46 protein-coding genes, 1 tRNA gene and 1 pseudogene (1 of these 48 running past the window's edge) are annotated in these 57671 nt (G+C 60.3%); 22 read left to right on the top strand and 26 right to left on the bottom strand.

Annotation, left to right across the window (positions count from 1 at the left end; translation table 11 throughout):
* Window positions 1-984, top strand: the 3' portion of a protein-coding gene (locus VGP39_RS01705) for an adenylate/guanylate cyclase domain-containing protein (RefSeq protein WP_327566375.1). Its footprint begins 789 nt before the window's first position; the window shows 984 of its 1773 coding nt (coding positions 790-1773); its start codon lies off the left edge, out of view; the stop codon is at window positions 982-984.
* A gap of 191 nt (window positions 985-1175) precedes the next feature.
* Here the strand turns inward: VGP39_RS01705 and VGP39_RS01700 are convergent, their stop codons facing one another.
* Window positions 1176-2924 (bottom strand): methyl-accepting chemotaxis protein, encoded by a 1749-nt coding sequence (locus VGP39_RS01700; RefSeq protein ID WP_327566374.1) that lies wholly within the window; start codon window positions 2922-2924, stop codon window positions 1176-1178.
* A 323-nt stretch (window positions 2925-3247) separates the two neighbouring features.
* On the opposite strand from VGP39_RS01700, the gene VGP39_RS01695 reads away from it, so the two are divergent.
* The 9 genes from VGP39_RS01695 to ybgC all read left to right on the top strand — a co-directional run bounded on the left by VGP39_RS01695 (window position 3248) and on the right by ybgC (window position 9187).
* Entirely contained in the window at window positions 3248-3994 is a 747-nt protein-coding gene (locus tag VGP39_RS01695) for a YebC/PmpR family DNA-binding transcriptional regulator (RefSeq protein WP_327566373.1), read from the top strand.
* 206 nt (window positions 3995-4200) lie between these two features.
* A complete protein-coding gene (gene ruvC / locus VGP39_RS01690; protein ID WP_327566372.1) occupies window positions 4201-4716 on the top strand; it encodes a crossover junction endodeoxyribonuclease RuvC in 516 nt (171 codons plus the stop codon).
* A 160-nt stretch (window positions 4717-4876) separates the two neighbouring features.
* The gene (gene ruvA / locus VGP39_RS01685) at window positions 4877-5494 is read left to right on the top strand and encodes a Holliday junction branch migration protein RuvA (protein WP_327566371.1); all 618 of its coding nucleotides are present in this window, start codon (window positions 4877-4879) and stop codon (window positions 5492-5494) included.
* Window positions 5495-5705: 211 nt separating this feature from the next.
* Complete coding sequence (gene ruvB, locus VGP39_RS01680) at window positions 5706-6752, top strand: Holliday junction branch migration DNA helicase RuvB (RefSeq protein WP_327566370.1); 1047 nt, start codon at window positions 5706-5708, stop codon at window positions 6750-6752.
* Window positions 6753-7021: 269 nt separating this feature from the next.
* Window positions 7022-7933: a metallophosphoesterase gene (locus VGP39_RS01675; protein WP_327566369.1), complete on the top strand. Its 912-nt coding sequence runs from the start codon at window positions 7022-7024 to the stop codon at window positions 7931-7933.
* 128 nt (window positions 7934-8061) lie between these two features.
* Complete coding sequence (locus VGP39_RS01670) at window positions 8062-8304, top strand: type II toxin-antitoxin system HicA family toxin (RefSeq protein WP_327566368.1); 243 nt, start codon at window positions 8062-8064, stop codon at window positions 8302-8304.
* The gene (locus VGP39_RS01665) at window positions 8301-8522 is read left to right on the top strand and encodes a type II toxin-antitoxin system HicB family antitoxin (RefSeq protein ID WP_327566367.1); all 222 of its coding nucleotides are present in this window, start codon (window positions 8301-8303) and stop codon (window positions 8520-8522) included. The genes VGP39_RS01670 and VGP39_RS01665 overlap by 4 nt, the downstream gene beginning before the upstream one ends.
* A 15-nt stretch (window positions 8523-8537) precedes the next feature.
* Window positions 8538-8744 (top strand): hypothetical protein, encoded by a 207-nt coding sequence (locus tag VGP39_RS01660; protein WP_327566366.1) that lies wholly within the window; start codon window positions 8538-8540, stop codon window positions 8742-8744.
* Complete coding sequence (gene ybgC, locus VGP39_RS01655; RefSeq protein WP_327566365.1) at window positions 8741-9187, top strand: tol-pal system-associated acyl-CoA thioesterase; 447 nt, start codon at window positions 8741-8743, stop codon at window positions 9185-9187. The genes VGP39_RS01660 and ybgC overlap by 4 nt, the downstream gene beginning before the upstream one ends.
* Window positions 9188-9335: 148 nt before the next feature.
* Here ybgC and VGP39_RS01650 read toward each other — a convergent pair.
* Window positions 9336-9629, bottom strand: a pseudogene (locus VGP39_RS01650) (glutathione binding-like protein); the annotation flags it as partial.
* Between the two features lie 114 nt (window positions 9630-9743).
* Here VGP39_RS01650 and VGP39_RS01645 point away from each other — a divergent pair.
* Entirely contained in the window at window positions 9744-10613 is an 870-nt protein-coding gene (locus VGP39_RS01645; RefSeq protein WP_327566364.1) for a class I SAM-dependent methyltransferase, read from the top strand.
* Window positions 10614-10645: 32 nt separating this feature from the next.
* On the opposite strand, the gene VGP39_RS01640 is transcribed toward VGP39_RS01645, so the two are convergent.
* Genes VGP39_RS01640 through VGP39_RS01630 form a run of 3 tightly spaced genes read right to left on the bottom strand, consistent with a single transcriptional unit; the run spans window position 10646 to window position 14660 of the window.
* On the bottom strand, window positions 10646-11995 hold the full coding sequence (locus VGP39_RS01640; RefSeq protein ID WP_327566363.1) for an oligosaccharide flippase family protein: 1350 nt from the start codon (window positions 11993-11995) through the stop codon (window positions 10646-10648).
* Window positions 11996-12030: 35 nt separating this feature from the next.
* Window positions 12031-13512, bottom strand: a complete 1482-nt coding sequence (locus VGP39_RS01635; RefSeq protein ID WP_327566362.1) for a hypothetical protein — start codon at window positions 13510-13512, stop codon at window positions 12031-12033.
* A complete protein-coding gene (locus VGP39_RS01630) occupies window positions 13509-14660 on the bottom strand; it encodes a hypothetical protein (protein WP_327566361.1) in 1152 nt (383 codons plus the stop codon). The genes VGP39_RS01635 and VGP39_RS01630 overlap by 4 nt, the downstream gene beginning before the upstream one ends.
* A 165-nt stretch (window positions 14661-14825) precedes the next feature.
* Here VGP39_RS01630 and VGP39_RS01625 point away from each other — a divergent pair, with 165 nt between their 5' ends.
* Window positions 14826-14993 carry a hypothetical protein gene (locus VGP39_RS01625; protein ID WP_327566360.1) on the top strand — a complete coding sequence of 56 codons (168 nt, stop codon included), beginning with the start codon at window positions 14826-14828 and terminating at the stop codon, window positions 14991-14993.
* A 38-nt stretch (window positions 14994-15031) separates the two neighbouring features.
* Here the strand turns inward: VGP39_RS01625 and VGP39_RS01620 are convergent, their stop codons facing one another.
* The 4 genes from VGP39_RS01620 to VGP39_RS01605 form a co-directional block, all read right to left on the bottom strand.
* The gene (locus VGP39_RS01620) at window positions 15032-16054 is read right to left on the bottom strand and encodes an NAD-dependent epimerase (protein WP_327566359.1); all 1023 of its coding nucleotides are present in this window, start codon (window positions 16052-16054) and stop codon (window positions 15032-15034) included.
* A 185-nt stretch (window positions 16055-16239) separates the two neighbouring features.
* Entirely contained in the window at window positions 16240-17394 is a 1155-nt protein-coding gene (locus tag VGP39_RS01615; RefSeq protein ID WP_327566358.1) for a glycosyltransferase family 1 protein, read from the bottom strand.
* 303 nt (window positions 17395-17697) lie between these two features.
* Complete coding sequence (gene asnB, locus VGP39_RS01610; RefSeq protein ID WP_327566357.1) at window positions 17698-19545, bottom strand: asparagine synthase (glutamine-hydrolyzing); 1848 nt, start codon at window positions 19543-19545, stop codon at window positions 17698-17700.
* Window positions 19546-20628 carry a glycosyltransferase gene (locus VGP39_RS01605; protein WP_327566356.1) on the bottom strand — a complete coding sequence of 361 codons (1083 nt, stop codon included), beginning with the start codon at window positions 20626-20628 and terminating at the stop codon, window positions 19546-19548.
* Here VGP39_RS01605 and VGP39_RS01600 point away from each other — a divergent pair.
* Window positions 20611-21696 carry a methyltransferase domain-containing protein gene (locus VGP39_RS01600; protein ID WP_327566355.1) on the top strand — a complete coding sequence of 362 codons (1086 nt, stop codon included), beginning with the start codon at window positions 20611-20613 and terminating at the stop codon, window positions 21694-21696. The genes VGP39_RS01605 and VGP39_RS01600 overlap by 18 nt on opposite strands.
* A 44-nt stretch (window positions 21697-21740) precedes the next feature.
* Here the strand turns inward: VGP39_RS01600 and VGP39_RS01595 are convergent, their stop codons facing one another.
* A complete protein-coding gene (locus tag VGP39_RS01595; protein ID WP_414644542.1) occupies window positions 21741-23015 on the bottom strand; it encodes a nucleotide sugar dehydrogenase in 1275 nt (424 codons plus the stop codon).
* A 267-nt stretch (window positions 23016-23282) separates the two neighbouring features.
* Here VGP39_RS01595 and VGP39_RS01590 point away from each other — a divergent pair, with 267 nt between their 5' ends.
* The gene (locus VGP39_RS01590) at window positions 23283-23651 is read left to right on the top strand and encodes a YciI family protein (RefSeq protein ID WP_327566353.1); all 369 of its coding nucleotides are present in this window, start codon (window positions 23283-23285) and stop codon (window positions 23649-23651) included.
* The gene (locus tag VGP39_RS01585; protein ID WP_327566352.1) at window positions 23648-24910 is read left to right on the top strand and encodes an RNA polymerase sigma factor; all 1263 of its coding nucleotides are present in this window, start codon (window positions 23648-23650) and stop codon (window positions 24908-24910) included. Before VGP39_RS01590 ends, VGP39_RS01585 begins: the two co-directional genes overlap by 4 nt.
* Window positions 24911-24985: 75 nt before the next feature.
* Here VGP39_RS01585 and VGP39_RS01580 read toward each other — a convergent pair whose 3' ends face one another.
* The 8 genes from VGP39_RS01580 to VGP39_RS01545 form a co-directional block, all read right to left on the bottom strand.
* Window positions 24986-26074, bottom strand: coding sequence for an ABC transporter substrate-binding protein (locus VGP39_RS01580; RefSeq protein ID WP_327566351.1), 1089 nt, complete (start codon window positions 26072-26074; stop codon window positions 24986-24988).
* A gap of 657 nt (window positions 26075-26731) precedes the next feature.
* Entirely contained in the window at window positions 26732-27823 is a 1092-nt protein-coding gene (locus VGP39_RS01575) for a beta-1,3-glucanase family protein (RefSeq protein WP_327566350.1), read from the bottom strand.
* A gap of 58 nt (window positions 27824-27881) precedes the next feature.
* A complete protein-coding gene (locus VGP39_RS01570) occupies window positions 27882-29129 on the bottom strand; it encodes a beta-1,3-glucanase family protein (RefSeq protein ID WP_327566349.1) in 1248 nt (415 codons plus the stop codon).
* 166 nt (window positions 29130-29295) lie between these two features.
* Window positions 29296-30624, bottom strand: coding sequence for an NAD(P)H-dependent oxidoreductase (locus VGP39_RS01565; RefSeq protein WP_327566348.1), 1329 nt, complete (start codon window positions 30622-30624; stop codon window positions 29296-29298).
* A gap of 170 nt (window positions 30625-30794) precedes the next feature.
* Window positions 30795-31595, bottom strand: a complete 801-nt coding sequence (locus tag VGP39_RS01560; RefSeq protein WP_327566347.1) for a phytanoyl-CoA dioxygenase family protein — start codon at window positions 31593-31595, stop codon at window positions 30795-30797.
* Window positions 31596-31719: 124 nt separating this feature from the next.
* A complete protein-coding gene (locus VGP39_RS01555) occupies window positions 31720-32394 on the bottom strand; it encodes a GntR family transcriptional regulator (protein ID WP_327566346.1) in 675 nt (224 codons plus the stop codon).
* 137 nt (window positions 32395-32531) lie between these two features.
* Window positions 32532-32846 carry a HigA family addiction module antitoxin gene (locus VGP39_RS01550; protein ID WP_327566345.1) on the bottom strand — a complete coding sequence of 105 codons (315 nt, stop codon included), beginning with the start codon at window positions 32844-32846 and terminating at the stop codon, window positions 32532-32534.
* 136 nt (window positions 32847-32982) lie between these two features.
* Window positions 32983-34233: a M20/M25/M40 family metallo-hydrolase gene (locus VGP39_RS01545; RefSeq protein ID WP_327566344.1), complete on the bottom strand. Its 1251-nt coding sequence runs from the start codon at window positions 34231-34233 to the stop codon at window positions 32983-32985.
* An 811-nt stretch (window positions 34234-35044) separates the two neighbouring features.
* Between VGP39_RS01545 and VGP39_RS01535 the strand changes: the two genes are divergently transcribed.
* Window positions 35045-35584, top strand: coding sequence for a methylated-DNA--[protein]-cysteine S-methyltransferase (locus VGP39_RS01535; protein WP_327566343.1), 540 nt, complete (start codon window positions 35045-35047; stop codon window positions 35582-35584).
* 3 nt (window positions 35585-35587) lie between these two features.
* On the opposite strand, the gene VGP39_RS01530 is transcribed toward VGP39_RS01535, so the two are convergent.
* The 3 genes from VGP39_RS01530 to VGP39_RS01520 form a co-directional block, all read right to left on the bottom strand.
* The gene (locus tag VGP39_RS01530) at window positions 35588-36202 is read right to left on the bottom strand and encodes a glutathione S-transferase family protein (protein WP_327566342.1); all 615 of its coding nucleotides are present in this window, start codon (window positions 36200-36202) and stop codon (window positions 35588-35590) included.
* A gap of 165 nt (window positions 36203-36367) precedes the next feature.
* The gene (locus VGP39_RS01525; RefSeq protein WP_327566341.1) at window positions 36368-37210 is read right to left on the bottom strand and encodes a fumarylacetoacetate hydrolase family protein; all 843 of its coding nucleotides are present in this window, start codon (window positions 37208-37210) and stop codon (window positions 36368-36370) included.
* An 88-nt stretch (window positions 37211-37298) separates the two neighbouring features.
* Window positions 37299-38144 carry an MBL fold metallo-hydrolase gene (locus tag VGP39_RS01520; RefSeq protein WP_327566340.1) on the bottom strand — a complete coding sequence of 282 codons (846 nt, stop codon included), beginning with the start codon at window positions 38142-38144 and terminating at the stop codon, window positions 37299-37301.
* Window positions 38145-38258: 114 nt separating this feature from the next.
* Here VGP39_RS01520 and VGP39_RS01515 point away from each other — a divergent pair, with 114 nt between their 5' ends.
* Entirely contained in the window at window positions 38259-38672 is a 414-nt protein-coding gene (locus tag VGP39_RS01515; RefSeq protein ID WP_327566339.1) for a DUF3775 domain-containing protein, read from the top strand.
* A 111-nt stretch (window positions 38673-38783) separates the two neighbouring features.
* On the opposite strand, the gene VGP39_RS01510 is transcribed toward VGP39_RS01515, so the two are convergent.
* The 3 genes from VGP39_RS01510 to VGP39_RS01500 all read right to left on the bottom strand — a co-directional run bounded on the left by VGP39_RS01510 (window position 38784) and on the right by VGP39_RS01500 (window position 42811).
* Window positions 38784-39569: an SDR family oxidoreductase gene (locus VGP39_RS01510; RefSeq protein ID WP_327566338.1), complete on the bottom strand. Its 786-nt coding sequence runs from the start codon at window positions 39567-39569 to the stop codon at window positions 38784-38786.
* Window positions 39570-39705: 136 nt separating this feature from the next.
* Window positions 39706-41313, bottom strand: coding sequence for a GMC family oxidoreductase (locus VGP39_RS01505; RefSeq protein ID WP_327566337.1), 1608 nt, complete (start codon window positions 41311-41313; stop codon window positions 39706-39708).
* Window positions 41314-41377: 64 nt separating this feature from the next.
* Window positions 41378-42811 carry an aldehyde dehydrogenase family protein gene (locus VGP39_RS01500; protein WP_327566336.1) on the bottom strand — a complete coding sequence of 478 codons (1434 nt, stop codon included), beginning with the start codon at window positions 42809-42811 and terminating at the stop codon, window positions 41378-41380.
* 289 nt (window positions 42812-43100) lie between these two features.
* Between VGP39_RS01500 and VGP39_RS01495 the strand changes: the two genes are divergently transcribed.
* The 5 genes from VGP39_RS01495 (at window position 43101) to VGP39_RS01475 (ending at window position 52782) form a co-directional block, all read left to right on the top strand.
* Window positions 43101-43177: transfer RNA gene (locus VGP39_RS01495), tRNA-Met, on the top strand.
* A gap of 321 nt (window positions 43178-43498) precedes the next feature.
* Window positions 43499-46543, top strand: a complete 3045-nt coding sequence (locus tag VGP39_RS01490) for a TrlF family AAA-like ATPase (RefSeq protein ID WP_327566335.1) — start codon at window positions 43499-43501, stop codon at window positions 46541-46543.
* Window positions 46544-47024: 481 nt separating this feature from the next.
* Window positions 47025-49790 (top strand): DEAD/DEAH box helicase family protein, encoded by a 2766-nt coding sequence (locus VGP39_RS01485; RefSeq protein WP_327566334.1) that lies wholly within the window; start codon window positions 47025-47027, stop codon window positions 49788-49790.
* The gene (locus VGP39_RS01480; protein WP_327566333.1) at window positions 49787-51295 is read left to right on the top strand and encodes a restriction endonuclease subunit S; all 1509 of its coding nucleotides are present in this window, start codon (window positions 49787-49789) and stop codon (window positions 51293-51295) included. Before VGP39_RS01485 ends, VGP39_RS01480 begins: the two co-directional genes overlap by 4 nt.
* On the top strand, window positions 51292-52782 hold the full coding sequence (locus VGP39_RS01475) for a class I SAM-dependent DNA methyltransferase (RefSeq protein ID WP_327566332.1): 1491 nt from the start codon (window positions 51292-51294) through the stop codon (window positions 52780-52782). Before VGP39_RS01480 ends, VGP39_RS01475 begins: the two co-directional genes overlap by 4 nt.
* Before the next feature lie 47 nt (window positions 52783-52829).
* On the opposite strand, the gene VGP39_RS01470 is transcribed toward VGP39_RS01475, so the two are convergent.
* Complete coding sequence (locus VGP39_RS01470; protein WP_327566331.1) at window positions 52830-56114, bottom strand: error-prone DNA polymerase; 3285 nt, start codon at window positions 56112-56114, stop codon at window positions 52830-52832.
* Complete coding sequence (locus VGP39_RS01465; RefSeq protein WP_414644541.1) at window positions 56111-57619, bottom strand: DUF6504 family protein; 1509 nt, start codon at window positions 57617-57619, stop codon at window positions 56111-56113. The genes VGP39_RS01470 and VGP39_RS01465 overlap by 4 nt, the downstream gene beginning before the upstream one ends.
* Window positions 57620-57671 lie beyond the last annotated feature (52 nt).

The following is a 57671-nucleotide window of genomic DNA, read 5'->3' as shown; positions in this document are numbered from 1 at the left end:
GTGCGCTACGTGCTTGAGGGAAGCGTCCGCAAGGCTGCCGGGAGAGTTCGGATAACCGGACAATTGATCGAAGCGGCGACCAACAGCCATCTTTGGGCGGACAAGTTCGATGGTGACCTGGCGGATGTATTCGAGCTTCAAGACAAGATCACCGCCAGCGTGGTGGGTGCGATTGCCCCAAAACTCGAGCAGGCCGAGATCGAACGCGCCAAGCGCAAGCCTACCGAGCGGCTCGATAGTTATGACTTTTTCCTGCGCGGAATGGCATTGACCTACCGGAGGTCGATCGCCGAGGCCTGCGCATCATTCAGGGAGGCTTTCGCGCGAGATCCGGAATATGCCGCAGCCTATGCGATGACTGCCTTTCTTATGAAGCTGCCTCAATCGATCGAGGGCACGCCTTTGCCTGTCGAAGTACGCCTGGAGGCCATTCGATACGCTCAACTCGCCGCGAGGCTGGCGAACGAGGACGCTTTCGCTTTGGCAAGGTCCGCGCATGTGCTCGCCTTCCTCGGACGCGAATATGAGCAGACGGATGCCATGATCGAGCAAGCGGTCGTTCTAAATCCCAATCTCGCTGTTGTTTGGTTCAGTCGTGGCTGGATTTCCATCATGCGGGGGGAACCCGAGCGCGCTATCGGAAGTTTCGATCACGTGATGAGGCTCAGCCCGCTCGATCCTTTGCGACGGGGAATCTGGTACGGTAATGCGTGCGCATACAACGCGCTTCGTCGCTATGACGAGGGTTGCACGTCTGCGATGAGGGCGGTTCAAGACAATCCCGATACTCATTCGCTCGGAGCCTTTATCATGAACGGAGTGCCGGCCGGTCGTATCGCGGAAGCGCGGGATGCGATCGGCCAACTCCTAAGACTTCGGCCAAACTTCCGGATTTCCCACGTACTTGAAATCTTCCATACGCGCGACGCCGAATGGGGTGGCAGAATGGTAGCCGCTTTTCGCCAAGCGGGATTGCCCGAATGACGCGCAACGAGGGTCTCGCGCCCCGGACGCAGCGCTACGTGCGGACACAAAGCACGAACCGTCATCCTGAGGAGCCGCGCAGCTTGCGCGGCGTCTCGAAGGATGGCCAGGAGTACCTGTGTTTGCGGCCATCCTTCGAGGCTCGCCGTGAAGAACGACGAGCACCTCAGGATGACGACGGAGGATAGTGGCTACAGCTTGTACGCCGTGCGGAACCCGCCCCAGTGCCGGCCCTGCACACGGATCGGCACGTCGATCTCGCGCATCATGATGGTCTTGCCGTTGCCCATGTCGCGGGCGTAGCTCTGGATCAGATAGGAGCGGGTGTTCTGGCCCGCCGCCAATCCCGCCTTGTCATTGAAGATGCGGCGGTTGCGGCTGTTGGCGGTGTTCCAGGTGACGTCGCCGGGCCGCTGGGGGTGCGAATAGATCTTATTGTGCACCGGCAGGTAGCCGTTGCGGTCGATCATGGCGCAGAACACCATGCGCGGGTCTTTCGCCAGAAACGCTTCCTGGAATTCGGGCAGCGCGCGGTCCGCCCAATCAAGGATTCGCGTGCGGTGCTGCACAGGGTTGGAGCCGGGAATCTCGACATAGTCGGTGTCGAACATGTCGTCGATCGAGATTGCGCCGCTCGCAACCGCGCTCTCGAAAATCCTGGTCAGCGCGGTGCCGGCATCCATGGCGCGGGTGACGAATTCGGTGTTCTCGTCATGGATCGACCATAGCTTGTCTTCGATCGCTTCGCGTAAAGCTGCATCGGGCGCCTCGAAGCGCGCCCACGCGCCCGCGGCCGAACGCTCGGTGACGCGGATCTTGCAGCCGCCGATATCCTGCAGGGTGGCGGCACAGGTTTCATTCGTCGGCAGCCTCTCGGTGCCCGGGCCGGAAATCAAAATGCCTTCCATCGAAATTTCGTAGACCGCGGCAGCGACCTTGCCGCCGCGCGCGGCGATCTCGATCCTGAGGTGGCACGGCAGCCGCTCGCGCTTGCGCTCTTCCTCGCGTTCGTCCTGGCGCAGCAGGACCGCGCAGCGCGATTTCAGCTTTTCGGCGAACATCGTGACGGCCTTGCCGGCTTCCGCGACGCTTGTCCCGTGGGCCTCGGCCTCCTTGGTGGCCGCGTCGATTTCGGCGGCGCTGTTGCCGACCGAGACGATGAAGTGCGAGGCGGACGCGGCATTCTGCGACATGTCGCTGGTAGTTTCGTTCTGCTCGGCCACCGCGCTGTTGACGTGTTCGAACACTGGGCGGATCGCCTCGATCGCCTTGGAGATGCGATGCACGGCGTCGACGGAACCGGCGGCGTCCTTCTGCAGCGCGTCGATCTTCTGCTTGATTTCTTCCGTGGCGTTTTGGGTCTGTACCGCAAGTGCCTTCACTTCGGAGGCCACCACCGCAAAGCCGCGGCCGGCCACCCCGGCGCGCGCGGCCTCGATGGTGGAATTCAGCGCCAAGAGCGTGGTCTGTTTTGCGATTTGCGCAATTAGGTTCACGACATTGCCGATCGCGGCGGAGGATTCCCGCAGGCGGTCGACATTGAGGCTGGCTTCATGCGCCGCGGCGCTGGCCTGGTCGGCGAGCTTCGAGGCGTCGCGCACCTGCGCCCCGATGCCCTCGGCGGAGTGGGTGAATTTTTCCGCGGCTTGCGAAAACGTGGTGGCGGTGGACTGCGCGGCGCTGGTGCGGCCCGTCAGCGCGTCGGTGCGGGAGCGGATATTGGACAGCGTCGCGGCGGTCGATTGTGCGCCGCCGGCCACCGAATTGGCCGCGCGCTCGAGCTGGCGGATCATGGCGCCGAGTTCGAGTTCCAGCAGTTCGAGGATTTCCTTGGCCGAATCGTGGTGCGCGACATCGGCGGCCGCCGCCGGGGGCATCTCGGGGGCGGCCGCCGCGTCAGCCGGCTTCTGGTCAGGTTTTCGGAACAGGCTAAACGCCATCGCTTCTCTCGATATGAAGGAATCCGGGCCCGCATCCTCGCATTCCCCGGTGAAGTCATGGTTAACGATTGCCTGACGCTGGGGGCACTCTCAGCCGTCATTGCGAGGAGCCCTTGCGACGAAGCAATCTCCCCACCCTAACCCTCCCCCGCGAGCGGGGGAGGGAAGGGAGGGGGTTCTGGATTGCTTCGCTGGCATCGGGCGCGCATTCGCGCGACCCATTGGCTCGCAATGACGGCCGATGGCTTTGATTTTACGGGGTTTGCGGCCTATAACCCCGCGCTTTCCACCCTTCGCATCCTGAACGCAGCCTAGAGACCCGCATGGCCGGACATTCCCAATTCAAGAACATCATGCACCGCAAGGGCCGGCAGGATGCCCAGAAGTCAAAATTGTTCTCCAAGCTGGCGCGGGAAATCACGGTGGCGGCCAAGATGGGCCAGCCGGATCCGGCGATGAACGCCCGGCTGCGCGCCGCCATCATTTCGGCCCGGCAGGAGAACATGTCGAAGGATTCCATCGAGCGCGCGGTCAAGAAGGCGATCGGCAATGAGGCCGAGAATTACGACGAGATCCGATACGAGGGCTATGGCCCCGGCGGCGTCGCGGTGATTGTCGAGGCGCTCACCGACAACCGCAACCGCGCCGCCTCCGACATCCGCTCCTACTTTACGAAGTCCGGCGGCAACCTCGGCGAGACCGGTTCGGTGGCCTTCATGTTCGACCGTACCGGCATCATCGAATACGACGCAAACGTCGCCTCCGACGACGCCATGCTGGACGCCGCGATCGATGCCGGCGCCGACGACGTGGTGTCGAGCGAAAACGGCCACGAAGTCTACGCCTCGCAGGAAACCTTCCGCGAGGTGGCAAAAGCGCTGGAGGCAAAATTCGGCGAAGCCCGCAAGGCTCAGCTTACCTGGAAGCCGCAAAACACCGTGCCGGTGGACGACGAGACCGGCGAGAAACTCTTGAAGCTGATCGATCTGCTCAACGAGCACGACGACGTGCAGAACGTGTATGCGAATTTCGAAGTGTCCGACGCGCTGGTCGTGAAGATGGGCGGGTAGGGAGGGCGGCCGCGGCTCTGCAGCGCACCGCTTCGCAAGGCTTCGCGCTACGCGGCGTCCGGGGCACAAACCTCTCAGGGAGCGTAGCGATGAAGCAACCCAATTCTTGCTTCGGGCTTCTGGATTGCTTCGCTTCGCTCGCAATGACGGTGGGGGAACGGCCTGTTGCTATTTCGTTCTTGCCGCTCCGGCAGTATCACTACCGCATGACACCGCTTCCGATTCGCATCCTCGGCATCGATCCCGGCCTGCGCCGCACCGGCTGGGGCGTGATCGAGACCTGCGGCAACCGGCTGACGTTTATCGGCTGCGGTTCGGTCGAGCCGCCGGACGGTCTGCCGCTGGCGCGCCGGCTGCTGGCGATCCACCAGGGGCTGACAAAAGTGCTGGACGAGTTCGAGCCCGCCGAGGCCGCGGTCGAGCAGACCTTTGTCAACAAGGATGGTGTCGCGACGCTGAAGCTTGGGCAGGCGCGGGGGGTGGCGATGCTGGCGCCGGCGATGTTCGGAATAGCGGTGTCGGAATATGCACCCAACCAGGTCAAGAAGACCGTGGTCGGCGCAGGGCATGCCGACAAGCACCAGATCCTGGTGATGCTAAAACTCCTGCTGCCCAAGGCCGACCCGAAATCCCCCGACGCCGCCGACGCGCTGGCCGTCGCCATCACCCACGCGCACCACCGCGCCAGCACCGCGCTGCGGCTGAAGGTGGTGGGCGCATGAGTGATTACCCCGCGTCGTCCCCGCGAAGGCGGGGACCCATAACCCCTGGCAATGCTTGTTGCGGAAGGCCTCTACCCCATTGCCGAAACGAGGCGACACGGCGTATGGGTCCCCGCCTTCGCGGGGACGACTCATCGTGTGTTGCACGATTGAGGCCAGCATGATCGGTAAACTCAAGGGCCTGATCGACAGCTACGGCGAGGACTACGTTATCCTCGACGTCAGCGGCGTCGGCTATCAGGTGCATTGCGCGGGGCGAACGCTGCAGGCGCTGCCCGCGCCCGGCGAGGCCGCGGTGCTGTCGATCGAGACTTACGTGCGCGAGGATCAGATAAAGCTGTTCGGCTTTCGCAGCGACGTCGAGCGCGAATGGTTTCGGCTGCTGCAGACCGTGCAGGGCGTCGGCGCCAAGGTGGCGCTGGCGGTGCTCGGCACGCTGCCGCCGTCCGATCTTGCCAATGCGATTGCGCTGCGCGACAAGGCCGCGGTGGCGCGCACGCCGGGCGTCGGCCCGAAGGTCGCCGAACGCATCGTCACCGAATTGAAGGACAAGGCGCCTGCATTTTCGAACGTCGATCCGGCGCTGGTGCACCTGGCAGGCAGCCTCGACGATCACCGCGCCCCGCGCCCGGTCACCGACGCGATCTCCGCACTGGTCAATCTCGGCTACGGCCAGCCGCAGGCGGCGGCCGCCATCGCCGGTGCGTCGCGCATCGCAGGCGAGGGCGCGGAGACCGCGCAACTGATCCGGCTCGGGCTGAAGGAACTGGCGCGGTGAGTGTTGGTGTTGCGCTGGTGGTTGTTCCCCCTCCCCCCTTGAGGGGGAGGGTCGGGGAGGGCGGTAGCCCCGGGCGCCGGCGCTTGTGGCTTACCCCCCTCCCGACGCTGCTGCGCAGCGTCGACCTCCCCCTCAAGGGGGGAGGTGTTGATGAACATTATCGCCGCGCCTCAGAATTAAGAGCGCGCTCCCATCGTGCTAGCATCACCCCATGACCACTTCGCCCCGCATCGTCACCCCCGAGCGCCGCGAGGATGACGGCGCCGACACCGCGCTGCGGCCGCAACGGCTGTCCGAATTCGTCGGCCAGCAGCAGGCGCGCGCCAATCTGCAGGTGTTCATCGACGCCGCGCGAAAGCGGGGCGAGGCGCTGGACCACGTGCTGTTTGTCGGCCCCCCTGGGCTGGGCAAGACCACGCTGGCGCAGATCGTGGCGCGCGAGCTCGGCGTCGGGTTTCGCGCCACCTCCGGCCCCGTCATCGCCAAGGCCGGCGATCTCGCCGCATTGCTGACCAATCTCGAAGAGCGCGACGTGCTGTTCATCGACGAGATCCATCGCCTCAGTCCCGCGGTGGAAGAAGTGCTGTATCCGGCCATGGAGGATTTTCAGCTCGACCTGATCATCGGCGAGGGCCCGGCGGCGCGCTCGGTGAAGATCGAACTGGCAAAGTTCACGCTGGTAGGCGCCACCACGCGGGCGGGCCTGCTGACCAATCCGCTGCGCGACCGATTCGGGATTCCGGTTCGGCTGAATTTCTATACCGAGGCGGAGCTGGAACAGATCGTCACCCGCGGCGCCCGCGTGCTGAAAATCGGCATGACAAAGGATGGCGCCAACGAGATCGCGCGCCGCGCCCGCGGCACCCCGCGCATCGCCGGCCGCCTGCTGCGACGGGTGCGCGATTTCGCCTCCGCCGCCGATGCCGCCTCGATCGACCGCGCCATCGCCGACCACGCGCTGATCGCGCTCGAAGTCGACGCCGCCGGACTCGATGCGATGGACCGGCGCTATCTCTCCACCATCGCGATGAATTACGGCGGCGGTCCGGTCGGCGTCGAAACCATGGCCGCGGCGCTGTCGGAGCCGCGCGACGCCATCGAGGACATCATCGAGCCGTTTTTGATCCAGTGCGGCTATCTGCAGCGCACCCCGCGCGGCCGCCTCCTGACCTCGCACGCCTTCCGCCACCTCGGGCTCGCTGAGCCCTCGCGCGACCCGGCGCAGTTCGGGTTGTTCGGCGGCGGCGAGGAGGAGTGACTCGTGTCCCGGGCGCGATGCAGCGCGTAGCTCTTGCGAAGCGCTGCTTCGCAGAACCGGGATCCCGGTTGCGGTCTTAGCAAGCTGGGCCATAGCGCGTTGAAGATGCGCGCAAACGCGCTTATGGCTCTGCAGCGTACCGCTTCGCAACAGCTACGCGCTGCACTGCGTCCGGGACACGAGACGCGCCTGCTGACGATCTGCACAAACGCACCCCAATTCGGCTGCAATCCCCGCGCAGGATGACGGTGCATCACGATTAACCATTCATGATTTCACGGCGGCAGTTCTTTCGTTTCATCGGCGGATTGGGAGCGCTCAGCGCTTCAACCGCGGCCTACGGGTTTGGTGAACCCCTGCTGCGGCTTCGTGTCGCGCGTTACGATATTACGCCACTGAGGTGGCCCGCGAACTTCCAGCTCAAGATCGCTGTCATCGCCGATCTTCATGCCTGCGATCCCTGGATGTCGCTGGAGCGCATCGAGGGGATCGTCGAGCGCACCAATGCGCTGGGCGCCGACATCATCGTCATGCTCGGCGATTATGTGGCCGGGCATCGCCGCGTGACGCGCTACATTCCTGCGAGCGAATGGGCGCCCGTGCTCGCCGGCCTGAGGGCGCCGCTCGGCGTGCACGCGATTCTCGGCAATCACGACTGGTGGGAGGACAAGGCCGTGCAGCGCGAGGGGCAGGGACCGACCATCGCCCGCCGCGCGCTCGAAGCGGCCGGCATTCCGGTTTACGAAAACGATGCACAGCGGCTGACCAAGGGCGGCCGCCCGTTCTGGCTCGCCGGGCTTGGCGATCAACTGGCTTACGTTCCGGCGCGCCGCTTCCGCCCGGTGCGGCGCATCGGCGTCGACGATCTCGCGGCGACGCTTGCGAAAGTCACCGACGACGCGCCGGTGATCCTGCTGGCGCACGAGCCCGACATCGCAGCGCGGGTGCCGGCCCGCGTGGCGCTGCAGCTCTCCGGCCATACCCATGGCGGCCAGGTGCGCCTGCTCGGATGGTCGCCGGTGTCGCCGTCGGGACCAAAGCTGGTCTATGGCCACATCCGCGTGAACTGCGACATCGTCATTTCCGGCGGCCTCGGATGCAGCATCATGCCCTTCCGCTTCGGCGTGCCCCCCGAAATCGTGCTTGTGACGCTGGGCGGGGCAAGCTCAGCCGCGGCATAACGCACCGACCCGCGGTTGCAAACACGGGCGCAATACTGGGCAGCAGACGTGGAAACCGGCATCCAGCGACGCTACGTTTGAAACCCGCTCCGGAGCCTGACCGTGACAACCACGACGCCTCCCCGACGATGAGTGCCGATCTGCTCGAGCAAATGCGGCGCAATCCGCTCGGGGACTGGACCATCAGCGACGTAGAGAAGGTTTGCCGCGCTTATGGCCTGTGGTTTCGGGCCGGCCGGGGGACATCCCATTGTCATGCCAAACATCCTTCCGCACTCGAAATATTGACCATTCCGGCTCGCCGGCCGATCAAGCCGGTCTACATTCGCAAACTTGTGCGTTATATTGATGCCCACGGAGTCCGGAAATGAAACTGGAATATGCTGTGCGGATTGATCGGCTGGCTGAGAGCGACGGCGGAGGATATCTCGCAACCGTACCGGAGCTTCCGGGCTGTATGTCGGATGGCGCAACGCCGGAAGATGCCCTCAGAAACGTGCAGGAGGCCATTGCGTCGTGGATCGAATCCGCGAAGGCGTGGAAGCAGGAAATTCCGAAACCTGCTCCGCCGCTGGCCCGCGCCGGATAGAGCCGCCCTGCCGCTATGAGTTCAGCCGCCGAAAAAGTTGTCGAAGTCCTTGAATTGCTGCCCGAGGACATGCGCGAGCCGGCAGGTGAGTATTTGCTTTCTCAGGCCAAAAAATTTCGCGCGCTCAAGGACGCGGTTGATGAAGGGATGGGCGACGTTGAGGCAGGGCGCGTCCGCCTACGGAATTTAGCCGATTTCCTGCAGCGTGCGCGCCACCGATGACCTCCCATCTCGACGGCGCGATCCGCGACGGCCGGCATCATATGCAAATCCGGGTCTATTACGAGGACACGGATTTTTCCGGCATCGTCTATCACGCCAATTATCTGCGCTTCATGGAGCGCGGGCGGACCAATCACCTGCGGATGATGGGCGCGGAACAGCACGCGCTGTTCGCGGAGGCGCTAGCCGAAACGCCGGGCTTTGCCTTCGTGGTGCGGTCGATGCAGATCGACTTTCTGAGGCCCGCGCGCATGGACGACGTGCTGGACGTGGTCAGCTGGCCGATCGAGGTGAAGGGGGCGTCGATCACGCTGGCGCAGGAAGTGCGCCGCGGCGGCGATGTGCTGGTCAGGGCGAAGGTGCGCGTCGCCTTCATCAGCGAAGGCCGCGCGCAGCCGATTCCGAAAGCGCTGCGGGTGATGATGAAGGCGGATGTGGAGTGAAACTCCGCCGTCGTCCCGGTGAAGGCCGGGACCCATACCCACCGTGCTCGCGATTCAGGAACGATGTTGCAACAATCGCTTCAATCGCCGACGCCGGTGGTTATGGGTCCTCGCCTGCGCGGAGACGACTCGTGGAGGGACACGAGACTCACGCCGCCGCCTTGTGCCGCGCCAGTTCCGCCTTGTACAGGGCGAACTCCTCACCCAGCGCCTTTGCGATGCTCGGCCGCGCGCGGGTGCGCCCGTAATAGGCCTTGATGTTGGGCCATTTTGCCAGATCGATCGGTGGCGTCGCCATGGTCCAGTTGATCACGGTGATGAGATAGGCGTCCGCGACGCTGAAATGGTCGAGCAGGAATTCTCTGCCCACGAAATAGCTGTTGAGATAGTCCAGCCGGGACAGGCCTTTCTCCAACGTGTAGGCCTTGGCCTCGGCCGGCGCGGTCTAGCGACGTCAGCGATGCTATGTAAATCGTCGTTTTGTATTGCGATCAGCGAGCGAACTCAGCTAATAGGACCCGATGAAGCTCGAGATATTTGGAAGCTACGTTCAGTCATGAATAACCCATCCGCAATTTCCACTTCACACCGTCAGGAGATCGGTCGCGGAGAACGTTTCGAGTTCGGCGACAACTGGGCTCACTTCCTGTCCGTGGTCGACGATGAGCGGATATCCCGGGCGGAAGCGGCGATCAAGCAGATGCTCGAAGTGGAAGATCTGAAGGGCAAGACGTTTTTGGACGTCGGCAGCGGAAGCGGATTGTCGTCTCTTGCTGCCAGGCGGCTCGGCGCCCGGGTGTTTTCGTTCGATTATGATCCGCAGTCGGTTGCGTGTACGGTCGAGCTCAAGCGCCGCTATTTTGAAGCGGATCCGAGTTGGACGGTGGAAGAAGGTTCGGCGCTAAACGCGGATTATCTGGCCCGATTGGGTAAGTTCGACGTCGTGTATTCCTGGGGTGTTCTTCATCATACCGGGGCGATGTGGGACGCGCTCGCCAATGTGGCTGCAAATGTGAGCGAGGGTGGAAAGCTCTTTATCGCGCTCTACAATGATCAAGGAAGGGCGTCGAAGGCCTGGTGGATTGTCAAGAAGGCTTATGTCTCGCTTCCGAAGCCGCTGCGGTTTATCGTGGTTTGGCCGTGCTTGCTGAAGTTGTGGGGGCCGGCGACTATTCGCGATCTGGTTTTCCTGCAGCCGTTTTCGACCTGGATCAACTACAAGAAAAATCGAGGCATGTCGCCTTATCGCGACGTGATCGATTGGGTTGGCGGATTTCCGTTCGAGGTTTGCAAGCCCGAAGAAGTTTTTGATTTTTATAAATCAAAGGGCTTTGAACTTACCAGACTTTCAACCTGTGCAGGCGGCATCGGTTGCAACGAATTCGTTTTCGAGCGAAAGCCCGTTTTGCCCGGCGACCCGACCTGAGTTCATCCGGCTCGGCTGTTCCGAACAGTCAATCAGGGAACTCTCAACGACGCCCTGGCTCTGAAGCTGAGCCAGCATACACCGGCAAGATTCACCAGCGCGCCCAGGACGTGCGCGACAATAATCGCGTGCAGGCCGTACCGGGACGTAAATGCAACGGCGATCGACAGCATGACCAGATCGCGCGGCAGAAGGGTCACGAAAATCGAGGCCCACATTCGGTTGTTGGCCTGGACGCTCATGTAGAGTGCGATCACGGCCGCTTCCGCCACGGCTGCGATCATCATCAACTGCAGTTCGAGAGCAGCCGACGCGAAGCCGCGGCCAAACAAAGTCAGCGCCTCTTTGGCGAACACGGCAAAGAAGGCGGCCGACGCGGCGGCAACGCCGAGACTCACCATCAAGGCGGTGCGGAATATCCGCAGCGCTACGTCGGGCTGTCCGGTTGCCAGGGCTTTTTCGGCGGATGGCTGCAGAGCCAGGGCGACGACCGAGGCGGGCAATACGATCAGCGATTTGATCATGAGAATGACGCTATAGGATCCGACCTCCGAGAAGTCCTGGGTATTTCGCGCCAGGATTGTCGGAAGCAACCAAAGCGTCGGGATCGTAATGCATGTCGCCAGGCCGGCCGGGAGTTGGTACGTGCTGATTTCGCGCAGGACCGATCGGTCCGGCATACCGCGCCAGGAAAGAGCCATTCCAGGTTCCTTCCTGCGTATTTCCAGCAATGCGGCGCTCCCCATGATCAGGCTGCGCAATGTCGAGCCCGCCACGAAGCCGACAACGGCTCCGTTCAGATCGCCCTGCCATGCGCCGGCAGCCACAATCGCGACAAACAGCACGCCCGAAACCACGGAAGAAATCGCCAGCATTCGAAAGCCGTGCAGCCCCTGAAGCAATCCACCCAGAAACACCATGCCGACCAGGCTCGGGACAGAAAGCGACACGAGTCCGATCGGCCCAGCCAAAGAGGGCTCGAGAAAGACACTGCGTGAAAGAAAACCGGATCCGAGCCCCAGCGCTGCGAGACCAAGCAATCCGCTGACCAGGCAGAACGTGCCGCAGATCCAGATCACCGAGAGCAGTCGCGCGCGGTCGTGGGCAAAACGCGCAACGAACCTGGAGACCGTCGAGCCCAGCGCAAATTGCAGGATGTTGGCTGCGTAGAACGCGGTCAGATTGAGCAGCGAGAACTTTCCATAGGCGGCATGGTCGAGCAGCTTGATGACCAGGAAATTGCTTACAAACGTCGAACCCTGATGGCTGAACGTCGCCACCGCATTCCAGTACGAATGCCGGAACAACGTCTTCAGCATGGGACTGGCACGTTTTTGCACGTATCGTTTGTCATCTGGCTCGCGCGGCTCCAAGGAAGCCATCAGGCCTCGCAGCACACCTTGAACTCACGACGCATCTATTTTGCGGCATCTCGCGGCGTGAACGTGCTCTGGTCGGATCGGACGATTGACACGATATGCCGGATGGCCAGAAACACCCCGACGAAAACCAGCAGCCGGAAAGCGATGAAGGTGACCCAGTAGAACGTTGCCGCACGATAGCTGTAATATATCGCCGTCAGCAGCCAGATATAACACACCGTCAGCAGGAAGCTTGGCGGGCGCTTGACGTATTGCCGATAAAAAAATCCGAGCACCAGCGCAAGACAAACGCCGCGGAGGAAAAGCTCGGGATTTCCCCAACCTGCTTCCGCCTGCGACTGTACGCCAAACATATAGCCCGAGCCGGTTTCGCTATATCCACTCTCGAGCAGATACCAGATTGACGGATCGATTTTCTCGGTTGGAAGAAGCTGCTGAGGGATCAGCATCAACAATTCGCTCCACCGAACCTGTGGAGGTACCTTGAGACCATCGGCGACCATATCACGTACATGAAGAGCCGTGCCCATCAGGACCTGGAATTCATTGGCGGTTGAAAAGTCGCTTGCATGATTCGAATAGTCGCGGACGTAGCCATACGCCAGCAGGAGCGACAGGAACAGAATTCCGACGGCGGCAGCAACCGGTACGCTAATCGGTCGAACCAGTCTGTGAAACGACAGCACCGTCGCAAGTACCAGGAAAGCAAAATAGCTGCGCGGACCGAACAGCGCCACGGTAGAAAATAGCTCGCTGAAGAGAAAGACCACCAGCGCGAATCTCGCCCATTTGTTTTTCCAAAGGCCTACCAGCGCGACGATCAGCGCGAGTTTCGCAATTCGCTGAACGGCCATGATGTTGTGGGTGATCTGCGCGACCAACAGCGGCAGATTTGGATTGATGCCGTCAGCTGGAAATTCGGTATCGGCTTGCGAAAGCGACACCCCAAAAGCAAGATTGATCGCCGTCTGGTAGAAGAAGCAGGCCGCCACTATAGACGCGCAGATCGCGACGTCGGTCGCTGTCACGGGAATCACGATGGCCGAGGCTGGTTTCTTCAGGTTCAAAATGACAAGAACATACGTCACGCAGAATCCGGACAGATAAAGCGCTCCGCGCCATACATAAGCGGCGACGTCGTCCACATTCGTGTGGAGCAAAACCAGCCGGGTGTCGGAGGTGTCCGACCATTCGAATCCGGAAAGCGCAAAAAAAACCCCGGGCAACGCGATATAAATCAGGGCGGAGCCCGCGGCGAAAAAACCGACATGAAAAACCAGGTTCTGGCCGTCATGAAGGTACAGAAAGCAGGAGAAAACCGCAAAAATCCAGGTGGCCGCCAGCACAGGCGCCAGCACGAGTTGCAGGTCGGGCTCCGCCAGCAGCAGTGCGACGGTCGAACCGGCGCTGGATACGACAAAGGCTATATAAGCCAGCAGCAAACGCCGCGTCGGCCGGGGTTGACGGTTCGATGCGACCGTAAGCCGCCGAGGTTCGAAATTTGACAGGGTGGTCAAGTCGCGACGTCGGACTTGGAGCGCGGCACGGGAAACATCAATACCACAAGCAACCACACCGCGGCGGCTACAACCAGGCCGATCAGCGTTGCCAATCCACGCCCAATGCCGACGAATCGGGTTTCCGGTTCGATCGGATTGGTTCTTGATTCATCGAAACGCGACAGAATGCGCTGCATCTGCATCCCGATATTCGCCAGCGCGTTTTCCGTGGAATTTGCCGCGTCATCTTCTTGGACGTCGGATTGCTTCGCCTGCTTGAGTATTTCCTTGGTCAAGCCGATCGAAGCACCGTCACCGATACGCGAGTCGAATAAATCCGCAAAACGGACAAACGTCTCCAGTCGCAATCGTTCGTGCTCCGCCAATCGCAACTTTTCCACCAATTCGGCGCGATCAGTCTCCAGTCCGATGATTTGCTGGAACGGAGAAAGATTGCGCGTGCCTGCGATTTGAAACTGGACGGAGGGAGCCAGGCCGGAGGGGGAAACGGCGAGGTCCTTTTCGTCCTTATGCCGGTCCTTGAGGCGCTCCATACTTTCGATCCGGCGATCGGCGGATGCCAGGTCGGATCGGAGATTCGCAACCGTTTCCCGGTTCGTCGCCAGCTCGGTTCGTGCGCCAGGACCCCATCTGCGCAAACTCAATCTGAGTGAGATCTCGGCCAGACTGTCACGTGCATATCCCATCGCCAGCTTCGCCAACCTGATCGCGGTTTCCGGCTCTCTGGCGGTCGCATAAACTTGGAGGTCGGACTGCAATCCTTGAGAGCCGATTTGCCGGCTCACTTCCTCCTTGGCATACACGTCCGGCAGATCGCGGGTGTCTTTCCGCGACAGCCGAAAAACATGTTCGATCCTGATCGGGCTGTTCAAATTTCGAACGAACTGACGATGAATCTTCTCAAAGTCCGCGGAGCCGATAATCTTTTGCTTTTCGCCATACTTTTCGAACATCTCGGGCGAGCTGAAAAGCGGCTCCGTCTCGCGAAACGTTGTCAAGTCACCTGACATGGCCAGAGAAAATCTCGCCTGATACTTCACAAGAAAAAAATGCTGAACCGCAAGCCCCGCGAGCGCTCCAAGCAGCAGCAAAGACAGCAGCAGGAGCGGTCTCATGGGCTTGATAACAACCGACAATTCGTTCATAAATCCTGAGGATTTCATGATTTACCTGAACCATATCGGTGTTCGTTCGTCAATCGCGGCGATACTATCGATGGCCTATGCCGCGTGCGAACGATCGTGATCCACCTCTGATCCGGATTCGATACGTGCCGAGTTTGGTCGTTGTCAATCGGAAGGAGTGAGGCTGTGTGGGTGCTGATCCTGTTGCTGCACAACGTCCACGGAGGTACGATCGCATCGGTGCCGGGGTACAAGTCGGAAGTATCGTGCAAGGCGGCGGGAGAAGAATACACAAAGCGGATCAGCGGCGAACTCGCCAAGATCGGGGGATTTGTCTGCATCCCCGGCCCCTAAATTGCCGAAGTTCTGTCCCGACCTCCATCAACTGCCGCCTAAACCCCGAAGTATTCACGATACCAATGCACGAAGCGGGCCACCCCCTCCTGCACCGGGGTGGCGGGCCGATAATTGACCGCTTCGATGAGCGAACTGACATCCGCGCAAGTGTTCGGCACGTCGCCAGGCTGCAGCGGCAGCAATTCGCGGGTGGCTTTCTTGCCGAGCGCTTGTTCGATCGCTTCGACATATGCGGTGAGGTGAACCGGCGCGTTGTTGCCGATATTCAGGATGCGAAACGGCGCATTGCTCGTCGCGGGATCCGGATTGTCGCTGTTCCAGCCGGGATTGGGACGGGCGACCTGGTCGCTGACGCGGATGACGCCTTCAACGATGTCGTCGACGAAGGTGAAGTCGCGGACGTGTTCGCCGTTGTTGAAGAGTTTTATGGGCTCGCCCGCCAGAATGCTCTTGGTAAACAGGAACAGCGCCATGTCGGGCCGGCCCCAGGGCCCGTAGACCGTAAAAAATCGAAGCCCGCTGGTCGGCAATCCGAACAGGTGGCTGTAGCTGTGAGCCATTAGCTCATTGGCGCGCTTGGTGGCGGCATAGAATTGCAACGGATGGTCGACGCCGCGATGCTCGCTGAAGGGCATGTTGGTGTTCGCTCCGTAAACGCTGCTGGTGCTGGCGTAGGTCAGATGCGCGACATTGGCGTGCCGGCACGCCTCCAGAATTCGGGTGAAGGCGACGATGTTGCTTTCAACATAAGCCATCGGGTTGGACAGGCTGTAGCGAACGCCAGCCTGAGCCGCGAGGTGAATGACGCGGTCGAAAGGGCCGTCGGAAAAGCAGCGTTCGACCGCGGCAGGGTCGGCCAGATCGGCCCGGTGAAATCGATAGTCGCCGGAACTCTGCAACGCCATCTGCTGCAGGATTTCGAGCCGGGATTCCTTGATCTGCGGGGAATAGTAGTCGTTCACGACATCGATCCCGACGACGGAATCGCCGCGTTGAAGCAGCCGGGCGGCGGTATGAAAGCCGATGAATCCGGCGTTGCCGGTGACCAAAATTCGCATGTCGCACTATCGCCCCGCCGTAGTCGTCCATTCTGGTTTCCGGGCACCCGGGCCACGAATGGTCCGGACCGCGGGCCGCCGCTTCAGCCGCAGCGCCGATCGTTGTCAGGCGCGGCATGTCGCCTTCTTAACCGTCTTGCACCATTTTGGAACCCTGCTTCGCAATTTTTTTGCGGTCGCGGTCTTCAGGGCGATTTTTGCGCCGCCCGACGTGAGACTGCTGCAAGAAAATCGAGCGTCTCGCTCGCACAGCGCGACCAGCTGAATTGAGCGGCGGCCGCGGAAGACGCGGCCGCCTTTTCGGCGCGCAATTCCGGCGCCGCCGCCAGCGTACGCACGGCGTCGGCGATACTTGCCGGGTTTTCCGGGTCAAAATAGATGCCGGCCTCGCCCAGCACTTCCGGCATCGGCCCGCGTTCCGAACATGCTATGGGAAGCCCCGCCGCCATGCTTTCGATCAGGATATTCGGCATGTTTTCGCAACTCGAGGCGAACACGCACAGATCGGCGGTCGCGTAGCACGCGTGAATTTCCTTGTAGTCGACCTCGCCCCAATAGCGCACAAACTCCCTTCGCGGGTCGGCGCGTTTCATGGCCTCGGTCAGACGGGGCAGCACGCTGGCTCTTGCCGGACCGTACAGATCGAGCCGTATCGGCAAGCCTTCGGCATGCAGGCGGCCGATCGCCTCGACGACGGACCACTGATGCTTGAATACGTCGATGGTAGAAACGTAGACGACACGCAACGGATCAGAAGGCGTGAACTCGCCGAGCGCCCGCTGCGGACGAGGGCTGAGGCGAAATCTCGTGTCGATGCCGTGTGGCACGATCGAGGTCGTGCCTCGCAATGGTCCGGTCGCCGCCGTGACCGCATGATAGGCATATCGGGTCAGAAAGATCGTTCCGTCCGCCTGCCTGAAAGACCGGACTTGAAGCCACCGCAACAGCGCCAGTTTCAGGGTCATGGTCGAGAAGCCAAATCGTTTCAGTTCTCTCCATTCGAACGGCAGCATGTTGCGGCTCATGGTCACCGCCGGACGAAAATTTGAAATAATCGACCCGCCCGGCACAAATAACAAATTCACTCCCATGGCCTTGATGAGTTTGTTCAGCTCCCAACGCTGCCAAATGATGCGTTTCAAGAGATGGGCTTCCAGCGCCGGATCGCTGCGCTTCTCAAGCCAGGGCCGATCCTCGATGCGCGCCAATGTGGAGGCGCAGGCCCAAACGAAGATTTTCTCGATCCCGTGCCGCGAGGGTTCAGCCACCCGCAGCAGTTCGACCAGGTGCGTGACGCCGCCGCCGACACGGATGTTCGAAGCGTCAATGGCCAGAAGCATTTCGCGCTCCGGGGCACGTCGCTTCATGGCTTCTTCTCGCAGGCAGCCCGGCTATGATAATCACGCTGTCCTCAGGTTGGCGGCTGTGTGCTGGTACTCGGCGGGGCTTACCATTTCAACCGTCGCTTGGTCCCTCGCAACGCAGCATTCTTCCTTTTTGGTATCTGGTTCTGCCATCCACTATGGGTCTATCACAACCACCGGGGGGTTGAAGTTCCGTACCGCGCTGCCAACCTTAAGCTTTATGAGACAACGAATCTCGGTTTCCATCAACCCGCAGGCAGCTCCCGAAGCGGGAAAAATTCATATCCCGTAGGCGCGCCGCCAAAGCTCAAACATGGTCAGCCCGAACAATCGCTCGCTGTTGTTGCGGCGCTTGCCATGGCCGTCGATCAGATTGCTCACCGCCCGCCGGTCAAACGTGCTTTTGGGATCGAGCAGCACATCCGAAACGAAATCGCGCCACGGCCCCGCCTTGAGCCAGGTGGGCAGCGGAATGGAGAACCCTTGCTTGCGATCGGCGTCGAATTGCGGCGGCAACACCCGCTTGCTCAGGCGCTTCAGCAGGATCTTGCGTTCGCTGAAGCTGGCTTTCAAGCGGGAGGGGACTTTGCCGAACGCGAATTCAGCAATCCGGAAATCCAGCAGCGGCGCCCTCATTTCGAGCGAGGCCAGCATGCTGGCGCGATCGACCTTCACCAGTATATCTTCCGGCATGTAATTCTCGAAATCCATGCGCGTAACCCGCTGCAACAGGTCGGTTGCAACCGGCACGCGCATTTCGCGTATTGCATCCGCCGGCGTTTGCCAGCCGGGCCCCATCAACGCGCGCCGCTCCGATGCGCCGAAATGAGCGGCAACGCTTGGAAGTCGTGTATTGAAGTCGACTGCAAGCGCCTGAATCCAGTTGCGTCCCCGGAATCCGGTGGGCAGCGCCACATCGCCAGCCGCGGCCGCAAGCTTGCGCAAGCCCAACGGGACATGGTCGACCTTGGACTTCATCCACAGCAGCCGTCTGTGCTGCTCGTAACCGCCAAACATCTCATCGCCGCCGTCGCCGCCAAGAGCCACCTTGCAGTGTTGCCGCACCAGCTGGCTGACCAGGAAGGTCGGGATCATCGACGAATCGTTGAGCGGCTCGTCATACTGCGGGGCGAGCACGTTGAGTATCTCGGGACCGGTGTGGCCCGCCTGAAGCTCGATATGCTCGGTTCCGAAATGATTGGCGATCAGGCGGGCAAAGCCGGTTTCGTCATAATTTCCGTAGCCGTCAAAACCCACCGTAAAGGTCTTTACGCGCGATGAGGCGCGCGCCGCCATCGCCGTTACCAGACTGGAGTCGACGCCGCCGCTGAGCAAAATTCCGACAGGCACGTCGGCGACCAGTTGCCGTCGCACGGCATCCGCAAGGAGAACCTCCAGCTCATCGACCAGCGCCTCCTCGTCGCCGGCATTGTCATCGGGAGCTGCCGGCATACGCCAGTAGCGCCAGATCTTCGTCTCCTCGCTGGCAAGATTGAACGTCAATGCATGAGCCGGCGGCAACTTGCGCGCGCTCTGGAGTATGCAGGCCTCGCCCGGCACATATCCCATCATCAAATAACAATCGAGCGCCGCCGGTTCGATCTTGCGATCGAAGGCGGGGTCTGCCAGCAGCGCCTTCAGCTCCGAGGCGAAGCGGATTCCGCCGTTCGCGGTCGAATAGAACATCGGCTTCTCGCCGGCGCGGTCGCGCGCCAGGAACAGCAAGTTTCGTTTGCCATCGTAAAGGGCAAGCGCAAACATGCCGTTGAGATGCGCGAGGCAGTCCGTACCCCATTGGTGATAGGCGGCGAGCACCACCTCGGTGTCGGATTCTGTATGGAACTTGTGCCCCAGCGCCATCAGTTGGGGACGAAGGTCGAGATAATTGTAAATTTCGCCGTTGAACACGATGCTCAGGCGATTTGTCTCGTCGTGCATCGGCTGGTGACCGCCCGGCGACAAATCGATAATCGCCAGCCTTGTCTGGGCCAGGCCAACGGTTCCGTTCGGCGACCACCAAATTCCATTGTCGTCCGGCCCGCGATGCGCCATCGCAGCGCAGCCGGCGCCGAGCCATTCCCGATCCGTTATTGCCTGGCGTGAAGCGACGCCGACGATACCGCACATCTAGCTTTTCCCGTTCAGCACGTCCTTGTAGACGGCATCGTAGGCATCGGCCATTGCCGTGACTGTCATGGAACCCACCCGCCCGGACGCGCATTTCGCCCGTCGCAGCGCCGTCCCCTTATTGGCGATGAACTCAGCTATCGCGGTTGAAAGCGCTTGTACATCGTCAACCGGAATAAAAACGGCGGACGAAGCGTCGGCCACCTCGCGGTGCGCGGGTATATCGCTCAGAATTACCGGACAGCCGCCCGCCATCGCTTCAAGAACGACGTTGGGATTGCCTTCGTACCGGCTCATGCTGATCAGGCCGTCTGCAATCTTCAGCCACCGCCACCAGTCCGGCTGATAGGGCAGGATTGTGAACCGCGCCGAGAGTGAAGCGGCTTCAATCTCCTTTTCGATCGCCGGAAGGTGCGGCCCCTCTCCGATCATGACGACATTGACGGCTCCATCCCCGGCGAGATTGCTGACCGCCCGAACGATCACGTCCAGGGCTTTTTCGCGGACCAGTCGACCGACAACCAGAAGCAGCGGGCCGGCAAAAGATTGCGTAGATAGCGGCTCGGCCTCTTGAATGGTCTGGAAATCCAGCGCATTCCCGATCGTCGCCAGCTTGATGGGTCGACCGGTTGTGGCTTGCCAGTAATCCTTCCCGCCGTCGGAATTGGCAACGACCGCCGATGCAAATCCCCCGAGTAAAAGTCGCAGCCGCGCGACAGACGGGATTTCCGCGTAATGCTCCCTTGATGATCGCTCAGTCACGATCCATGGCGTATGGCTTCGCAGGGCGGCGAGCCCTCCCACGATATCCATCTGAGGAAGCCAGGTTTGCACGATCGCGGGCTTGAGGCCTTTCAGGATGCGCCGGATCGCAAGGAAAAGCCTTGGATTTACGCTGCGTAAATTGCCGAGCTCATGAAGCTGCACCCCCCGGTCCCTCATTGCCTGGGCGTGCACCCCGCCGCGGCGGATGGCGACGTGAACGTCGATGCCGCGGCGCGCCTGTTCGGCCGCCAGCATGGATAATTGACGCTCGGCCCCACCGCCTTCGAGCGTTGGGATCACGTGAAGAACCGTCACCATCGACGGTCCACGCCGACTGTAAGAGCGGCGCGCCGCATCGGCCCCGCGCCATATCCCTTGAATCCAAAAGCTGCTTTGACTATCCGTAGCGGCATGAAAACGGTCGACGATATCGGGGGCAAGCTCGACTTTCTGGTCTGCGCTACTTGCAGGAGCGGAAGCCTTAACTTGAACGAACAAGGCTTGCAATGCGCTGATTGCGGAACGGTTTTTCCGGTCGAGCTGGAAATACCGCGTTTTGTACGCAATGAGGACTATGCGGGCTCGTTTGGGTTCCAATGGAACGAGCACGCACGCACGCAATTGGACAGTTTTACGAATAAATCGATATCGCGGGACCGGCTGTTCGACGCCACCAAATGGCCCGCTGATCTATCGGGGCAGAACGTGCTGGAAGCCGGCTCCGGCGCCGGCCGCTTTACCGAAGTGCTGGCCGCCACCGGGGCGACAATCATCTCATTCGACCTTTCATCGGCGGTCGAGGCCAATTATCTCAACAACGGCCACAACGCCAATTTGCTTATCCTGCAGGCCAGCATTCTGAACATTCCGGTGCGACCGCGCTCCATGGACAAGGTGATCTGCCTCGGCGTGATCCAGCATACGCCAGATCCGGCGCAGACGTTCCGCTGTCTCGCAAACTGCGTCCGCCCCGGGGGCGAAATCGTTATCGATGTCTATGCAGCCCGGCTGCGGTCGTTGCTTTCGTGGAAGTATCTTTTGAGACCCATTACCAAGAGGATGGACAGCAAAAAGCTCTATGGGCTCATCGAGCGCGCAACCCCGGTGCTGCTTCCGGTTTCCGAATTTCTTTCCCGGGTGCTCGGCCGATTTGGTCCTCGTCTGCTGCCCATCGTGCATTATCCTTCGCTTGGACTTTCTCCCGAACTTGCTCGCCGGTGGGCGGTGCTGGATACTTTCGATATGTATTCTCCCGCCCACGACCATCCCCAAAGCGCGGCCGCGGTGAAAAGCTGGTTCGACGCGGCCGGATTTATCGACGTGGCGGTTGAGTATGGCCTGAACGGCGTCGTGGCCCGGGGCCGAAGACCTCCACCTCAAGCCTGAGAAATTGATCGGATTTGGCCCGACGATTGCAGGTTATGCTGCCGTCACATCCGCCATAGCCGCACGTTCGGCGGCGCGTTCGTGCGATCAAGAATTGCCTTGATATCCATTACCAGGCCGCCGGTGGACTTCAACCGTCCCTTCACAAGCGTCCACCCGCCCTGTTTGTACTCATCGTGACTGACCGCGAGGATCACCGCGTCGGCCGGCGGAAGCTCGGCAAAAGGCGTGAGCGTGACGCCATATTCGTGCTGGCACTCCGCCGCATCGGCAAGCGGGTCGGCGATATGAACGCTGACGCCGAACGAACGAAGTTCCGTGACAATATCGATCACCTTGGAGTTCCGGATATCCGGCACATTCTCCTTGAATGTGGTTCCAAGAATGACCACGGTTTTGCCGTTGCCGCGATTGAAAAGATCCTTGACGCATTCCTGGGCGATCCACGAGCCCATGTTGTCGTTCACGCGCCTGCCGGCGAGAATGACCTGGGGGTGATAACCAGCCCGCTCGGCGCGATGCGTGAGGTAATAGGGATCGACGCCAATGCAGTGCCCTCCGACCAGGCCGGGAGCAAACTTGAGAAAATTCCATTTGGTCGCGGCCGCGGCCAGAACGTCGGACGTGTCGATACCGAGCAGGTTGAAGATCAGCGCCAGTTCATTGATCAGCGCGATGTTCAGATCGCGCTGGGTGTTCTCAATGACCTTCGCAGCTTCGGCGACCTTGATCGAGGATGCCCGGTAAACCCCTGCATTGACGACCGCACCATAGACCTCAGCCACGATTTCAAGGGTCTCCGGATTCTGTCCCGAAACCACTTTCATGATAGTTTCAAAACGACGTTGCGGATCTCCGGGGTTGATGCGCTCCGGACTGTAGCCGACGTGAAAATCGATCCCGCTCTTCAGTCCGGATTCGCTTTCCAGCAGCGGAATGAATTCTTCCTCGGTGGCGCCGGGATAAACGGTAGATTCGTAGACGACGATATCGCCTTTTTTCAGGGCCTTGCCCACGGTTCTCGACGCACTCAGGATGATCGACAGATCGGGGCGGTTGGTCGCATCGATCGGCGTCGGCACTGCGACAATGAAGAAATCCACCTCGCGCAAATCCGCGGCATCCGCACTTATTCGGATGTCGACCGCTCTCAGTTCGGCTTCGGTGGCTTCCAGCGTACGATCGAAATAGCGCCGAAGCTCTTCTACCCGGCGGCGATCGATGTCGAAGCCGAGGACAAGAGCGCCTGCCTTGCCGAACGCAATCGCCACCGGCAAGCCCACATAACCAAGGCCTACAACCCCGACCCGGCGACGAATTTGTCGTAAATCTGTAATGGCTATCACCAAGGTTCCTGTCAGGCGGCTGACTATCGGTGTCGATCATGAAAGTCAACGTCCCGCGGCCCCCGCGGCAGGACGAAATTCCGCAAGAAGGATGGACCGCAAGCGCCACGGGGCCATCCTTGGACGCCGCGCACGCGCGGCTCCTTTAGGATGCTGGCCGCATGTAACTCAAATTTCTTTCCGCACCCCGGTCGGCATTGGCTAGTCTCGTTCGTCTTGCAACAAATGGGTCGTTTCCGCATGCTCTACGCCATCCTATGCTACCACGACGAAGACACCGTCGGTTCCTGGTCCAGGGAACAGGACGCAGCCGTTATGGAAAAACTCGCCGTGGTGCAGGATAAACTGGCAAAGCAAGGCCGGCTCGGTCCGGTCGCGCGCCTGCTGCCGACCACGGCAGCGGCCACGCTGCGCAAGGACGACCCGCCGCTGGTGATCGACGGACCGTTCGCCGAGACCAAGGAGCAGCTGCTCGGCTTCTATGTGATCGATGCCAAAAATCTCGACGATGCGCTCGAGGTCGCGCGCGATCTCGGCCGCGCCAATCCCGGCGGCGCCTATGAAATCCGTCCCGTCGGCTACTTCACTCCCGGGAGCACGCCGACGTGACCGACACCGCCTGGATCGATGCGGCGCTGACATCGGCGCGTCCCCAGGCGCTCGGCGCGCTGCTGCGCTATTTCCGCAATCTCGATACTGCCGAGGAAGCGTTCCAGAATGCCTGCCTGCGCGCGCTGAAAAGCTGGCCGAAGAATGGGCCGCCGCGCGATGCCGCGGCATGGCTGATCATGGTCGGGCGCAATGTCGCGATCGACGATATCAGGCGCGGCCGCAAGCTGCAGCCGCTGCCCGATGATGATGAGGCGATCTCCGATCTCGATGATGCCGAGGAGGCGCTGGCTGAGCGGCTCGACGGCTCGCATTACCGCGACGACATCCTGCGGCTGCTGTTCATCTGCTGCCATCCCGATCTGCCGGCGACGCAGCAGATCGCGCTGGCGCTGCGCATCGTCTCCGGGCTCAGCGTAAAGCAGATCGCGCGCGCGTTTCTGGTCAGCGAGGCCGCGATGGAGCAGCGCATCACCCGCGCCAAGGCGCGCGTCGCCGAGGCCGGCGTGCCGTTCGAGACGCCGGGCGCCGTGGAGCGTTCCGAGCGGCTCGCCGCCGTCGCCGCGATGGTCTACCTGATCTTCAACGAGGGCTATTCCGCCGGCGGCGACACCGCCGAAATCCGTGCTCCCTTGAGCGAGGAGGCGATCCGGCTGGCGCGGCTGCTGCTGCGGCTGTTCCAGAGCGAGCCGGAGATCATGGGGCTGACCGCGCTGCTGCTCTTGCAACACGCCCGCGCGGCCGCGCGCTTCGACGCCGATGGATCGCTGGTGCTGCTGGACGATCAGGATCGGCGGCTGTGGAATCAGAACATGATCGCCGAGGGGCTGGCGCTGATCGACAAGGCGATGCGGCACCGCCGCAGCGGGCCGTATCAGATCCAGGCAGCGATCGCGGCGCTGCACGCCCGTGCCGCAACGCCTGAGGATACCGACTGGCTGCAGATCGACCTGCTCTACGGCGCGCTGGAGATCATGCAGCCGTCGCCGGTGGTGACGCTCAACCGCGCGGTCGCCGTCGCCAAGGTGCGTGGCCCCGAAGCCGCGCTGGAGATGATCGAGCCGCTGGGCGCGCGGCTGCAGAACTATTTTCACTTCTTCGGCGTCAAGGGCGCGTTCCTGATGCAGCTTAACCGCAACGACGAGGCGCGCGTCGCCTTCGACCGCGCCATCGCGCTCGCCAATACGTCAGCGGAAGCCGCGCACATCCGCATGCATCTCGACCGGTTGATGCGGGACAGCAGGCGCAAGCTCGGTTGAGCACAGGCGCGCCGGCGCAATTGAAAAAGCCCCGGGCGAACGCTCCGGGGCTTTCTCCTTCATGTCGTGCAGTCTTCAGGTTCGCGTGCGCATCCGCATCATGAAGCTGTCATAGCTGAGTTCGGCCACCTGCATCCAGGCCAGCGACTCGCTGCGGAAGGCCGACAGGCTGGCATACATCTTGGCGAAGTGCGGATTGGTCTTCGAAAGGTCCGCATAGATCTCGTTCGCGGCTGAGTAGCAGGCTTCCAGCACTTCCTGCGGGAACGGCTTCAGGATCGCGCCGGCCACGATCAGCCGCTTCAGCGCCGGCGGGTTGACGTAATCGTACTTGCCGGTGACCCAGGTGAACGTGTCGCGCGACGCGCATTCGATGGCCGCCTGATAGTGCTTCGGCAATGCGTTCCACTTGTCGAGATTCATGACGTTGTGGCCCTGGCCGGTGCCTTCCCACCAGCCCGGATAGCAGTAATATTTGGCGACCTTCACAAAGCCGAGCTTCTCGTCGTCATAAGGGCCGACCCATTCGGCGGCATCGATGGTCCCCTTCTCCAGCGCCGGGTAGATATCGCCGCCTGCGATCTGTTGCGGCACGCCGCCGACCTTCGCAATGATGGTGCCGGCAAATCCGCCGATACGGAATTTGAGGCCCCGGAAATCGTCCATCGACTTGATTTCCTTCCGGAACCAGCCGCCCATCTGGGCGCCCGTGCTGCCGGTCGGAATACCGATGGTGTTATATTCCTTCAGCAGGTTGTTGAGCATTTCCGTGCCGCCGCCGAAATGCAGCCAGGCAATATGCGCGCGCGTATTGAGCCCGAACGGCAGCGAGGTGCCGAAGGTGAACGCGGCGTTCTTGCCCCAGTAATAATACAGCGCGGTGTTGCCCATCTCGACCGTACCGTTGGAAACGGCGTCGAGCACCTGCAGGCCCGGCACCAGTTCGCCGGCCGCAAACGATTGAATCTGGAATTTGTTGTCGGTGATCTCGGCGACGCGCTTGGCGAAGTATTCGCAGCCGCCATAAAGCGTATCCAGCGCCTTCGGCCAGCTTGCGGCCAATCGCCACTTGATCTCGGGGTTCGATTGCGCGATCGCGGGCGCGGCAACTGCGCTCGCGGCGAGACCGACGCCAGTTACTTTCAGAAATTCACGACGTTTCATGCGCTTCCTCCTCCGTTTTTGTGCCGATACCGCGGCGAGGGGAACGATCTTGGATGTCGTTTTATTCGCCGGCGGCCGACGTTGCTGTTGGTACTCGAATCCGGACCTTGAAAACCAAACCCTGATCTGGAGCGCAAAATCTGAAAATCCCGGCCCGCGGGCAGGATGAACAATCAAGTTCCAAGAATCAAGGGCGCGCTTTTCGAAAAAAGCAAAATATCACTAGTACTTAAGTGGTCGCCATCGGCCATGTTGCAGCAATCCATCTCGAGGGCCAACGGGGATGTGGATGCCACGCGCAGACGATGATGTAGATCTGACTATTGCCCAGATCATTGATCCCCACCCCACGCGCGCTATCCCTTACCGCTTCTTCTTCCTCAGCCTTAAGCCGGGTTCGGCACCCTAGAGCATGACGAATTTAGGTTGACGCCGCTGCTTCTCACCTCTCCCCGCAGGGGAGAGGTCGAAGCCGAAGCGCAGCGCAGGCTTCGGGTGAGGGGCCTCTCCACGCACTCAGGACTCGCGGGTAGGCCCCTCACCCGCCGCGCATCTGACGATGCGCGTCGACCCCCGATCAAGTCGGGGGCAGGCTCTCCCCCCTTGCGGGGAGAGGTGACCTGAACGTCATGGCGGTTCGACCTAAGCCGTCATGCTCTAACCCTGAAAACCCTCGGCTTCATCATCTTTCAGAATGGTGAGGGTGATCGGACTGTCGAGCGCCGCCACCAGCAGGGTCTTCAGATTCGCGTCCGCATAGGGGAATCCGTAAGAATTGCTGGTCTCATGGATAATCTGGGCATAGACGCTGCCCTGGCCGTTCCCGAACGGCTTGTCCGACGAAAACTTCGTACTGTCGTTGGGGCCGGTCGCGGTGAAGTACCCCTCATTGACGCCGATGCAGAGATTTCGAAACAGCGAGTTGGTGTAGACGGCCGAGGCGTCGTGTCCGGCGTGATCGGGACGGTTCTGCGGCAATGTCGTTCCCTTGAAAACGATGGTGCCGCCATCGCAGCGATAGAGGAATTCCGTCGTGAATTGATTCTTCAGAATCTGGAATGTGTCAGAACCGGAGGTGAGGGTGAGGATCGGGCCGGTATCGGCCAGGTCCCGGTATCTGCCCTTGGTAAAGGCTCCCGTGAACGTCTTGGCCGCTTCGCCGATCGGCGTATCGGTTTTGATCGTCAGTTCGGCGCCCGCCGTCGTCAATGTATTCAGATAATCGTCGTAGCCCCGGTAAAACGGAAACTGGATGTTGGGGGCGACGATCTTGATTCTGCCGCCGCCACAGTCCTTGAGCACCGCCGGGTCCTGTCTTGTCAGGGCGCGCGTCTTCATGTCGGCGATGATATCCTGCACCGACGTCTTGTATCCCAGCGAGAACGGGCTGCCATCGTCCGCCAACTTGCCGCTCAGCGTAAGCGGCAGTCCGACGATATCGACGTTCGACAGGTTCAGCCACACGCCCTTGTCGGTCTCATTCCTGCTGAATTCGATCCAGCCATAGTACTGCGTACTATTCGGGTCGGGCGCCGGCGGCATCGTCCCATATCCGACATACAACCGGCTGCCGACAAGGGTGTCCGCAGCAAACGAATGCGACGGATTGCGGGAAAAGAAGTCCGCTACTGACGTCGATTTCCCGAGTTCGATGCCCTCGAGCCCGGTATCGCTTGTCGCCGTCAGCAGCAGAATAAGCTGCGATTCGTCGCCTCTGTTGTTCATGATCTGGAACGTAAACTTGCTCATGAACTCTTCTTCCTTTTTATCCAGCTGTTCGTGCAGGATTTCGACCGCGATGCGGGTCTCAGCTCTTGACTGGATGCACCGTCAGCACCAGCTCCGTCGGGTTCTTGGTGATACCGACGCTGCTCTGTCCGCAGACGTCGTCGTAACCGAATGCGTAGGCCTTCTGCAGTATCGCGTTTTTATGTAGAATGGACGCGTACATGTTGATCGGCTCATGCGCAAAATATTGCGCGGTCTGATCGCACAACGGCAAGCTGTCGAGATTTACGCCGCCGCCGCCGCCTTGTGCCAAGGTCGATCGCAGGAATCCAGCGCCAAGGTCTCGGGCGATATCGGTAGCGTCCGCCGGGAATGGCTCGGTCCCGACGATATCAAGCTGGACCTGGCATTCGTACACATCCTTGGATCCCGATACGAACCCTGGACGGCTGTTGGTGTTCGGATTCCTGATCATGACCGGCTTTAATCCGGAATCGTTTTTCGGCTCGAATACAAACAGGCCCTTGTTCGATCCGTCATTGTGGACACGGCCCGTGTAATCGCCGCCGGATACCATGACATGAAGGTCCTTGCCCGCGTAATAGGTCCAGACCCGGTCGATGTAGGCTTCAAGCTGGTTCTTGGGAAACAGGCCGAGCTCCATGCCGTGGTAGGGGCAAAAAATCCGCAGCGGAATGCCAACAAATGCTTTGTTCACATCGGATACAACGAGGTCGCTCCAGGGCTTGGGGAGGTCGTTGATCGCCTTGAATATGACGCTTCGTGCATTGCCCTCAAAACCGGTTTTCAGGTGCTCCTTTGTCTTCAGATCAGGCTGGTAACCGTAATTGTCGAGCTGCAACGGCAGCCCGAAAAAGTCCAACTGGGTGAGATTTGCGCCAAGCGAAGTTGTGGTGGGATTGTCTTGCGTCCAGGTAAGCTCGAAATAGTCCCACAATTTGGCGTAATTGCCGCCTTGCACCGGATCATCGGGACTCCAGGCGCTCGGAGAGGTGGGATTGCCCTCGGCCGAGGTATTCGTGAAAAGCTGTTCGCCGAACGACAGGTAGACGCGCAACGCCACCAGGCGAGGAAGCGCGATGGTCGTATCCTTGCCGGGGAGCAACATCGATAGCGTGGTCTTTGCAGAGTTTTTCGGCACGTCCGCGACGTTGCCCTTGAGGTCGTTGACATAGACGTACTCGTTGGGCGAACTGCCCGGGATGATGCCCTGAATCCATATGTACAATTTCGCATCGAGTCCCGACTGGTTCACAATCTGGAACGGAATGGTTTCGAGTCCGCGGTTGTTCTGGTCTGAACTCATCGTGCTGTCCTCTCGATCGAATTGCAGTTGGGCCGGCGAGAACGAGTTCGCTCGACAATCCGGCGCCATTACCATTACAGGAATATGAACCCGCCGTTGCGGGGTCGTTTCACGATCGAAAGGGCTTGCTGAAGGGAACGACGCGCTGCTTAAAGGCCGCTGCAGCTTAAGCGCTTTGTTTTATTTTCGCCACCCCGCCGAACCGCTGCTCCATGGCGCGCCGTGTCGCGACCGCATCGGCGCCTGCATCGATCTCCACATCATTCCACCGCACCACCGCGCCATGGGCGATGTCGTTCTTCAGCTTCACCCGGTGCGCCAGCCCGATCGGCAGCGCGCCGGCTTTGAGGCTCGCCGCCGCCGGCATCAGTCTGCCCCACACGGTGTAACCGCCTTCGCCGTCGAGCATTTCGCCCGCGCGGAGATCGCGCTTGGCGACCGCCGCGACGTCGCCGCGGAAATCATGCGGCTGTCCGGTCGGCTCGCCGCGCAATGCCGCCGACAGAACCGAGATGTTCAGCTCCAGCCCGATCAGATGATACGGCTTGTACATCGCCGCATAGCGCCCGGAGGCGTCGGTCTTCAGGCCATATTGCCTAAAACAGTCCGCGGCGTAATCGTTCGGCGCTTCCAGCACCACATAGACGCCCCAGCGCAAGTCGCGGAACACCGGCCGGCCGTCGCGCTCCAGCGAGGACACCACTTCTACCACGCCGGACTTTTCCAGCACGCCGCCCGCCGCGTGCGGGCGCATCACATGCGGCAGGTCATCGACGCCGCAGGGCGGAAACTTGAGGCCGCCCGAGGGCACGTCGAGCCCGGTGGCATTGGCGATCGCCGCCATCTCGATGGCGGATTTGGTGCCGTCCAGAAACGAATTGAACATCTGAGGGTTCATGCCGGCGGACTGCGCCTCGCCGGCGGTCAGGCCGTAGTGGCCCCAGACGCCCGCCGGCGTCACGTCGTGGTAGGCCGGCAGATACTTGGTACCCTTGCCGGCGGCGACGACGTGGAATCCGGTGGCGCGGGCCCAGTCCACCATCTCGGCGGTCAGCGCCGGCTGGTCGCCATAGGCCAGCGAATAGACCACGCCGGCCTGGCGCGCTTCTTCGGCGAGCAGCGGTCCCGCCAGCACGTCGGCCTCGACATTGACCATGACGATATGTTTGCCGGCCTTGATCGCCGCGCGGGCGTGGCGGATGCCGACCGCGGGATTGCCGGTGGCTTCCACGATCACGTCGATATTGCCGGGCGCAGCCGCAGCGCCGTCCTCGGTGAATTTGGTCGCCGATATGCGCGCATCATCCCAGCCGACGGTGCGGCAGGCCTCGCGCGCGCGCTCCGGATCGAGATCGACGATGACGGGCACCTCGAGCCCGGGCGTATGCGGCACCTGCGACAGAAACATCGAGCCGAACTTGCCGGCGCCGATCAAGGCGACGCGGACGGGTTTGCCGGCGGCGCGGCGCGCTTGCAGGAGGTGGTGGAGGTTCATGGGAGATTGATCCGATCAGATTTCAGCGTGTCCCGGACGCGGTGCGGCACCTCTTGGTGATGCACCGCAGAGCCGGGACCCATTAACACGGTGTGCGCGGCATGGGCCCCGGCTCTGCAGCGCACCGCTTCGCAAGTGCTACGCGCTGCGCTGCGTCCGGGGCACGCCGCTTACTCCGCCGCCTGCCGCTGCGCCCGCGCAAGCCGCAGCAGCGCGTCGTCATCCACCGTCTGGATCGGCGTGAAATCGCGATGCGCGATGTACTCCGGCCGGGTTGGGGTGCGGATGTAGTTGGAAACCGCGTTGAGCGTAAGATAGACGATCTTGCGCGGATACGGCGTGATGTTGCCAGCCGAGCCGTGCACCAGGTTGCCGTGGAACATCAGCATGCCGCCGGCCTTGCCGGTCGGCGCGACAATGCCGCCTTCCTTCACCAGCCGCGTCACCGTGGCCTCGTCCAGCGTCCACAGCGGATACGATGTGGTTTCGAGGTCGTGCGAGGCCTTGAGGTCGCCGGCGGTCTGGCTCTTCGGCACCAGCATCAAGGGGCCGTTGATATGCATCACCTCGTCGAGGAACACCGCGATGTTCATCGCTTTGGGCTGCAGCATGCCGTCGTCGCGCTTCCAGGTGCCGTAGTCCTGGTGCCATTGCCAGACGTCGCCGGTGAAGGCGTGTTTGGCGTTGATCTTGTACTGGTGCATGTAGACTTTTTCGCCAAAGATCTGCTCGACCGGATCGATCATGCGCGGATGCGCGCCGAGCAGCCCGAACGCCTCGTTGTAGAGATGCGCGGCAAACGCGGTGCGCGGCGCGCCGCTCTTCTCGCGCCACACTTCGGGCCGGTCGGTGTCGTAGATGCTGACCGCCTCGCGCGCCAGCAGCGCGACCTCCTCGGGGCTGAACAGTTCAGGGAGAAACAGCCAGCCTTCGCGGTGGAAATCGTCGATCTGTTGCTGGGTGAGCTTCATGGGGTTTCCTCCTTTGGTTTTTTCGAATTGAAGTTCGTCATGGCCGGGCTTGACCCGGCCATCCACGTCTTCTTGGATCAAGAAAAGACGTGGATGCCCGGCACCAGGCCGGGCATGATGGTTGTCACGCCGCCTTGTCCGGCGTCTGCAGCCGTTCTTCCGTCATTCGTCCCGCGCTCTGCGCATGCGCGAGCGCAGAAGCCTCCGCGGCCCTGGCATTGCCCGACAGGATATGCGCGGCGATGGTTTCGTGTTCGTCCCAGGCAAGGTTGCGGTAATTCAGTTCGGCGAGCACGGTCGCCATCGACCGGCGCATATGCGGCCACTGCGGCGCGATCATTTCCTCGATCGCGGGATTGCCGGAAAGCCGATAGATCGCGCGGTGAAAATCCACGTCGAGCGCGATCAGCTGCGCCAGCGGCGTCGCACTGCCGGTGGCGCAGCCGGCGTGCAGCGCCGCCTCGAGATGCGCGCGCCCCGCAGCATCGGCCTTGACGCGCCGGGCGGCGAGCCTTGCTGCCAGCGCATCGATCGCGCCGCGCACCTCATAGAGCTGGCGGATGCGCAAGGGATCGAGCTGCGTGACCTCAAACCCCTTGCGGCCGCTCTCGGCGACCAGACCCTGCCGGTGCAGCAGATGCAGCGCGTGACTGACCGGTTGGCGCGACACGCCGAGCCTTTCGGCGAGTTCGTTCTGGCGGATACGGTGCCCCGGCGGCAGCGTGCGGTCGGTGATCCCTTCCAGAATGCGCCCATAGACCTGGTCGATCAGGTTGGGGAGGGGATCGAGAGGGATCATGCGCGGCGCCGGTTGGAATACGGAATTCCGAATTCAAAAGTTAACCCGAAGCGTGGGGCGCGGTCAACCCCAAATAGAGCAGCGAAATCCCGGTTCCGGTTCTGAACTGTTTCGCTGCATTAAGGCCTGCAGCTTACTCAAGCGGCCCGGCCAGTCACCGGCTCTATCTTCGCAAGGTCTTTGCCGATCTCACGTTCCGCGATCTGGACGTCGTAGTCGTTCTGCAGGTTGAGCCACATCGCCGTCGTCGTCCCGAAAGCCTTGGCGAGCCGGAGCGCGGTGTCCGCGGTCACGCCGGTTTCCTCGTTTGCAAGCCGCTCGATGCGCGTTCGGGGCACGCCGCAGGCCCTCGCAAGCGCGCCAGCCGACATTTCGAGCGGGACCAAAAATTCTTCCCGGAGAACTTCACCGGGGTGCATGGGCGCGAGCTGTTTTGTGAGTTTCCTGGCCATTTGCCGTTCCTGATCGTCGGAAGTCATTTCCATTCAATGATAGTCGGTGAACTCGACGTCTTTAGGCCCTTCGCTTGTCACTCGCTTGTCTTGTCTCTGCGTCCGGGGCACGGTGTGCGTGTAGTCCGATGAACTGTCACTTCTTCTTCCCCAATTCCACCAGCATCCGTGTCATCAGATAGAGTCGCGGAACGATCGAGCCGGTGTCGATGTATTCGTCGCGGGCGTGATAGCCGAATCCGGCAAGCCCAAAGCTTTCGACCACGACCGCCTTGCCGCTGCGGTTGGCGAAGCTGGCGTCGGTGGCGCCGCCGGTCATCTCGACGATATCGAGCGTGCGCCCGATCTCGGCATAGATCGCCTGTCCCTCACGCGCCAGCGCGCGGCCGGCCTCGCTGGCGACAAAGGGCGGCCGGCCCGGCTCGATCGTCACCGTGGTCTCGGTGTCGGGAACGAGTCTTGTCTTTACCTTCTCGTTCAGCGCGGCCTGCAGTTTTGCCAGGCCGCCGGGAATGGTGAGGCGGATGTCAGCGCCGGCGGCGGCCTTTTCCGGGATCTGGTTGCGCACGGTGCCGGCCTGCGCCGTGGTCCAGTTCAACTGCGTGCCGGGAATCGACTGGGCGATGTCGGCGGTCTGCATCAGCTGGTGCGCGAGTTCGATCAGCGCGTTGCGGCCGAGCTGCGGGGCCGCGCCGGCGTGCGAGGCGCGGCCCTTCACCTCCATGATCCCGGTCGCGGTGCCGCTGGCGCCAAGCAGCAGCGCATCGTTTCTCGCCGCAGGCGCAGCCGCGGTCGGCTCGCACGACAGCACCACATCGTGCTGATCGGCCAACTCGGCGATGATTTCGCCGGAGCCGATCGAGCCGACCTCTTCGTCGGGATTGAACGACACCGTCAGTTTTCCGTAATCGCGCCAGCCGGCGTCGCCCAGGATTTTCAACGCATGCAGGATCACCGCGAGACCGCCCTTGTCGTCGGCGATGCCGGGTCCGTAAATCCTGTTGCCGTCGACGCGATACGGCTGCGTCGCGAGCACGCCCTTCTGATAGACGGTGTCCATATGGCCGATCAGCATCAGCTTCCTGTTGCCGCTGCCCTCGAACGTGCCGATCACCATGTCGGCACCGGCGCCCTGCGTGGTCTTGCGCCGCTCGGTCTTGGCGCCCAGCGCCTTCAGCCGCGCTTCGGTGAAGTCGGCCATCTTTTTGAGGCCCTCGACGTCGCCGCTGCCGGATTCGATCAGCACCATGTCGCGCAGCGTGTCGATCAGCGCCGGCTGAGCCGCTTCCGCGGCGGCCTTGAGTTTTTCGTCCGGCGCGGCAAGCGCCGGCAAGGCGTACACGAATCCCAAGGTAACGGCGAGAAGGAATGATGAGGTTTTTTTCATTGCGATTTCCCAGTACCATTTTTCGGCATTGTAGCCCGGGTGGAGTGCAGCGTAATCCGGGATTAATAGTGCGGGACGGTCCTGCATTCCGCTGCGCTCCATACGGGCTACGGCTCCGCCAGACACTACAGCACGATCTCGCCGAACCTGTGCGGCGCCTGTTCGAACATCGGATGCGTGGTGTTGGGAATCATCGCGGTTTTCGAATTCGGCACATGCCGGCAGCGCAGGAAATCGCCGCTTCCACAAAAATGTGCAATCGGGGGTTGACATGTCCGGCATTTAGACTTAATTCCTTAATCAGGCTTTAGGTCCCACGGCAGTTCATGAATGCCGCGGGAGCGGAAGACCTGGTGGCCGGTGGAGCGCCGGGAGGCGCTGCGCCTAGCCTTGGGCGCGCGCGGTGCCTTGCCGCGCGAGGTGGGTACGTTAATCCCGCCTCTAAGGGTGCCCGTTGGTGCCCTGGCGCCTCCCGCCGCTCCACACCCTCGCTTGGATTTGCGAGGGACCGGCAAACCTCGGACGCACTGCGCCGCGAGAACGCGCAAGCTTGGCTGTTTGAAGCTGTAGATCAAAAATTTAACGCAAGACCTGCCGTCGTCGTCCCCGCGAAGCGGGGACCCATAACCCCTGGCGCCAGAGACAAAAGCGAATGATGCAACCGATTGGCTAAAACGAGACCACACGGAGTATGGGTTCCCGCATTCGCGACGAAACAACCGGAAACCGGGTGGAAAGCAAGAATCTCCAAGCCTATGTTTCACGCAGCGATCAAGTTGAAGCACATAACGTTGAAGACATGGAGCCAGCCATGACCCACCATTTTGCAATATTCGACACCGCGATCGGCCGCTGCGGCATCGCGTGGGGCGAGCACGGCATCAACGCGGTACAGCTGCCGATGTCCAGCGAGGACAAGACCCGCGCGCGGATCCGCCAGCGCTATGGCGACATCGCCGAAGCGCCTCCATCAGCCGAGGTGCAACGCGCGATCGATGGCATCGTCGCGTTGCTTGCAGGCAAGCCGAACGATCTGTCCGACGTCGTGCTCGATCTGGGCGGCGTTCCGGAATTCAATCGCGGCGTCTATGACATCGCGCGCAGGATTCCGCCGGGCAAGACGCTGACCTATGGCGACATCGCCAAGCAGCTCGGCGGCGTTGAACTTGCGCGCGACGTCGGCCAGGCGCTCGGGCGCAATCCGTGTCCGATCGTGGTGCCGTGCCACCGCGTGCTCGCCGCCGGCGGCAAGCCCGGCGGATTTTCCGCCAATGGCGGCGTCACCACCAAGCTGAAAATGCTCGCGATCGAGGGCGCGGTGGTGAACCATACGCCGAATCTGTTCGAGTAAAGTTCACGTCGGCGGCGGCAGCGAAATCTTCACCGAGGGCCGCGCCAGCATTTTTTCATGGAAGGCGTCGAGATTGGGATAGGCCTTGCGCCAGCCGCAATCGGCGAAGCGGAAATCGGCATAACCGAGCACGCAAACCAGGCCGATCTGCACGATATCGAGCGGCCGCGACAGCACGTCGGCCTGCTTGTCGAAGCGCGCCATGCCCTGCCAGGCGCGGTTCCAGTGATCGTCGGTCCACGCCTGCCACTGCAGCCCTTGCGGCCGCACCGCTTTTTCGTAGCGGCAGAGCAGCATCGAATCCAGCATGCCCTGCAGCAGGGAATGATCGCTTTTTACTTTCCACCGCGTCGGGCCGGACGCCGGAATCAGCTTTCCGCCGCCGGCAAGTTCATCGAGATATTCGGCGATGACATAGGAATCCAGGATGACGTCGCCGTTGTCGAGGATCAGCGCCGGCAGTTTTTTCAGCGGCGTAATGCGTGCATAGTCGTCGTTCGGCTGGCCGGGGGCGACCGTCGTCGGAAGGAATTCGATCTTGTCGATCAGCCCGAGTTCGATCGCGGCGATGCGCACCTTGCGGACAAACGGCGAGGACGGGGAAAAGATGAGCTTCATGGGAATGTCCTGTTAAAGTCGTTTCAATCGTTCACTACCGTCATCCTGAGGAGCCGCGCACTTGCGCGGCGTCTCGAAGGATCGCCGCGAGTCGTTTGTGGCCATCCTTCGAGGCTCGCCGTGAAACGGCGAGCACCTCAGGACGGTGGTGCGTGCGCCGCGCTCTCACGCCGCGACGATTTCCTGCCGCTGCTCGCCCAGTCCCTCGATGCCGAGCGTGACCACGTCGCCGACATTGAGGAAGGTCGGCGGCTTCATGCCGGTGCCGACGCCGGGCGGCGTTCCCGTGGTGACGATATCGCCCGGCAGCAGCGTCAGGAATTGCGAGACGTAGGAAATGCATTTCGCCATGGTGAAGATCATGGTCGCGGTCGAGCCGGTCTGGCGGCGCTGGCCGTTGACGTCCAGCCACATCGACAGCTTTTGCACATCCGGGATTTCGTCCTTGGTGACCAGCCACGGACCAACGGGGCCAAAGGTGTCGTGCGACTTGCCCTTGGTCCATTGCCCCAGACGTTCGATCTGGAAATTGCGCTCGGACACGTCGTTGCAGGCGCAATAGCCGGCAACGTGGTTGAGCGCGTCGGCCTCCGAGACATATTTTGCGCGGGTGCCGATGATGGCGGCGATCTCGACTTCCCAGTCGAGCTTGGTCGAGCCGCGCGGCTTCTCGATGTTATCGTTCGGGCCGCTGAGCGCAGTATTGGCCTTGAGGAAGAAGATCGGCTCGGTCGGAATCGCCGAGCCGGTTTCCTTGGCATGATCGACATAGTTGAGGCCGATGGCGACGAATTTCGAGATGCCGGTGACGGGCGGGCCAAGCCGCGGCTTGCCATCGACAGCGGGAAGTTTTGATGGTTCGAGGCCTGCAAGCTTGGTCAGCGACGCCGGCGAATAGGCCTCGCCATTGAGGTCCTTTATTTGCGCAGACAGATCGCGCAACTGGCCGGATTTGTCGATCAGTCCGGGCTTTTCCTGGCCGATCGCGCCGTATCGAACAAGCTTCATCTTGGATCACTCCCTGTACGGTTTGTTTGCTTGGGTGCTTCATGGAACAGAGCGCGGAGAAATTCAACTGCCCTGCGCTGCAGGGCTGCTAGGCAGCGACAAACTTGAAGGCGTCGCCGTCGCGCTTGATGTATCCGGCGTTGAAATGTCCGCCGATCGCCAGCGTTGGCGTGTCGGCGAAGCGTAGGAACAGTTCGCGCCGGGTGGCGGCGGACCGGATGGAATCGGAATCCGCGGTCGATGACCAGTCCAGATGCGCCATCTGGCAGGGATGATGGGCGACATCGCCGGTGAGCAGGCCCTGCTCGCCGTCCGATTTGATGTGAAGGCTCATGTGGCCCGGGCTGTGGCCGGGCGTCGGGATCAGGGCGATTTCATCGGTCAGACGATGATCGCTGGCTACGAGGTCGGCTTGCCCGGCGTCGACGACGGGTTTTACGGAGTCATTGAACACCGCGACCTTGTCGGCTTCCTCGCTAAAATCCCGCCAATGCTCGTATTCGATCCTGCCGAACACATAGCGCGCATTGGCGAAGGTCGGCACCCATTGGCCGCCGACCAGCCTGGTGTTCCAGCCGACATGGTCGACATGCAGATGCGTGCACAGCACGGTGTCGATGCTGTCGGGCGCAAAGCCTGCCTCGGTCAGGGTTTCGAGGAACCGGCCTTTCCGGTTATTCCAGGTCGGCACGTTACGGCCTTGCTTGTCGTTGCCGAGGCCGGTATCGACCACGATCCTGCGCGAGGGCGTTTCGAGCACCAGCGAATGGATCGACATTTTGAGCCGGCCCTCTTCGGTCGCGAAATGCGGGATCAGCCACGGTGATTTCCGGATTTCCTCGTTGCTGGCCAGCGGCAGGATGAAACGCGTGCTGCCGACCGTCTCAAGCTCTACGATCTTCGTGATCTTGACCTTGCCGACGCTCCAGTGCATCCGACGTTTCCTTAACTCGTTTCTTGCGTCGAAGATGCTGGTTTCCGAACGCCCGCGCAATGGATCATCGGAGCGTTCCGTGCGTTATCGGGGCTGCATACCAAGGAGCGCGCGATGCCAGAACTAGCGATTTCGGCCGAAAAGGTCGGGTTTTTGATCGAGAAGGCACGGGAGTTCGATGTCAAGGATGCGCCCACCGATCCGGATTCCGGCTCCAACGCCACCGATGACGGCATGATCGACGTGCTGGAAGACAACGGCAGCGATCCGGTGGTGCGCGAGATCACCGGCTTCATCAACGCGCTCACGGAAGACGAGCAGCTCGATCTGATCGCGCTGATGCGGCTTGGCCGCGGCGACGGCAGCATCGAGGAATGGACGGATCTTCGACGCGAGGCGGCCGATACCCGCGACCGGCACGTCGTGCGCACTCTGCTGGGCGAGCCGATGCTGGGCGATCTGCTGGCCGAAGGCCTCGGCGCCTTCGGCCGGAGCTGGGCCGACGAGCGGACCACGCCGGTGAGATAAAACCCGTAGCCCGGATGAAGCCACGGGCCGCGCGAACGCGCGCCCGCCGCGAAATCCGGGAGTCGGTGCGCCGGCGCCACCGGTGCTGGCGGGCTACACGCAGTTCGCTGACTACAGCGTGCCGGGGAACGCGCCGCCATCGAGCAGGATGTTCTGTCCGGTGATGAAGCCTGCTCTCGCGCCGCACAGGAACGCGCAGGCATATCCGAATTCTTCGGGGTCGCCGATGCGGCCGGCCGGATTGAGTTTTGCGCGGTCGGCCATCAACTGATCGATGGTAATACCGCGCTTTTCCGCCTCCATCTTCGCCACCGGTCCGCGCAGCCGCTCGGTGTCGAAAGGTCCGGGCAGCAGACCGTTGATGGTCACATTGGCGATCACGGTTTTGCGCGACAAGCCGGCGACGAAGCCGGTGAGGCCCGCGCGCGCGCCGTTGGATAATCCCAGCACCTCGATCGGCGCCTTCACCGCGGCCGACGTGATGTTGACGATGCGGCCGAACTTGCGCGACATCATGCCGTCGACCGTCGCCTTGATCAGTTCGATCGGGGTGAGCATGTTGGCGTCGATCGCCTTGATCCAGTCGTCGCGGGTCCAGTTGCGGAAATCGCCGGGCGGCGGCCCGCCCGCGTTGTTGACCAGAATATCCGGATCGGGACAGGCCTTTAGCGCGGCTTCGCGGCCCGCAGGCGTGGTGATGTCGCCGGCGACTTCGGTCACGGTGATGGCCGGATTGGCTTTGCGGATTTCCTCCGCGGCTTTGGCCAGCGCCTCAGTGCCGCGCGCGGTCATCGTGACGTGCACGCCTTCGGCGGCCAGCGCCGCGGCGCAGGCGCGCCCCAATCCCTTGCTGGAGGCGCACACCAAAGCGCGGCGGCCTTTGATCCCAAGATCCACTGTATTACTCCCGTTGTGTTGGATGATTTTTGAAGGTTCGATCCGTTACTGTAGCCCGGATGGAGCGCAGCGCAATCCGGGGTCACCCTTTCAATAGGCACGCCGTCCCGGATTGCGCTACGCTCCATCCGGGCTACTAATTCGCGCGCATCTCCGCCTTGATCATGTCGGCGGCCTTTTCGCCGATCATGATGGTGGGCGCATTGGTGTTGCCCCCGATCAGGGTCGGCATGATAGACGCGTCGACGACGCGCAATCCTTCAAGCCCGTACACCTTCAGCTTGGGATCGACCACAGCCATGGGATCGTTGACGCCCATCTTGCAGGTGCCGACCGGGTGGTACACGGTGTCGACGCGGGCGCGCAGGATGCCGCGGATATCGTCGTCGGTGCGGACATCTGCCGTAAACATTGCCTTTTTCTGCAGTGCTTTCAGCGCGGGCGCCTGCATCAGCCGCTGCGTGGTCTTGTAGCCCGCGACCATCGATTCCAGATCGTCCGGATTGCCGAAGAAATTCGGATCGATCACGGGCGGCTGTGTCGGGTTGGAGTCGTGCAGCGAGACACTGCCGCGGCTCTTCGGCCGCAGCAGGCAGACGTGGCAGGAGAAGCCGCTGCCCCAGTGGCGCTTGCGGCCGTGGTCGTCGACCATGGCCATGCCGAAATGCAGCTGGATGTCCGGCAGGTCAAGGTCCGGCCGGGTCTTCAGGAAGCCGCCGCATTCGGCGAAGTTGGACGTCATCGGCCCGCGGCGTTCGCGCCGGTACTGTGCGATGGCGCGAAATATCCGCGGCAGGCCGCGCAATGAAACGCCGGTAAAGTGCGGGCTGTCGGACGTGTAGCCGAAGATGAAATCCGGATGGTCCTGCAGGTTTTGCCCGACGCCGGGCAGATGATGCGCCGTTGCGATGCCGTGTCTTGCCAGCAGCATGCCGTCGCCGACGCCGGAGAGCATCAGCAGATGCGGCGTCTGAAACGCCCCGGATGCGATGATCACCTCGCGGCGCGCGCGCAGCCGGCGAAGCTCCTTGCCCTGACGGTATTCGACGCCGACGGCGCGCTTGCCTTCGAACAGGATGCGCGTCGCCTGCGCATGGGTCTCGACGCGCAGATTGGCGCGCGTTGCCATATGCGGATGGACGTAGCCGCGCGCGGCGCTCCAGCGTTCGCCGTTCTTCTGCGTCACCTGATAGATCCCGAGACCCTCCTGCTCCTCGGCGTTGAAATCTTCGCGGATGCGGAATTGCGCCTCCCGCGCCGCCTGCAGAAAGCTTTGCTGCACCGGATTGTCGGATCGCAACTTGTTGACGGCAAGCGGGCCGCCCTTGCCGTGATATTCGCCGTCAAAGTCGGCATTGTCTTCCGAACGCTTGAAGTAGGGCAGCACGTCGGCATACGACCAGCCGCTGTTGCCGAGCGAGGCCCATTGGTCGTAATCGTTTCTGTGGCCGCGAATATAGACCATCGCGTTGATGGCGGACGAGCCGCCGAGCCCCTTGCCGCGCGGCTGATAGCCGATCCGGCCGTTGAGGCCGGCCTGCGGCACCGTCTCGAGAGCCCAGTTATTGACCTTCCCGGCGACCATCAGCACCAGCGCGCCCGGCGTGGTGACGACCCAATTGTCGTTCCTGCCGCCGGCTTCCAGCAGCGCCACGGAGCTCCGCGAATCCTCGGAGAGACGGCCCGCCACCGCGCAGCCTCCGGAGCCGCCGCCAACCACGATGAAATCCAATAGCTCGGTCACAGTTCGTCCCCCCGAATTCCGCCCCTTCGGCGCATTGGTCGCATGCCTGATCGACTTGAAAATATTACGACATGAACCGCAGCAGCTTTTGCAGCCGCGCGATCCTGGCGCCGTAGGGCGGATAAAGATCGGCCAACCGGTTGAACGGCGAGCGGTAGAACACCGGCTTCAATTTACTTAAGGCTCGAAAACCCCATTCGCCGTGATAGGCGCCGCTGCCGGAAGCGCCGACGCCGCCCATCGGCTGATTGATCTGGGTGAAGTGGAACAGGCAATCGTTGACGGTGACGCCGCCCGAGATCGTACGTGACAACACATCGTCGCGCGCCGCGGCATCCCTGCCGAACCAGTACAGCGCCAGCGGCCGGTCGCGCTTGTTGATGTAGGAAACCGGCTCCGCGGCGTCCTTGGTGGCGACGATCGGCAGCACCGGCCCAAAGATTTCTTCCTGCATGATCGTCATGCCCGGCGTTGCGCCGACAACGATGGTTGGCGGAAATTTGCGTTTCGATTTCCAGGCGGGGTGGTCGGGCCTTGCGGGCTGCAACACCCGCGCGCCCTTTGCGGCGGCATCGGCGACCAGGCCTTCGAGCCGCGCATAATGCCGCTCGGAGACGATCGACGTATAGTCGCCGTTATCGGGATCGATGCCGTACATGCGCCGCATGTGGTTCTGCAGCCTGTCGGCAAAATCCTGCACCAAAGCCTCGGGGACCAGCGCATAGTCAGGCGCGATGCAGGTCTGGCCGGCGTTGAGCAGCTTGCCATAGGCGATACGTTCGGCCGCCTCGTCGAGATTGGCGGAGCGGTCGACGATGGCGGGCGATTTGCCGCCGAGTTCGAGCGTCACCGGGGTCAGGTTGCGGCCGGCGGCCTCCGCGACCAGGCGGCCGACCCGGGTCGAGCCGGTGAACATCAGATGGTCGAACGGCAACGCGGCGAAAGCCTGCGAAAGCTCATCGTCGATATCCGTCACCATCATCTCGGTGGCGTCGAATTTGGTGCCGACCACCTGCTGCAGCAGCGCGGCAAACCGGGGCACCAACTCGCTCGGCTTGATCATCACCCGGTTGCCCGCGGCAAGCGCGGCCACCGCCGGCGCCAGCGTCAGCTGCAACGGATAATTCCACGGCGCGATGATGCCGACGACGCCGACCGGCTGCGGCATCAGCCGGTTTTTCGCCGGCAGGAACTGCAGCGCGGTCGAAATCCGCTGCGGCGCCATCCAGGCCTTGAGGTGTTTTACGGCATGTTTGATCTCGCCGAGCACCAGCAGGGTTTCGGCGATCGCGGTCTCGGTGGCGCAGCGATGGCCGAAATCCGCGGAAATAGCCTGACTGAAGCCGGCCTCGTTGTCCGAAATCGCCGCGCGCAGCCGCCCCAGCCGATCGAGGCGTTCCTTGAGCGTCGGCGCCGGCATGGTGCGGGACAGCTCGATCATGCGATGAAAGGCCTGCTCCAGGGCATGGCGCCCGGAGCTTTTCAGAGACTGGTCCATGGTGTTCCCCGCTTCTCGTGATCCGAGGCTGGGCTTTTGCGGACTTTCTGGCAAGAGCGGGCCATGCGGCGGCAGTTTCGGGCGATAATGCGCCTCCGGCCGTCATAAAATCCTGAAAAGATGGCCCGCGGCCCTTTCCAAACCGGGCCTGCGTTGGTACATACCCCTCGCACCCAGGGCCTTGCCCGGGTTGCCTTCTCAGGAAGCCTCCGAACCGGATTGATCGGCGCCCTCGGGCGTTGGCCAGATTCGTTTCGGGTTCGTTTTTTGAAGGCGCGCAATGGTTTATCGCGGGGTGGAGCAGCCCGGTAGCTCGTCAGGCTCATAACCTGAAGGTCATAGGTTCAAATCCTATCCCCGCAACCAAGATTTGATAGCGATATCAGTGAGATGGCCCGCCGATGGCGGGCTTTTTCATGTATTGCAGCCCATTTCCAAGTGTTACCGCTTATTCCTCAATAATGTCAATTTGATCAATGGGTTGCGACTTGTTCGTACAACTGCGTGCCGCCCATTCCAATTTTCTACATGGCACATGATTGGCACATGATCCGCGATATAACGGTCGTTGCGGCCAGCCGATTTTTCTAGCGCTGGTTCGGCTCCTACAAATGCGCTATCTAAGAGCTATTCCCTGACGACCGGTCCTTTCTGGCGACTGCGCGTCCCGTATGCCGGCCGTGAACAATGGAGACAGCCCCGAATAATCCTCTTCACTCGCGCGGCGCTGAATGGCGAAAATGGGACCTGCACGTCCACAGCCCCGTCTCGCACAATTTCAAAGGCGACTGGCCGAGCTTTATTATTCAGCTCGGTAATTCCGATTGCGCCGTCATTGGCATCAACGACTATTTTTCGGTCGACGGTTACAAGCAACTACGGGCGAAGCTCGCCGACCCGCATGAAGGGGTCGATGGTAACGAAGCCTACCGTGACGCCTTGGCAAAGCTGAAAACGAAGAAACTATTGCCGATATTAGAATGCCGCATGACGAACGTCGTTCTAGGCAAAAGCAACACCAGTGGATCGCGCATCAATTTCCACATCATCTTCAGCGACGAAGTCAAACCAGACGATATCGAAACATTCATTCGAGGCTTGAAGGTCAAGCAGCAGTCGATTGGAAGCCGCTACAACGATGCAAAATTTTTGCTGGAGGAAGTGGCTGTAGACTTTAACGCCGTGCTCGACCATCTGCGTGGCGATGATACCTTCAAAGACAAGTTTGTCGTTTGGATTCCTTACGACGAGTATGGTGGCATCGATCCGATTGATCCCAAGACCAGCAAGCTTTTCAAAGAAGGACTGGTCAAGAGCTGCGATGTGCTTGGCTCGGGTGACCGCAAGCAAGCGGACTTTTTCCTGTGGAAGGACGAAAAATTTTCGCAGGACGACTACAAGCAATGGTTTGGGAAACGAAAGCCCTGCATCAAAGGCAGCGACTCACATAACGCAAACGATGAAATTGGCCGGCTAAAGGACCACCAATCAAAGCCCACCGACCGGTATTGTTGGATCAAAGCCGATCCTACTTTCATGGGGTTGCGGCAGATCATCCATGAGCCGGAAGACCGAGTCTTCATTGGTGCGTTGCCTCCGAAATTAGAGCGGGTACGGAACAACAAGACCTGCTTTATTTCCAGAATAAAAATCGGAAAGGTAGGCGGTGCTCATATTAGCGACACTTGGTTCGACTGCGATATCGCGCTGAATCATGACATGGTTGCAATCATAGGCAACAAGGGAAGTGGTAAGAGCGCATTAGCAGACATCATAGCGCTGAGTGGCGAAACGACACGCTACGAGGACTTTTCATTTCTCGACAAAAAGAAATTTCGCGAGAAGAAGCTGGCGGCAAACTTTGAGGTGGAGGGCACTTGGGAAGATGGGACAAAGACGGCCCACAATCTTCAAGAAGATCCTGACACGAATCGTCCCGAGACAATCAAGTATATTCCGCAAACATATTTAGAAAGCGTCTGCACTGAGACTTCCGTCGACGAAGGAAGCGCATTTCAGCATGAACTTCGCAAGGTCATCTTCTCTCATATCACCGACGCGCAGCGCTTGAACAAGGATACCCTTGAAGAGCTAATCGCGTACAAGACCGAAGAAATCAACTCAGAGCTGGGACGACACAAGCAAGAGCTCAGTCAGGTAAACATCGATATTGCCAATTTGCAGCAGAAGGCAACGCCTGATTTTCGCAAGCAACTCGAAGAGGCACTGAACGAAAAGAAAAAAGAGCTGCAGGCGCATGAAACAAGCAAACCGCAAGATGTGCCAAAGCCTGAAAACCTCACGCCAGAGCAGAAAGAGGCTTACGGCAAGATCGAAACGCAGCTAGCTGATCAGGCTGGGCAATTGCAAGCGATCCAAGAGCAGATTGGCGCTGCGCGCCAGGCACAGAAACAGCTTATTGAAAAGGCCGCCGTTGTCGCCAAGCTGGAGAGCAAGCTTACGAACCTTGAGAACGATGTGAAGGCGCAGCTCCAGCAAAGCGCATCTCAATTTGCTGCCGTGGAACTCGACGTTTCGAAAATCGTATCGTTCGCCGTGGATCGTGCACCACTGCTATTGCGAAAGGGTGAAATTCTCGCGGCCAAAGCTAAGGTGGATTTAACGCTTTCCAACGATGCAGCCGAGGGCTTGCCTCCCAAGCAAGCGGCCATTGTAGAAAAGAGCGCGGCGCTCAAGAACCAACTCGATGCACCGAGCAAGCGTTATCAGACTTACCTTCAGCAGACGCGCGCATGGGAAAACCGGAAGAAGGAGATTGAGGGCGCCGCTGATAGTGCAGGATCGCTTCGCAACTTAGAGGCGCAGCTTGCATACCTGAAGGACGATCTGCCTAAGGAGATCGACGCTGCTAGAGCTGATCGTCGGGCCGTCGCAGACCGTATCCACAAGTGTATCGCCTCGATCCGCGACGTGTATGCCGAGCTGTTCTCGCCTGTGCAGAAGCTCATTCAGGAGAGCATTGTAATCAAGGAGGGTTTCAAGCTCAGTTTTGTTAGCTCTATCGTTCAGCGCGGTTTCGGCAGCGACTTCTTCGATCAGTACATCAGCCAAGGCGTGAACGGCTCGTTCTGCGGGAAAGAAGCAGGAGAGCAACGGCTTGCCGAGCTGCTGGACGAATGTGATTTCAATGATCCTACTCAGGCCATCGCCTTTGTTCAGTCTGTCGAAGATAATCTAATGACCGATTTCCGTTCCTCAAAGAAGCCCGCGATGCTTGTTGGTGATCAGTTGAGGAAACGCGCTTCTGTGTCCGGCCTTTACGACTTCCTGTGGTCATTCGGCTACCTGATCCCCGAATACTCTATGAAGCTTGATGGTAAAGACCTGACCCAATTGTCTCCCGGAGAGCGAGGCGCGTTGCTATTAGTCTTCTACCTACTTGTCGACAAAAGCGACCGGCCGATCATTGTTGATCAGCCAGAAGAAAATCTCGACAACCAGACAGTCTACCATCTGCTCATCCCTGTAATACGGACGGTGAAGAAGCGAAGGCAGATCATTATGGTCACTCACAACCCGAATATCGCCGTGGTGTGTGATGCGGAGCAGATCATCCATTCGTCCATTGATCGTGCGAAGGGAAATCGGATCACGTACACTTGCGGGTCCATTGAGAACTCGGTCATCAATAAGCACGTACTTGATGTGTTAGAAGGAACGCGGCCTGCTTTCGACAATCGAGATGCGAAGTATCAGGCTGAGTCCGTCTAGAGCTGCGCTGTCCCGCATTGGTTCGTCAGATCAGCGGCAATTCCTGGCGTTTAGCTTCAGCATCTCAATATGCAGGTCCGGTACATGCATATCGCGCGGATTAGTCATCGGCTGTCTTGGTTCGCCGCTTCGGCCCGCTTCGCCCGTCTTTGATTCGTGCAACGGCCGCAGACCAGCGGGAAATCGATCCGACGGCCATGCCCATGATCTTGAAGACTCAGGAAAGCGTTGAGGCGATGCCCGATGCGCTCGCCTTACAGCGACGTTGACCCGACGGTATACTGAAAATCGTCGTGACCGGCGAAAAAGAAGACGGTGCTGCGGTCGCTTGAGCGGGCTAGCTATTTGTAGTGAGTGTCTGTTGTTTCGAATTAATCAGTATAATCAATAAATTATCGTCCTAATAACGTGGCTTCGAGCACACAAGCAGAGAGAGTGTACGGCCATTGGACGAATGGGCCCGCTATTGCATAGTACAAAGATGGCACAGCCAAATCAGAACCCCGAACAAAAGGCCCGCGACAAAATCGATGCCATGCTCATCGAAGCAGGCTGGAGAGTTCAGGGTAACAAGAACGTCGACTTCAACGCCGGGCTCGGAGTTGCAATCCGGGAGTTCCAGACCGATATCGGTCCAGCGGACTACGCCTTGTTCGTCGATCGCAAGGCCGTTGGGATCATCGAAGCCAAGCCGGAAGACTGGGGCCATAAGATCACGACGGTTGAGGAACAATCCGCCAACTATGCCAGCGCGCAACTCAAGTGGGTCAAGAACAAGGAGCCACTTCCCTTCATTTACGAAAGCACGGGGGTCGTTACTCGGTTCACTGATGGACGCGACCCCAAGCCGCGGTCGCGTGAGGTTTTTACGTTTCATCGCCCGGAAACAATCCAGGAGTGGATCACGCAACCGTTCTCGCTGAGGGCACGCTTGCAGCAGATTCCGGCACTCAATCCGCAAGGTCTGCGCGACTGCCAGATTTCAGCAATTCAAAACCTCGAAAAGTCTTTCAAGGAGGACCGTCCACGCGCCTTGATCCAAATGGCGACAGGATCGGGCAAGACGTTCACCGCCATTACATCGATTTACCGCCTGCTCAAGTTCGCCAACGCCAAACGCGTCCTATTCCTGGTCGACACCAAGAACCTAGGGGAACAGGCCGAGCAGGAATTCATGTCGTACTTGCCCAACGACGACAACCGCAAGTTCACCGAGCTTTACAACGTCCAGCGCCTCAAATCGTCGTTCCTCGCCAAGGACAGTCAAGTATGCATCAGCACCATTCAACGGATGTATTCGCTGCTGAAGGACCAGCCGCTTGATGAAGCGACCGAAGAAATTAATCCTGCCGAACTGGTAACGATGCGCCAACCCATCCCGGTGGTCTACAACGAAAAGATCCCGCCTGAATTTTTTGACTTCATCTTCATCGATGAGTGTCACCGCTCGATCTATAACCTGTGGCGTCAGGTGCTGGAGTATTACGATGGCCATCTTATCGGTCTCACCGCCACGCCGGACAATCGCACTTATGGCTTTTTCCGAAAGAATGTTGTCAGCGAGTATAGCCACGAGAAGGCGGTCGCCGACGGCGTCAACGTCGGGAACGAAGTGTACGTCATCGAGACCGAGCGCACCAAGCAAGGCGCTACACTGAAGGCTAAGCAGCAGATCGAAAAACGGGAGCGCTTGAGCCGGCGAAGGCGTTGGGAGACGCAGGATGAAGAAGAAGCCTATTCGGCCACTCAGCTTGATCGTGACGTTGTTAATCCCGATCAAATCCGCACCATCCTACGAACGTTCCGGGATAAGCTTCCCGAAATCTTTCCCGGCAGGCAAGAAGCGCCAAAGACACTTATTTTCGCGAAGACTGACAGCCATGCAGACGACATCATCCAGATCGCCCGCGAAGAATTCGGGCAGGGCAACGAATTTTGCAAGAAGGTGACCTACCAGTCGACCGAAGATCCCAAATCGGTACTGGCGCAGTTTCGAAATGACTATAATCCACGCATCGCTGTTACCGTCGATATGATCGCTACCGGTACAGACGTAAAACCGCTCGAATGTTTGCTCTTTATGAGGGACGTCAAGAGCCGCAATTACTTCGAGCAGATGAAGGGTCGTGGCACCCGGACACTCGACTACGATGATCTCAAGAAGGTGACGCCCTCAGCGGCGACCGCAAAGACCCACTACGTCATTGTTGACGCCATCGGCGTCACCAAATCGCTTAAGACAGCGAGCGAGCCGCTGATCACCAAGCCCACGGTCCCGCTGAAGGACCTCGCTATGGGCGTAATGATGGGAGCGAGGGACGAAGACACGGTCAGCTCCCTCGCGGGCCGGTTGGCGCGGCTGAACAAGCTTCTCGATGACAAGGACCAAGCCCAGATCAAGGAGAAGTCGGGAGGGGTCGGGCTCGCCGACATCGTCGGCGGGCTTTTGGCCGCGCTTGATCCCGACCGCATCGACACCAAGGCGCGAGAACTGGGAAAACTGCCTGCTTCTGCCGACCCAGATGAAAAAGCCCGGAACACAGCGCGCGAGCAGCTGGTAGGCGCCGCCTCGAGCATGCTCAATGGTGACCTTGTCAATCTCCTGGAATCGATCCGCCGTGATAAAGAGCAGGTCATCGACCACGAAAACCTCGATACGGTCTTGCGTGCAGAGTGGGAAGGAAACGCGGCCGAGAACGCCACAAAAGTGAGCCAGGAATTTAGCGCGTACTTGGAAGCGAACCGCGACGAAATTGAAGCACTCACAATCTTTTATAACCAGCCCCAACGTCGCTCCGAACTGACCTATGACATGATCCGCCAAGTATTCGATCGGCTGAAGCTCGATAAGCCACGCCTCGCACCCTTGCGCGTCTGGCACGCCTACGCCGTTCTGGATGAATACAAAGGCAGCCAGCCGAGCAGCGAACTGACTGCACTTGTTGCGCTGATACGCCGCGCGTGTGGCATCGATGCGAAGGTGTCGCCGTTCTCTGAGACGGTTCGTCGCAATTTCCAGAATTGGATCATGGCTAAGCACAGCGGCGGCGGCGAGAAATTTGATGAACAACAGGTGGAGTGGTTGCGAATGATTCGTGACCACATCGTCAATTCGTTCCATCTTGACCAAGATGATCTTGACATGGCTCCGTTCGACGCGAAGGGCGGTCTCGGAAAGATGTACCAGCTCTTTGGAAAGAAGATGGACAACGTGATCCGAGAACTAAATGAGGCGTTGGCAGCATGAGCCCTACGAGAGCAACCCCGCTGCCGTCCGGATGGACGTCGTGTAGCATTGGAGATATCACGCTTCCCGTTGATAAAATTGACGCGCGCGATGCGCCCGATAGGCAGATACACTACATCGACATTTCTGGTATCGATAATGAGCGAAACGTCATTGCCAATACCAAGCACCTTCGGCTTGGTGATGCGCCGTCGCGGGCTCGGCAGATCGTGAAAGCAGGGGACGTTTTATTTGCTACAGTGCGCCCATATTTGCGCAACATAGCCTCAGTTCCAACAAGTCTCGACAATGAGATCGCTTCAACCGGATTTTCGGTCTTAAGACCTTCAGAAGCAGTCGATCCGCGACTTCTCTACTATCATTCCATCTCTCGCCAGTTTGTAAATGCTCTGTCCGGTGCTCAGTACGGCGTGAGCTATCCGGCCGTTAACGACGACCAAGTGAAGTCCCAGGAATTCAAGCTTCCTCCAATCCAGGAGCAGTTGCGGATTTCTGCCAAAATCGAAGAGCTGTTTTCGGAGCTCGATTATGGAATTGGCAGTTTAGAGACCGCTCTGCAGAAACTTTCGGCTTACAGACAGTCTTTGCTAACGAGCGCTTTTGACGGCCGATTAACGGCTGAGTGGCGAGCCTGTAACCCGGCGGCCGCTGAGAGCCGAGAGGTTATTTCGTCGCGAATACAAGAGCAGCGCAATTCGCACTATCAATCGATGTTAGAAAAAGGCCAAAAACTTCGAGTGCCGAAAACTCTTGCGCCCCTCAGTCTATCCGCTTTGGCAGAGTTGCCAGCGGTGCCCGCCTGCTGGATATGGGGTAAGCTTGGCTGGATGACGTGCGGCGTTGAGTACGGTACGGCAGCTAAGTCCGCCGGGGCTGGCTCAGTGCCAGTGTTGAGAATGGGAAACATACAGGGCGGGAAACTTGACTGGTCTGATTTGGTTTACACATCCGATAAGGCCGAAATTGCTAAATATCGCTTGACCGAGGGGGACGTCCTATTCAACCGCACGAATAGCCCAGAGTTAGTTGGAAAAACCGCGGTATATCGCGGTGAGCGTCCCGCTCTGTTTGCTGGATATCTTATCCGTGTCAATCAAATCGCGACTGTTGTTGACAGCCAATATCTCAACTTGTTTCTCAACTCGCCCATCGCTCGCCGTCACGGAAATCGAGTTAAGACGGATGGCGTAAATCAGTCTAATATCAACGGCGACAAGTTAATGAATTTTCCGTTCCCCTATTGTCCAATCGAAGAGCAGCGAGAGATAGTTAGAATTCTTGACGAACGACTAACCTCAATCGATCGCACCGAGCTCGCTCTTAATCAAGAAATTAGTAGAGCGGAGGCGCTTCGACAGAGCGTTCTCAACCAAGCTTTTTGCGGGAGATTGGTAGCGCAAGAGTCAGAGGATGAGCCGGCGGAGATTCTTCTACGTCGCTCGACACTCGAAAAAGAAGGCGCAGACGTCGCAAAGAAGAAAAACAATCGGAGGAAAGCTGCGTGAATACTGCCTCAATCATATCAAAAGTCTGGAGTTTTTGTACGACGTTGCGCGACGACGGTGTGAGCTATGGTGATTATCTGGAGCAACTGACCTATCTCATTTTTCTTAAGATGGCTGATGAATATGCCAAGCCGCCCTACAGCCGCAACGTCGACGTTCCGAACAAGTACAATTGGCAAAGTCTGAAATCGAAGCGGGGCGCGGAGCTTGAAGTTCACTACGTCACGCTATTGCGAGAGCTTGGATCGCATAAGGGCATGCTCGGCCAGATTTTTACTAAAGCCCAGAATAAGGTTCAGGACCCCGCAAAGCTCTATCGCCTCATTGATATGATAGATGAGACTGAATGGGTGACGATGGGCGCCGATGTTAAAGGCGACATCTACGAGGGACTGCTCGAGAAAAACGCAGAGGACACCAAATCGGGAGCAGGCCAGTATTTTACGCCTCGGGCCCTAATTCGCGTCATGGTGGAATGCGTTCGTCCCGAGCCCGGCAAGTCCATCGCTGACCCAGCCTGCGGAACCGGTGGTTTCTTTCTCGCATCCTATGATTTCATCAGCGCTCCCGAAAACTATCAGCTGGATAAAAAGCAAAAGGCGTTCCTGAAGAACAGCACGTTTCAAGGTAACGAGATCGTCGCCAACACGAGGCGCCTATGCCTCATGAATATGTTTTTGCACAATATCGGAGAGATCGACGGTGAGGGCGCCGTTTCCCCCAATGATGCGTTGGTCGCTCCGTCCGGCAAAAGCGTCGACTACGTTCTCGCCAATCCCCCGTTTGGCAAGAAAAGCAGCATGAGTTTTACAAACGAGGAAGGCGAGCAGGAAACGGATGACCTCACCTATAACCGTCAAGATTTTTGGGCCACGACATCGAATAAACAACTGAATTTTGTTCAGCATATCCGCACGATGCTGAAGACGACAGGTTGTGCGGCGGTTGTCGTTCCCGACAATGTTTTATTCGAGGGAGGTGCCGGTGAAACCGTTAGACGCAAGTTACTGCAAAACACCGATCTCCACACGATCCTACGGCTTCCCACGGGCATCTTTTACGCAAACGGCGTGAAAGCAAATGTCATTTTCTTTGACAACAAGGAAGCCAGTCCGAAGCCCTGGACCAAAGAAGTCTGGTACTATGATTATCGGACAAACGTGCATCACACGCTGAAGAAGAAGACGATGCGCTTCGACGATTTGGCGGAATTTATCGAATGCTACAATCCATTTAACCGTCACAAGCGCAAAGAGACTTGGCATGCGACAAAAAACCCTGAAGGGCGTTGGCGAAAATACAACTACGACGAACTAACGACGAGAGACAAGACAAGCCTCGATTTGTTCTGGCTAAAAGATAAGAGCCTCACCGATCTCGATAACCTTCCTGAGCCTGACATTTTGGCAGAGGAAATCATCGACAATTTGGAGGCTGGACTGGCTAGCTTCCGGGAGGTGTTGGGCGCACTTCGGAAGGCTTCCTGACTTGAATAGCCGGTCGAGCCGACGTCGTGCTCGCTGGGTGCAAGCATTTATCGGAAGTTCCTAGACTTCATGTTTAGTGTATCGATATGCAGGTCGGGTTCGTACATATCCTTGGGCTTGATGATCTGTGGCTTGGGGTCGCGGCTATCCGGCCCGCTACCGCCGCCCTTGGCTTCGTCACGGCGTCCGGCTGGAAGTGGAAACGGTGCTTCAAGTCTCGCCACGGCCTTTAGGTCATATGTCAGATCGGCGACCTCTTCGACGATTAGGTGGATGACATCGCTTGCATGCTGTACACGACCGCGCACTCCAAACATGCTGCCACTAAGGATCGTGCGCCGGAATTTGGCGAAGATCGATGGCCAAACGATCAGATTGGCATTTGCGGTTTCGTCTTCCAGCGTGATGAACATGACGCCCTTCGCCGAACCCGGCATTTGTCGCACCAAGACAACGCCGGCAATGGCAAGGCGGCTGCCATTCCGTGCCGTGCGCAAATCGATACAAGGCGCGTAGTCCTTTTGAGCCAGCCGCTGTCTTAGGAAATGCGCCGGATGCCCGCGCAAGCTTAGCCCGAGCGCACGATAATCCTCGACTACTTCGCGGCCTTGCGTCATCGGCGCAAGCGTAATCGCCGGCTCGACAGCCTCGGAGCGAAGCATTCCAACGCGGTCATCGGCTGCGGCAAAGAGCGGAAGCGCTTCATCACGCAGCGCCTTGATAGCCCAATTGGCGTCGCGGCGGGATAGGCCAAGGCCGGCAAAACCGTCAGCGGCGGCAATATGTTTCAAGGTTGCGACCGGAACGGCCGCGCGCCGCCAGACTTCTTCAATCGTGGTGAACTTGTCGGACAGCCGTGTCGCGGCTATCCGGCCGAAGGTGCGCCGATCGACCAACTTCTCGGCGTCCTTCTGATTCAAGCTGCGCACCATACAGAAGCCGAGGCGCACGGCGTGGTAAGCGCCGGTCGTCGGTTCCAGCGAGCAGTCCCATTCCGACCGGTTGATATCGACCGGGCGCACCTCCACGCCATGCTCACGCGCATCGCGCACGAGCTGCGCTGGCGCATAGAAGCCCATCGGCTGGGCATTGAGTATGGCGGCGAGAAAGACATCAGGATGATGGCACTTCATCCAGCTTGAGGCGTAGGCGATCAGCGCGAAGCTGGCGGCATGGGATTCCGGAAAGCCATAGCTGCCGAAGCCCTCCAGCTGGCGGAAGGTACGCTCGGCGAATTCTTGCGTGTAGCCATTGTCGAGCATGCCTTTGATGAGCTTGTCCTGAAACTTGTTGACGCCACCTGAGAACTTGAACGTAGCCATGGCCCGGCGAAGCTGATCGGCCTCGGTCGGCGAGAAGCCGGCTGCCACCATGGCAACCTGCATCGCCTGTTCCTGAAACAGCGGCACGCCGAGGGTCTTGCCGAGAACCTTTTCGACCGCCGCCGTCGGGTAGTAAACCGCTTCCTTGCCCTCGCGGCGGCGGATATAGGGATGCACCATGTCGCCCTGGATCGGGCCGGGCCGCACGATCGCGACCTCGATTACGAGATCATAGAAGGTCTTCGGCTTGAGACGCGGCAGCATCGACATCTGGGCGCGGGATTCAATCTGAAACGTGCCCATGGTGTCGGCCTTCTGGATCATCCCATAGGTGGCCGGGTCCTCTGCCGGGATAGTCGCAAGATCAAGGCGCTGGCCTTTTGCCTTGTCGAGAAGGTCGAACGAACGCCGCATGCAGCCCAGCATTCCAAGCCCGAGCACATCCACTTTCATGAATTTGAGCGCGTCGATATCCTCCTTGTCCCATTCGATCACCTGGCGGTTTTCCATCGCGGCAGGCTCAATCGGCACCATTTCATCGAGACGGTCTAGTGTGAGGACGAAGCCACCCGGATGCTGCGAGAGATGACGCGGCGTGTTGATAAGCTGACGCGCGAGTTCAAAGGTCAGCTTGAGGCGGCGGTCTTCGAGATTGAGGTTGAGTTCTTTTGCCTCACGCTCGGAAACCCCTTCCTCGCTCCAGCCCCAGATCAGCCGGGCGAGCGAGCCGGTGACATCTTCCGGAAGGCCGAGCGCCTTCCCCACTTCGCGCACCGCGCCGCGGGCGCGGTAGCGCGAGACGACCGCCGTCAGCGCCGAGCGCGTCCGTCCATAGGTCTCGTAAATCCACTGGATGACTTCCTCACGCCGCTCATGCTCGAAATCGACATCGATATCCGGCGGCTCGCGGCGTTCCTCGCTGATGAAGCGCTCGAACAGGAGGCCTTGCCGTACCGGGTCGATCGCGGTGACGCCGAGCACGTAACAGACCGCGGAATTGGCGGCCGAGCCGCGGCCCTGGCAGAGAATACCTTTGGAACGCGCGAAGCGGACGATGGATTCCACGGTGAGAAAATAGGGTGCATAGTCCAGCCGTTCGATCAGATTGAGCTCGTGACGGATTTGCGTGGCGACGGCATCGGGCAGGGCGTTTGGATAGCGTCGTCCCGCTCCTTCCCAGCACAGCTTTTCCAGCCGCTCTTGCGCGGTGAGCCCGTCCTGCAGGATTTCTGTTGGATAGCTGTAGGTCAGCTCATCCAGCGAAAACCGGCAGCGGTTGGCAATCTCCAGCGTGCGGCGCACGGCGGGTGCGTATCGCGGAAACAGCCGCGCCATTTCCTGCGGGGTTTTGAGAAAGCGGTCCGCATGCCGCTCCTTCTGAAACCCGGCATGGTCGATCGTGGTGTGCAGTCGGATGCAGGTGACCACATCTTGCAACATCCGCCGGGTTTCACAGTGGTACAGCACGTCATTGACGGTGACGGTTGCCACCTTGGCCCGCCATGCGGCCGCATCGATGACGTCGAGACGCTGCGCTTCGTTCGGGAGGAAGCGCCGGGCGAGCGAGCAATAGGCACGGTCGCCGAAAATCGCCTTCAAGCGGCGCAACTCGCTTTCAAGATCGGCGTTCACCTCATCCGAGATTAGGATGGCAATCAGCCCTTCGTTCCATTCCTTCACGTCCGGCCAGCCGAGGCTGCACTTGCCTTTGCCGGCGCGCGCTTTTCCTAGGGTCAAGAGACGACACAGTCGGCCATAAGCAGCGCGGTCGGTCGGATAGACCAGCAAGGAGGTGCCGCATTGCAGATCAAGGCGGCAGCCGACGATGAGCCGCACGCCGGTCACCTTGGCGGCCTCATGCGCCCGCACCACGCCGGCCAGCGAATGACGATCGACAATGCCGAGCGCGGTGATGCCGAGCAGGGCGGCGGCCGAGAACAGCTCCTCCGGCGAGGAGGCGCCGCGCAGAAACGAAAAATGCGTCGTGACCTGGAGTTCGGCGTAGCTCATGCTTCCCCCACGCCGTGCAGCCACCATTTACCGCCATCACCCGCCGCCCCGTCCCGGAATAGCCAGTAGCGCGCGCCATCTGAGGTTTCGACGCGGTAGTAATCGCGGACAAGGTTGATCTCGGCATCGCTACGCCACCATTCGCCATGAATGCGTTCCGGGCCGTCCGCCTTCGTCACGCGGTATTGCTGGCGGCGCCAGACAAAGAGACGCGGCGGATGATCGGGCAGCGCCGCTATCGCATCGATCGGCTCCGGATGAACGAACAGCCGCGCAGGGCGCGGCAAATGCTTCGGCCAGTCGAGACCTTGCGCAGGATGCAGGGCAGGCACCTTGCGCACCGAGCGCTCGGGCAGTTCGCTTTGCACCGGAGCGAGGCGGAAGACGCTTTTTTCCCCGAGGCGCACGCCAAGTGTATCCACGAGTTGCGTGACATCAACCTCATTGCCGTCCAGCGCGACGTGCCGGCCGATGGTCTGGCGTTCTGTGATGGCTTCAATCCATGAGGCGGTAAGCGTCGCAGCTTCTATGCCGAAGCCGGGGTCCACCAGCACCAGCCGCTCCTCCAGAAGCTTCGCGAGATGCACCGGCTCCCGGTAGGGACGCGAGAGCCCGACGCGCACGGCTTGCGCCAGATTGTCGACCCGCATGAAGACGAGATCGAGACGTCGCGCGCCCACCCCGCGCCTTTCCAGCTCGGGGCAGAGCAATTCCGTCAAGCGTGCAATGACGCGTTTCAGATCTTCCGCATCGGCGAGCGGCTCGGCAAAACGCAGTTCCTTGCTTGGCACCTCCGGCGGGATCAGCGAGGTCAAGGCTTCCTGCACGCTGCCGAGTGCCTGATCGAAGCGCAGCAGCACTTCGCCGCCGAAACGCAAATGCAGGCTGGCGCGGGGCTTGCTCGCAATCTGTGCCACCCGCTCGATCCCGACTTCATGCAGTGAGGCGATGGTTTCGGGCGTGAGGCGCAGCGCCGCGACGGGAAGGCTGGCGATTGCTTCGGAAGCCCGTCCCGGCGAGACGATCTTGACATTGCTGTAGCGCGCCATCGCCCAGGCACAGCCCGGCGTATCCGCGATAGCCGCCTTGGCGGCGAAGCCGTCGCGCGATAGCCGCTCAAGCACATCGTCGAGCAGGGCGGCCTCACCATGAAACAGATGCGCCGAGCCCGCGACATCGATGAACACCCCGTCCGGAGGATTGGGCGTCACCAGCGGCGAGTAGCGCACGCACCACAGGCCCAAGCGATGCAGTGCCGCCTCATCCGCTTCCGGCGTCGCATCCATGACGACGAGACTGGGGATGAGCGATTGCGCATGCGTCACGGTCATGCCGCGGCTGAGCCCAAGGCGTTCCGCTGTTTCATCGACGCTTGAGAGAACGCGCCGCTGGCCTTGCGCCGCAACGGTTACAAGCGGCTTATCCCGTCCGGACAAGTCGGGGTTCTTCCGCCGCAGCCGGTCGGTCGGCCAGCGCGGCAGGAAGAGCGAGACGACCCTGCGCATCGCAAGCCTCCACTATCCAGCTATGGGGTTCGCCGCCTTTGACGCGCAGCAA

Source organism: Bradyrhizobium sp. (assembly GCF_036009065.1).
Classification (GTDB): domain Bacteria; phylum Pseudomonadota; class Alphaproteobacteria; order Rhizobiales; family Xanthobacteraceae; genus Bradyrhizobium.
The sequence above is the reverse complement of the archived record's forward strand: the minus strand, read 5'-3'. Positions and strand labels throughout refer to the sequence as shown.

Bases quoted from the DNA above. Each gene is read 5' to 3' on its own strand.
- VGP39_RS01660 (WP_327566366.1), top strand. From the start codon at position 8,538: ATGAGTTCAGCCGCCGAAAAAGTTGTCGAAGTCCTTGAATTGCTGCCC.
- VGP39_RS01605 (WP_327566356.1), bottom strand. From the start codon at position 20,628: ATGGTGACGGTTCTTCACGTGATCCCAACGCTCGAAGGCGGTGGGGCC.
- VGP39_RS01485 (WP_327566334.1), top strand. From the start codon at position 47,025: ATGGCACAGCCAAATCAGAACCCCGAACAAAAGGCCCGCGACAAAATC.
- VGP39_RS01565 (WP_327566348.1), bottom strand. From the start codon at position 30,624: ATGAACCTCCACCACCTCCTGCAAGCGCGCCGCGCCGCCGGCAAACCC.
- VGP39_RS01665 (WP_327566367.1), top strand. From the start codon at position 8,301: ATGAAACTGGAATATGCTGTGCGGATTGATCGGCTGGCTGAGAGCGAC.
- VGP39_RS01615 (WP_327566358.1), bottom strand. From the start codon at position 17,394: ATGCTTCTGGCCATTGACGCTTCGAACATCCGTGTCGGCGGCGGCGTC.
- VGP39_RS01640 (WP_327566363.1), bottom strand. From the start codon at position 11,995: ATGGCTTCCTTGGAGCCGCGCGAGCCAGATGACAAACGATACGTGCAA.
- VGP39_RS01675 (WP_327566369.1), top strand. From the start codon at position 7,022: ATGATTTCACGGCGGCAGTTCTTTCGTTTCATCGGCGGATTGGGAGCG.
- VGP39_RS01670 (WP_327566368.1), top strand. From the start codon at position 8,062: ATGAGTGCCGATCTGCTCGAGCAAATGCGGCGCAATCCGCTCGGGGAC.
- ruvC (WP_327566372.1), top strand. From the start codon at position 4,201: ATGACACCGCTTCCGATTCGCATCCTCGGCATCGATCCCGGCCTGCGC.
- VGP39_RS01645 (WP_327566364.1), top strand. From the start codon at position 9,744: ATGAATAACCCATCCGCAATTTCCACTTCACACCGTCAGGAGATCGGT.
- VGP39_RS01535 (WP_327566343.1), top strand. From the start codon at position 35,045: ATGACCCACCATTTTGCAATATTCGACACCGCGATCGGCCGCTGCGGC.
- VGP39_RS01525 (WP_327566341.1), bottom strand. From the start codon at position 37,210: ATGAAGCTTGTTCGATACGGCGCGATCGGCCAGGAAAAGCCCGGACTG.
- VGP39_RS01545 (WP_327566344.1), bottom strand. From the start codon at position 34,233: ATGAAAAAAACCTCATCATTCCTTCTCGCCGTTACCTTGGGATTCGTG.
- VGP39_RS01480 (WP_327566333.1), top strand. From the start codon at position 49,787: ATGAGCCCTACGAGAGCAACCCCGCTGCCGTCCGGATGGACGTCGTGT.
- VGP39_RS01555 (WP_327566346.1), bottom strand. From the start codon at position 32,394: ATGATCCCTCTCGATCCCCTCCCCAACCTGATCGACCAGGTCTATGGG.
- VGP39_RS01575 (WP_327566350.1), bottom strand. From the start codon at position 27,823: ATGAGCAAGTTTACGTTCCAGATCATGAACAACAGAGGCGACGAATCG.
- VGP39_RS01620 (WP_327566359.1), bottom strand. From the start codon at position 16,054: ATGCGAATTTTGGTCACCGGCAACGCCGGATTCATCGGCTTTCATACC.
- VGP39_RS01520 (WP_327566340.1), bottom strand. From the start codon at position 38,144: ATGCACTGGAGCGTCGGCAAGGTCAAGATCACGAAGATCGTAGAGCTT.
- ruvA (WP_327566371.1), top strand. From the start codon at position 4,877: ATGATCGGTAAACTCAAGGGCCTGATCGACAGCTACGGCGAGGACTAC.
- VGP39_RS01515 (WP_327566339.1), top strand. From the start codon at position 38,259: ATGCCAGAACTAGCGATTTCGGCCGAAAAGGTCGGGTTTTTGATCGAG.
- VGP39_RS01500 (WP_327566336.1), bottom strand. From the start codon at position 42,811: ATGGACCAGTCTCTGAAAAGCTCCGGGCGCCATGCCCTGGAGCAGGCC.
- VGP39_RS01695 (WP_327566373.1), top strand. From the start codon at position 3,248: ATGGCCGGACATTCCCAATTCAAGAACATCATGCACCGCAAGGGCCGG.
- VGP39_RS01530 (WP_327566342.1), bottom strand. From the start codon at position 36,202: ATGAAGCTCATCTTTTCCCCGTCCTCGCCGTTTGTCCGCAAGGTGCGC.
- VGP39_RS01580 (WP_327566351.1), bottom strand. From the start codon at position 26,074: ATGAAACGTCGTGAATTTCTGAAAGTAACTGGCGTCGGTCTCGCCGCG.
- VGP39_RS01560 (WP_327566347.1), bottom strand. From the start codon at position 31,595: ATGAAGCTCACCCAGCAACAGATCGACGATTTCCACCGCGAAGGCTGG.
- VGP39_RS01490 (WP_327566335.1), top strand. From the start codon at position 43,499: ATGGAGACAGCCCCGAATAATCCTCTTCACTCGCGCGGCGCTGAATGG.
- VGP39_RS01630 (WP_327566361.1), bottom strand. From the start codon at position 14,660: ATGAACGAATTGTCGGTTGTTATCAAGCCCATGAGACCGCTCCTGCTG.
- VGP39_RS01465 (WP_414644541.1), bottom strand. From the start codon at position 57,619: ATGCGCAGGGTCGTCTCGCTCTTCCTGCCGCGCTGGCCGACCGACCGG.
- VGP39_RS01550 (WP_327566345.1), bottom strand. From the start codon at position 32,846: ATGGCCAGGAAACTCACAAAACAGCTCGCGCCCATGCACCCCGGTGAA.
- VGP39_RS01590 (WP_327566353.1), top strand. From the start codon at position 23,283: ATGCTCTACGCCATCCTATGCTACCACGACGAAGACACCGTCGGTTCC.
- VGP39_RS01570 (WP_327566349.1), bottom strand. From the start codon at position 29,129: ATGAGTTCAGACCAGAACAACCGCGGACTCGAAACCATTCCGTTCCAG.
- ybgC (WP_327566365.1), top strand. From the start codon at position 8,741: ATGACCTCCCATCTCGACGGCGCGATCCGCGACGGCCGGCATCATATG.
- ruvB (WP_327566370.1), top strand. From the start codon at position 5,706: ATGACCACTTCGCCCCGCATCGTCACCCCCGAGCGCCGCGAGGATGAC.
- VGP39_RS01470 (WP_327566331.1), bottom strand. From the start codon at position 56,114: ATGAGCTACGCCGAACTCCAGGTCACGACGCATTTTTCGTTTCTGCGC.
- asnB (WP_327566357.1), bottom strand. From the start codon at position 19,545: ATGTGCGGTATCGTCGGCGTCGCTTCACGCCAGGCAATAACGGATCGG.
- VGP39_RS01700 (WP_327566374.1), bottom strand. From the start codon at position 2,924: ATGGCGTTTAGCCTGTTCCGAAAACCTGACCAGAAGCCGGCTGACGCG.